Raw genomic sequence first — 42,278 nt, 5'->3', positions numbered from 1 at the left:
ATCAATAATCACAGGAGACCCAACACCTTCTGCTAGCAACTGCGCTTGGCATGAACGTTCCATTGTTATAAACCACCAGGCCGCTTCATCCACAGATCTCCCTACGGTCAGTAACCCGTGATTTCTAAGTATACAAGCCTTTCGGTCTCCGAGCGCTTTTCCTATCCTACGGCCTTCTTCAATGTCCAAAACGACTCCGGTAAAATCATCAAATAATGAATGATCATTATAGAAGGCGCAGGCGTCTTGGGTTATAGGATCAAGGAGTCGACCGAGAGATGACCATGATTTACCATAAACCGAATGAGCATGCGCAGCGGCAATGACATCAGGGCGTGCGGCATGAACTTGTGAATGGATGGCAAAGGCAGCGCGATTAACGGGATAATTGCCTTCAACGACCACACCATCATGGTTACAAAGAATTAAGTCGGAAGCTTTAATTTGGCTAAAGTGCATCCCAAACGGATTTACCCAAAAATGATCCTTCCGCTCAGGATCCCGCGCGGTAATATGACCGGCGACTCCTTCATCAAAGCCAAATTTAGAAAATAAGCGGAACGAGGCCGCTAACTTTTGTTTTAAATGCAGTCTTTCCTCTTCAAATGAAGTGAAAACTGGCGGCTTATAGCTCAAAACCATTTTTGCAGACATATCATCACCCTTTAAAAATTGATAGTAATAAACCCAGCATAAGAAGAAATCCTTTTAATGCCGGGCTCTAATTTCAATTTCTGATCATCTAGTTAGTATTGGTGATACACTACTTCACCCTTTAAAACATCGTTGCCTTGTTGATTCACCGCTTGGACGGTAAAACGAAGATTATCATCCTGTTTTTCCTTTAAGGTTGCCTTGAGGGTAACCACATCATTCAAAAATACCATGCCTTTAAAACGGATCGAATAATCTTCGATGAAGCCTTCATCATAGTATTCCGTAAACAGCTTTGCCAGATTTCCCATCGTCCACATGCCATGAGCAATAATGCCTGGCAGTCCCGCCTTTTTCGCCTCATCGTCGATTGTATGAATCGGATTAAAATCCCCTGAAGCACCCGAATATTTAATCAGGTCCATCCTTGATACAGGCTCTAATTGAATTTCTTTAACCGATTCGCCAATGTTTAATTCAGTAAGTGTACTCATCGGGTCAACACCTTCCTCACCGCTTCAGAAATGACAACCGTTGAGGTTGAACTGAAAATGGTATTTCCTGCCGCATCATCGCCATAGCTTTCGAGAACGAGGAAGCCCATTTCACCAAAATTACCTTTTTTCTCAAAGTAGTTCTTTACCTTTGAATAACAATAAACCTCTTCACCCACTAATAAAGGACGGACGTAATGAAACGTTTGTTCACCGTGAATTAATCCTTTGTTAGGAAGGTTTAAGCCTTCAATTACACCGTAATCAAAAACCCTTGGAAAAGTTGGCGGGGCAATATTCTTTCCATATCTAGACTTTGCGCCAACTTCCTCATCAAAATAAATGGGATGAAGGTCGCCAATGGATTCCGCAAATTTCTTTACGGCTCCCCTTTCAACAACATTTTTTACCTTGTTAGACTGTTTGCCAATTTGATCTTTAAACAATTCATCTCCACCTCACCTAATTAACATTTTGGTCCGCCGGCTACATAGATGACTTGCCCACTTACGAACGATGATTTTTCATCTGCAAAGAAGGCAACAGCATTAGCAATATCCTCAGGCTTGCCACTTCTGCCCACTGGAATATTTGAAACACTTGCTTGAATTAATTGTTCAAAAGAAATACCTATTCTTGCAGCAGTTTCTTTTGTCATATCGGTTTCGATAAATCCAGGGGCTACAGAGTTGGCGGTAATTCCATATCTTCCAAGCTCAATTGCCAATGTTTTGGTAAAGCCTTGAAGACCTGCTTTGGCAGCAGCGTAATTGGCTTGGCCGCGATTTCCGAGAGCCGAAGTGGAAGATATATTAATAATACGTCCGTATTTTTGCTCGACCATATATTTTTGCGCAGCGCGTGCAGCATTGAAAGAACCTTTCAGATGGACATCCATTACGGTTTGCCAATCAGAATCTGTCATTTTAAACAACAGATTATCACGAATCACACCGGCATTATTGACAAGGATATCAATTGATCCGAAGGTATCATGTACCTCTTTGGCAGCTGCCTCCACCTGCTCAGAATCCACAACGTTGGCAACTTTGGTATAAACTTCATAGCCCTTTTCTCTTAATTCATTTGCTGTTTCACTTAATGCCTCTTCGTTTAAATCGATGATGGCTACCTTTGCACCTTCGCTTGCAAAAAGCTCAACAATCCCCTTTCCAATACCACGGCTGCCTCCAGTTACAAATGCAACTCTTCCAGCAAATCTTCCTGCCATTTCTCTTCCTCCCAAAATAAATATTTCTAATTAGACAACGCTTTCAAAAAGCTTTTAAACGTATTGACCAACTTTCACATGCCCTTTAAGAAGGTTACGAGAAATGATCATCCGCTGAATTTCATCTGTTCCATCGTAAATTCTCCAAAGTCTAGCTTCACGGTACCAGCGTTCAATCGGCAATTCTCTTGTATAACCCATGCCGCCATGAATTTGCAGCACGCGGTCAACGACTCTGTTACCCATATTGGCGCCATATAATTTAGCCATAGAAGCCAAATGTCGGTTGTCTTCACCTTGATCAAGCGTAAATGCCGCATTTAATACAAGCCAGCGGGCCGCTTCAATTTCAACTGCAGAATCTGCAATTTGCCATTGGATTGCTTGGCGCTCAGCTATTGGCTTGCCAAAGGTAATCCGTTCCTTGGAATAATCAATCGCCATTTGTAATAAACGTTCTGCAGCACCGACAGCCCTTGCACCCACGATCCATCTTGCAAAACCAATCCATTCTAATCCAAGGTTATAGCCTTTGTGAAGTTCACCGAGGATATTTTCCTCCGGAACACGAACATTATCAAAAACCAAACCAGCTGGACCCCATTCACCCATAGTATGTATATACTCAGATTTCCAGCCCATTTCACGGTCAACAATAAAGCAGGTTACGCCTTCACGTCCACGAGTCTCCTGATGCTTTTGTTTATCAGTAATGGCAATTGCCATTACGAAATCTGCTTCATTTCCGCCTGTAATAAAAGTCTTTTCACCATTAAGGACCCATTCACTACCATCTTTAACGGCCGTCATTTTGATATTCTGTGTATCTGAGCCTGCGCCAGGTTCGGTCATCGCAAAGCAGGACTTCTTATCACCATTGATAGTTGGAATGAGATATTTCTTCTTTTGTTCTTCATTCGCATAGTAAAGGATATTATCAGCAGAACCGCCGAAAGAAAAAGGAACGAATGTTTTGGAAACTTCCATTAATACAATTGCCATCATCATCTGACCTAAATCGGCACCGCCATATTGCTCTGGAGTATTAATTCCCCAGAACCCAGCTTCTTTAGCCTTTAATTGCAGCTCTTTCAATTTCCCTGGCGGTAGACTTGGTTTGCCTTCGCGTTCATTTCTAAGAACATCGTTTTCTAGTGGTATTAATTCTTTTTCTACAAATCTTCTAATTGTTTTTTGCACCATTTTCTGTTCGTCTGTCAGACGCAAATGCATAGTAATCACTCCATCCTTATTCTTGGAATCTAGTTTTTTACCCTTAAAATAATATGCAATGACACATTAGATTATTAGAGTCCCAAATATGCAGCTTTAATTTCCTCATTCTTTAATAAAGAACTAGCCTTGTCTTCAAGGACTATTCTTCCCATCTCTAAAACATAGCCTCTATCTGCCATTTTTAAGGCCAAGTTCGCATTTTGTTCTACTAGCAATATACTATGGCCTTTCTCATGCAAGGTCCGAATAATACTGACTACATTTTGTACTAACACAGGACTTAAACCTAATGAGGGCTCATCAAACATCAAGAGCTTAGGCTCTGACATGATTCCTCTCCCAATGGCTACCATTTGCTGCTGTCCACCGCTTAAACTGCTGGCAAGTTCATTCCTTTTCATGTACACATCTGGAAAATATTCATAGACCTTTTCCAGTAACTCTCGCAAACTTGCACCTTTTTTCGATTTCTTGTATCCCATTTCAAGATTTTCTTTTACTGTCATATCAGGGAACAATTGTCGTCCTTCTGGGACAAGCGTAATCCCAAGATTGTTGGTCTTATAATATGGAGAATTTGAAATATTTTCTCCATAATAATTTATTTCACCCGATTCTATTGGTTCAATCCCTGCAATTGCCTTAAGTGTTGTACTCTTGCCCGCTCCATTTGCACCAATTAAGGCAATCATTTCTCCTTCATTAATATGGAGAGATATTCCTTTAACCGCTTTAATAGGACCATATGAAACATGAACGTCCTTTAACTTAAGCAAATTCCACACTTCCTTCCTCTTTTGTGTGGTGATCCTCATCAGGAGTACCAAGATAAACCTCGATTACCTTAGAATTATTACTAATCTCCTTTGGAGTGCCTTCCGCTAATTTTGCACCCTGATCTAGAACAACAATATAATCACAAAGATTCATTACAACCTTCATATCATGTTCCACAATTAAAACTGTAAGGCCTTTTGTTTTTAGTTTTTTAATAATTTGAACTAGTTTAGCGGACTCCGTTTCATTCATGCCTGCTGCTGGCTCATCCAATAGTAATAATTTTGGATTAGCAGCTAGGGCAATCGCAATTTCTAGCTTTCTTTGTTCACCATACGGAAGACTTTTCGCTTGTTTTTCTTGCTTATCTTCTAATTCCATTAGCTTTAATATTTCAATTGCTCTTTGTTTACTCTTATTTTCCTCTTCGATGTACTTTTTCCGATTAGTAAAGGCGTATTTTAATAATCCCTTCACTTCCAAATGCTGCCCCGTCAGAATGTTATCTAACACAGAAAGTTCTGAAAACACGCTTGTATGCTGAAAAGTTCGAACCATTCCTAATGATGCAGTCTGATGGGCATTCAATTTAGTTATATTGGTACCGTTGAAAATAACTTCTCCCTCTGATGGTGGTAAAAAGCCACTTATCAGATTAAAACAAGTCGTTTTTCCAGCACCATTGGGACCAATTATACCAACTATGCTTTGCTCCTCAACTGTAAATGATATATTTGAATTCGCACTTAAACCTCCGAACCGTTTACTTAAATTGGAAACTGATAATAAAGTCAAATTATGACACCTCCTTTTCTTTCTCCATGCTACTTTTTAAATGTTGTTTAGGCTCTTTATCCTTTTGCATTTTTGTACTAATCACTTTAATCAGATTGGCAATCCCCTTAGGAATAAACTTAATCGATAAAACTAATATGATACCGAATACAAGTAGTTGGACTTCCGGGGACATCCACAAGAATTCTGGAATAACTGTGAAGATAAAGGCACCAAACAATGGTCCTAGCAAGAATCCTTTTCCACCGACAATTACCATTAATAAAGCTTCAGTTGTATAATGGACGGATAAAAGATCAGGGGTAATAATTCCAACAAAAGGTGCGTACAATGCCCCAGCCACCCCCGCAATAATGGCTGAAATCGTAAAAGCAATAATTTTATATTTAGAAACATGAATTCCAATTGAACTTGCTAACAGACTTCCTTCTTTTATGGCTAAAATTCCTCTCCCAAAAGGTGTCCTTAATGTGAATTTAATAAAATAGATGACTCCTACTAACAATAGACAAACAAAGTAGTAATAAATCATTGGATCAGTAAGAGAAGTTTGCGTAAAGGGTATTATTGGAGAAGAAACACTTAGCCCCATGGCGCCTCGGGTAATATCTGTCAGATTAAGAATGATTAGGCGAAACACTTCTGCGAATGCCAGCGTAATGATGGCAAAGTGAACACCTTGGAGACGAAGTGATAAAAATCCGACACACATTCCAACAAAGCCGGTTAATACTAAGGCAAGGAGTAAACTAATAAAATACGGAAATTCTAAGCTTTGATTTATTAAGGTCGTAAAGTATGCACCTAAGCCAAAAAACGCAGCATGACCAAATGATATTTCACCAATGTAACCGACAATAAAGTTTAGGCTTAAAGCAAAGATCGAGAAAACCCCAAATGTGATGATAATATTTAAGTAATAAGGATTATTAAAATTAAATGGGAGAGAAATTAAAATTAGTAATATTAGGATGAAAGGCAGCTTCTTTTTCATTATTGTGACCTCCTTTGAAATCCAAAGATTCCCTGAGGACGAATTAATAATACGAGAATCAAGATTACATAACCAATAATATCCTTCCAAGAGTTCCCCACTAAGGACGATGCCCCTGTTTCAACGAATCCAAGTAACATTCCGCCGATAATTGCCCCAGGAACACTACCTAACCCACCCAAAATAACGATGACAAAACCTTTTAACATAACACTCGTACCCATTGTGGGTGTTACATAGGTGGTTGGTCCGATGAGGATTCCAGCAAGTGTGGCTAATAAAACCCCAAAGATGAAGGTAAAGGAATAGATTCGTTTAATTGAGATCCCTGAGACCATGGCCCCCATTCTATTCTGTGATACGGCCCGCATGAGCTTCCCTAAATGACTGTGCTTGATAAAGAGATTTAGCAACACGATGACCACAATACCCAAAAGGACAATGACTATTTTTTGTTGAGTGATAAAAACATTTCCAATATGTACGACACCGTTAAACGGACTACTTATTTGCCTCGGAGTCGTTCCATATGCAATGGCAACCATGTTCAATAAAACAATACTTAAACCAAAGGTGGCAAGTAATGAGTTTAAATGATCGGTATCAAGTAATGACCTGAGCGTAAATTTTTCAATCAACCATGCAATCAAGCAAATGATGATGATAGTCACAATTCCTGCCTGGAAATAATTTAATCCTAATTCTTGTTGAAGGATATACGATCCAAATGCCCCAAGCATATAAAATTCACCATGGGCAAAGTTGATCATTCCTAATATTCCGAAAATTAACGTTACTCCTAAAGCAAACAAGGTATAAGTTAATCCAATAACTAACCCATTCGCTACTAATTGATTGATAATTTCCAAAAATATATCCACCTTTCTTCCTTTTAAATATAAGTATCATTCTTTATTCATTATGGAAATAAACAAGGAAATCATTGAATTTTTAACCAAATAGCTTCTCCAATAGAAGCTATTTGGTTAGTGTCTATCAATCTACTGTTGATATGGAACTACTTTACCATCCTTAACAGTTAATGGGATAACTTCTCCTAAAGCTTGGCCGTTCTCAAACTTTAAATCACCTCTTGGTGACTGCCAATCTTCACTTTCTAAAGCTTTAGATATAGCCTTATAGTCAGTGGACGATCCTGCTTTATCCATTGCTTTTGCCACAAACCAGATGGATTCAAAACCTAACATTTCCTCTTTTTCCGGTTTATGATTGTATTCTTTTTCAAATGCGGCTACAAATTCTTTGTTCATCTCATTATCAATGGTATTTTGATATAGGTCGGCAGAAATGATTCCTTCTGCAACATCACCTGCTAACTCCACCATTTTTGAATTGATATTACCGGGTGCAAGTAACTTCATCGTGTTATTAAAACCAAGCTGATGTGCTTGTTTGAAAATCGCTGAATTTATTTCAATGCCAGCACCAACAACATATAATGCATCAGCATTGGCTGACTTTAACTTTGTTAACGGGTTAGTAAAATCTGTTTCAGTAAAGTCAAAAAACTCAGTTGCGACGATTTTGGGTTTCCCACTACCAGACCAGTTTTTCTTCAAGGCCTTTAATTCAGCTTGACCATAATCAGTGTTTTCAGCGATGACCGCAACCGTTTTAGGTTTAAGCTGTTCTGCAATAAACTTGTGGAAAACCTTTCCATCCATATCAATGGTACTATTTAGTCGGAAACGGAATGAATCACGGTCGGTCATAATATCTGGAGCTTTTGAAACAGTAACAACATTTAATAATTTATTTTTAGCAACATCTTTTGTTGCCATGGTAACGGAACTGTTTAACCCTCCAGTAATGGCATTAACTCTGTCACTTTCAATTAATTTCTTAAATTTCGTTACACCTAACTCCGGCTTTGATTGATCATCTTCAGTTACTAAGGTAATTTTGCGTCCTTTTAATATCCCGCCATCATCATTAATCATTTTGGCTGCCAATTTCGCACCATCTAATGTTTGCTGTCCATACAGGGCTGATGGTCCTGTCAATGGAAGAACCGCACCAACTTTTATGTTTCCGCTTTCATTTTTACCAGAACCATTTGATGACTGTGTACATGCTCCTAAAATTAAAACCAATACTAACATTAAAGCTGTAAGTATTCTCTTCCTCATAATTACTCCCCCTTTAGTTTAACTACTTTTATAACTTGCAAGTTCCATGCCAATCATAATACCTAAAAAACGGCCTATTCTACGTTTCGATTTAGAATTTCACCTATATAATAATCCACCCTTTACCGGGATTAACGTACTTTCATTGAATAAAACAGGTCTCTTACATCGTTTGAACTCTTTAGTTATTAAAATAACAACATAATACCAATAATAAAAATCATTGAAGCGACCTTTTAAATTCTAAAAAGAATAATAAGGTCGCTTAATCAAATACCATTTACACACTTATGTTTTAATATCTTGCCGTCACCATTTTCTTTCTTGTATAGAACTCCACTCCGTCCGTACCATTCGCATGAAGATCACCGTAGAAAGAATCTTTCCACCCGGAGAATGGGAAAAACGCCATTGGTGCTGGTACTCCAATATTAACTCCTAACATACCAGAGTGGATGGTTTCACGAAACTTACGTACGCTTCTGGCATCGTTCGTATAGATACAAGCACCGTTTGCAAATCTAGAATTGTTTGCAATTTCAATAGCCTCTTCTAATGTTTTGACGCGTATTACAGATAATACTGGTGCAAAGATCTCATCCTGCCAGATTTTCATTTCTTGTGTAACATGATCAAAAATAGTCGGTCCAACAAAATAACCATCACCTTTTACCGCCGCGTCTTTCCTTCCGTCACGAATGAGGCGGGCTCCATCTTGAACGCCTGATTCAATATAGCCCAACGTGCGCTTCTTATGTTCATCACGTATCACTGGCCCTAGGAATACGGTTTCTTCCAATCCGTTTCCGATTACGATGTTGTTCGCTGTTTCTACTAATCTTTGAATCAGTGCATCTGCAACTTCTTCCTGTACTGTTACAACAGAGGCAGCCATACAGCGCTCACCTGCAGATCCAAATGCTGCACTAAAAATTTGGGAAGCAGCATCTGCAAGATCCGCATCATTTAACACGATGGAGTGATTTTTTGCACCTGCTAATGCTTGAACACGCTTCAAATTTTCCGTTCCCTTTTTGTACACGTATTCTGCCACTGGCTGTGAGCCTACGAATGAGATTGCTTTGACAAGTTTATGCTCAAGTAACCCATTTACTACATCATGCGCACCGTGAACGATGTTCAAAACACCTTTTGGTAATCCTGCTTCATTAAATAGCTCCGCAAGACGGTTAGCTAAAAGTGGAGTACGCTCTGATGGCTTTAAGACAAATGTGTTGCCGCATGCAATTGCAAGTGGAAACATCCAACATGGTACCATCATTGGAAAGTTAAACGGGGTAATACCGCCTACCACTCCGATTGGATAACGATACATACCAGATTCAATATTAGTAGCTATATCTGGAAGTTGTTTTCCCATCATTAATGTTGGTGCACCAGATGCAAATTCTACACACTCAATTCCTCGTAATACTTCACCATGGGCTTCTTTGAAACTTTTTCCATTTTCAATAGTAATTAATCTAGCAAGTTCATCCCAGTTGTCTACTAACAATTGCTGATATTTAAATAGAATACGAGCACGCTTTGGAACTGCGACTTGTGACCATGATTGAAAGGCTTCGTTTGCCACTTGTACGGCTTTGTCTACATCTTCTTTTGCAGAAAGAGGTACTTCTGCGATTATTTCTCCTGTTGCAGGGTTATAAACAGGCTGTGTTTTAGTAGTAGAACCTTCTACCCATTCTCCCCCGATATAGTTAAACAACACTTTTGATTGTACTAACATACTAAATTCTCTCCTTTAGATAAAATTATGGAAAAACAATAACAACATCTGAATGAAAGAAATGTTTAGTATGCTTGACTAGTTACTGGTCCTTGTTTCGCCTTTTTCATGGCCTCACGATAAGGCATAGTTGGAGCTTGCCATTCATCTGTATACACATTAATTACACTTGGACGGTTTGCTGCAAGTTCACGTTTCAAGATTGGTCCTAAATCTTCTATGTTTCGAACGTTTTCTCCAACGATTCCATAACTTTCAGCAATCGTTCCAAACTCGTAACTTCCTAACTCAACAGATTGATTATTTCTATCGAAATTAAGTTGCTGTGTCCATTTTGACCATGATAAAACTGCATTATTAAAGACTACATTGATAATTGGTAAATTTAGTTGTTTAAGAGTTGCTAGTTCACCAACATTGTAACTAAATGCACCATCACCGCTAATAGCTATTATACGTGATCCTGGACGAGCCATAGCTACTCCAAGAGCAAATGGCAGAGAAGAACCTAATCCCGCAGCTCCACGTGGAAGAATGATTTGACGACCTTGTCTTTTTAATTCCAGGAAACCTCCAGCCCAGCCACTTGAAAAACCAGCATCGCAAGTAACAAAATCATTTTCTCCCAATTGGTCCACTATAGCTTGAACAGCAGCTTGAGGCCAAATAGGATTATTTTTACTGTAGCACTCCTCAGTGCGAGCTAGTAACCACTTCTCTTTTTCTACTTTGACTACATTTAACCATTCACTAGAAGTTTCGAAGTTTGAACCCTTCAACTCCACTAAGATTTGTTTTAGGACTTCGCGTGCATCTCCCCATAATGCAACATCTGCGTTAATCACTCGTCCGAATTCAGCAGGATCCACATCGATATGAATTAATTCCTGATCTGCTCTTGGCCAAGTCCAACGATAAGAGCTATTTTGAGAATGCTTATATCCAATTGCAAGAATTACATCTGCTTGGTCAGCAACTACTTTTGCACATGGACTTCCTAGCTCACCCAGTACTCCAAGGCATAAGTCACTAGTTTCAGCCACACTTCCTTTACCAGTCAATGTCGTTACGACTGGAATCTTATAATTCTCTGATAATTGGGCAATCTCATCATAAGCTTGAGAAAGTTGAAGACCTCCGCCTGCAAGAATAATAGGCTTCTTAGCAGCTGTAAGGAGATGTACTGCTTTAGCAATTTCAGATTCAGGTGCAGAACATCTGAATTTAGGGTGATTACTAGTTCCTGATAGCGGTTCCAAATCTGTTGTCGCTTGGAAAACATTTTGAGGTATCTGAACAACAACTGGGCCAGGACGACCTGAAACTGCCGTATGAATAGCAGCACCTACTACTTTAGAAAGCATTTCAATACTTGGAACATTAAATGTCTCTTTAGCAAAAGGCTTTAACATTTCAAGTTGATTTCCACCTTGGCTAATACGTCCATATTGTTGCAATAGAACAGAATTTTGTGGGTGATCACTTACAAGTACTAGAATAGGTACTGAACTATTAAAAGCTTCCATTAGTCCGGAAGGGAATTTAGTAGCTCCTGGGCCTACAGTAGCATCACAAACACCAATTCGACCTGTTACTCGCGAAAATGAATCTGCTGCTAAACCTGCTGTAGTTTCATCTCTAATCAAAATATGAGTGATATCTTCTTTACGTTGATATAATGCATCATAAAATGCATTTGCCTGTCCCCCTGGCATTCCAAAAACATGAGTTACTCCATGTCTAATAAGTGTATCAACTAACATATAACCTCCATGACGCTGCATAACTATTCCTCCTATGAATTAGTATTTTTATAGAAAAGATATGGTTAGAAATCTACTAAGGACCAACTTATAGCTTAAAGAGTACCTTGGTCTGCTCTTTGTTTTTAAAAGCTTGAAAGGCCTCTTCCCACTGCTCTAGGTAATAAAAATGATCAATCAGACGTGAAAAATCGACTTTTCCATCTTGAACAATACGAATCGAGTTTTCCCAATCAAGTTTCGTGTGTCCAATACTCCCAATAACTTTAATTTCCTTATAAGCAATTTTCATAAAATCAACAGTTATGGGTGTGCTCCGAGTGCCTATTTGCACATATTGGCCGTCTCTTCTGCATAACTCTAAACCTTGATTTACGCCTCCTGCAGTCCCTGAGCACTCCAAAACAATGTTTGGGCCTTGGCCGTCTGTTAAATCCAATAATGAAGCCTCACTATTATTTTGATCAGAAACTAAAACCAAATCAGCTCCCACTTTTTGAGCTAACTCAAGTCTCTTCTTGTCTTGCTTAAGTCCAGCTACAACAACTGTAGCACCGTAAGCTTTACAAAGAAGTACTGTCATAAGTCCAATCGGCCCAGGACCAATCACAAGGACCACATCGGATGGCCTAATTGTAATTTGATTCAAAGCATGTACCACTACTGTAAAAGGTTCTAATAATGCTGCTGTAACCAAATCAATTTCTTTAGGCAGAACGTGGATTTGATCTTTATTAACTTTTACATATTCAGTAAAAACTCCATCATGATCAAAACCAATTCGAGTCTTTTCCGTACAAAGGTTTTCTCTTCCTCCAAAACATGATTCACATTTCCCGCATGAAGAATAAATCGTACGGGCCACAACATTCGTGCCGATCACTAAATCCTGCACACCAGTACCAACTTCTGCAACTTGACCACTAAATTCGTGTCCAAGGACCAAAGGATTCTTATAAGCATGATAATGTCCATCATATATTTTCATGTCCGTTCCACAAATGCCGGCAAAGTGTATTTTAATGACCACTTCATTATGGCCCGGTTCTGGTTTAACTACTTGTTGCAATAAAACATCTCCAGGATCAAAGCTTTGTTTAAGTAAGGCTTTCACCAATAATTCCTCCAATTCATTTCAATGAAATGCTTCCCTGGTGTATTTTAACAATCCCCAACAAAATTAATTACTATATCATCAATCTTCCACCATTTATGTCTATAACTACTCCAGTAAGATAACTTGATTGAGGAGTAACTAGAAATAGAATAGTATTTGCCACCTCTTCAGGTGTTCCTAGTCGTCTTAATGGAATATTATTTATTATTTGTCGGTTTACTTCTTCTGCAACATCTTTAATCATTGGAGTGTCAATGCGTCCTGGGGCAACTGCATTTACATAAATTCCACTTGGACCGAGTTCTCCAGCCATTTGACGCGTAAGAGAAATAAGACCTGCTTTACTAACAGCATAATGAGCTCCAGTAACGGCACTATAGGATCTTCCAGCTTGAGAGGCAATATTCACAATATGACCACTTTGATTTTCCTTCATTAATTTAACAGCAGCCTGCGAGGTATAAAATGCTCCATGTAAGTTGATGTTTATCACTCTATGCCATTCTTCTACATCCATGTTTTCCACTGGAACTCGTCCGTTTTCTCCTTTTGGAGATATACCCGCACCATTTACCAGAATGTCCAATCGCCCAAACGTATCTTTTATAACCTTTGCAACAGATTCAACACCTTTTTGATCTGAGACGTCTAGTTGAATGGGTAAAGCCTCGACACCTAAATCTTTTAATTGGATAGAAAGGTCCTGAGCACGGTCGAAATCTATATCAGAAACGACTACGTGACTACCTGATCTTGCTAAAGCTTTACATGCCGCACCTCCTATACTCCCGGTGGCTCCTGTTATCCAGCTGACAGCATTATTTAAATTCCCCATATAGTCGCTCCTTTGGAAATGGTAACAATTTAATAAAAAACAAATTGTTACTAATTTTATTTGTTTAATGAGATGTAAATTGTTAAAGAATCAAAAAATAAACGTCTAAAGGGATATACCTCCTATAATTTTTTGAACATTTTGAATTTCATCCTTTGATAAAAGTGTAAAAAATAGTTATCAATATGTAAAATACCAAAATGATATGTTATCCATATGTAACTCGTATGTTTTATGAATATCAACGTAAAAACCCAATTTATAAAAATAACAATACCTAAGTCTAAACAGTTATAAAAAATCCATCTCCTAAAAAACAGAGATGGGAATGTTTTTTCTACTAAACTAAGAAACGTCACTTAATAGCGCAATACTTAGTGATTAAGTTCTTTAATTTTAATACCGTAGGATTCGTCTCATTTTGCCGCCATATAACAGCAGTAGGTATGTAAATCTCCGATTCTCCAAATGGTACTATTTCTAAACCATCTGTCGATTGGTAACAACCAGACTGCGGAGCAAGTCCGATTCCCGGTCCATGTTTCACCATCTTAAGAAGTGTAAGAACAGTTTCTGTATGTCCGATGATAGTAGGTTTTATCTTAGCTTCTTCAAACCTCTGGACAATTTGTGCGAAAGCACTATGGGTAGTACTTCCACGAATTAAAACCAATGGCCTCCCCTTTAAATCCCTCGGTAAAATTTTCTCCTTTGCAATTAATGGATCATCTTTACGAAGAACAACTCGAATAGGATCGTTTCCTAGGATAGAATAATTAAGTTCTGTATTATGGATAGGTAAACGAGTAATCCCCAAATGAGCTTCTCCACTTTGTACTAATGAAACGATTGTTTTTGAATGGCCTTCTTTAATTGAAAAATGAATATTTATGTTTTCGCTCCATATATGTGCCAACGCCTCACCTATCGTAGCCGAAAAAACGGGTAAAATAGCTAACGTAATATTTCCCATAACTAAATTTTGAGGATCTGATAAATAGCCAAGAAGTTCATGATATTGACGAAGGAAAGGAGTTACCTTTTGTAAAAGGAGTTTTCCTTCTTCAGTCAAAATGACTCCCTTTTTGTGTCGTTCAAATAACATTACCCCCAGATTATTCTCCATATTTAGAATTTGTTGGCTAAGGGGTGGTTGTGACATGTTTAATTCCTTAGCAGCCCTTGTAATGTTTCCTAACCTTGCCACTGCTTCAAAATACTTAAAATTTCTAAAGTCCACTCGTTTTCACCTGACCTATCCATATATTCTAAATTTTCTGATTAATATAACCATAGTTTATTTTATCATTTTTTCAATTATCATATGCTGGGGATATGATATTAATATTAGAAATATATTGTACATTTGTAAAGTGTTTGTTTATCATAAGAATACAAGATTATGAAATATCAGTATTTTGACAAAATTGAAAGATTTATTAACTAAACGTAGCTGTATGGTCATTGCTGATGATTTTTTCTTCCGCTTTCAATAATCATGCTTTTCTCCTTATTCCCATTTGCTCTTGAAAAAAATTCAAACGCTTACATTTAGCGAATGTTCTAAATTTATTTAAAAGGAGGTTCTACAAAACTTTAGAGATAAAGCTTTTACTTAATATGCGAGGAGGAAAATGATGATTTATTCTTCAAATGTAAGAAATGACCCTGAAGTAGGAAAAACCTAATGGAAAAGTTTATGGACATCTTTTGCAGGCTGGTGCATGGATTCAATGGATGCCATGCTCTTGGCCCTTGTTATTCCACTTTTATTAACACAATGGAATATGTCAACTGGAGAAGCAGGTCTTATTAGTTCTGCAACATTAGTAGGAATGATGGTAGGAGGAATTGGCTGTGGCATTTTGGGTGATTATTTTGGCAGGGTAAGAATGTTAACATTTACTGTCATCTTTTTTTCAATTTTTACTGGTATTTCAGCTTTTGCACAAGATCCAGTACAGCTTGGAATTTTTCGATTTTTTGTTGGACTTGGATTAGGAGGCGAATGGGGACTTGGAGCCTCACTAATTTCTGAATATTGGCCAAAAAGGCATAGGGCAAAGGCAACTTCTTTTGTTCATAGTGGTTATCCTGTAGGGTATGCTATTGCGTCATTACTTGGATTCTTAATTTTACCTGCATTTGGATGGAGAGTTCTGTTCCTAATAGGTATATTGCCTGCATTTATTATATTAATGTTTAGGAGAGGATTAAAGGAACCACCAAATTGGAAGGAAAAAACAAAAAAAGTGAAGGAAGAAAAAAGTACCTTTACTCTATGGATGCTTTTTAAAGATGGTTACGTAAAACGAACTATATTGGCAAGTTTACTTTTACTGTTTAATTTAGGCGCATATTGGGCTGCTTCGTCTTGGATACCCACTTTTTTAGTGAAAAGTCATAATTTGTCGCTTGGGATGGCAAGTTGGTTTCTAATCGTTTTAAATATTGGTGCTGTGTTTGGTCACCAAGTTGGTGGATATTTATCAGATAAATATTATAGAAAGTTCACTTTATTGCTAGGACAATCTCTTTCAATCGTACTTATTATCGCCTATATGCTCATTCAAAATATAACCTTCCTTTTTCTAGTAGGAATCATATTTGGTTTCGTTATTTATGGTTATTGGGGAACATTCGGCGCTTACCTAGGAGAATTATATCCGACACATTTGAGATCAACTGGGGTTGGACTTACATTTAATATAGGACGGATAGGAGGGGCTCTTACACCTACTATTGTAGGATTTATGGCAGAACATATGCAACTAAGCGGTGCAGTATTAATCTTTGGATCTATTTGTTATGTATTTGGAATTATAGTTACTATTCTAAATAAAACTGAACAGGTCACATCCGAATATTCTCATGATGAATCTGTTATGGATATGTAAAAGAATACTGTTTTGCACCTTACTTATCTAAGAAACTATAAAAAGGAGATTCATACGATGAAATATGTGAATACTGTAACTGGTAAAATAGATTTTTCAGAACTTGGAAGGACATTAGTACATGAACATTTACGAATTTGTTCTGAAGCTGTACTCGTTCAGTTTCCTCATATTTATGATGAAGAAAAAGAATTTAAGAATGCGGTAGAACAAGTAAACAGGGTAAAGATGCAGGGGATCAAAACCATTTGTGACCCGACAGTCATGGGGATTGGAAGAGATGTTCACTTTATGGAAAAGGTTGCCCTTGAAACAGAGATGCAGATTATTTGTGCAACAGGAATTTACACATTTAACGATCTCCCCCAACATTTTCAAAATAGGAATATTGATTACATGGCACAAGTTTTTATCAGAGACATAGAAGTTGGTATTCAAAATACTTCGATAAAAGCAGGATTTCTGAAATGTGCAACAGACGAACAGGGATTTACCCCTGATGTTGAAAAAGTAATACGAGCTGTGGCACAAGCTCATCAAGTAACGGGTGTGCCCATCATGACACACTCACATCCACAAAGTATGAATGGAATTAGGCAACTGGAAATTTTCAGGGAAGAAGGTGTTGCGCCCAATAGTATTCTCATTGGACATACTGGGGATACAGATAACTTGGAATATATAGTAAAAGTTCTTTCTTATGGAGCGTTTATTGGAATGGATCGTTATGGAATAACCGCCAGAATGTCATCTGAAAAACGAAATACAACCGTTATCGAATTGGTTAAGCAGGGTTTTTCAAATAGAATGTTTTTATCTCAGGACTACTGTTGCTCTACGGATTGGTTTCCGGAAAGCGAAATGAAAAAAAGACCCAAGTGGACGATGTCTTATATTATGGATGAAATTGTCCCTGAATTAATCGAACTAGGAGTCACTGAAGCACAGATTAAAGATATGATGCTTTTGAATGCACAGAGATGGTTTAAAGGCAGTGATGAAATCTGATCAACTTTAGAAAAATAATTGTCTTGTCTTCAAGCAATAAGAAAATTGTGGGGAGTGGAGTAGATAATGAAAAAAATAAAATTGAAAAAACTTTTTTGGGAAGTTTCCTGATGTTCTTTGAAAGACCGATCACAGCGACTTTATTAGGGATTTCTATTGTCATTGTGTTATGGAACGTTTTTAAAAAGGCGTTACCGGTTAAAAATTCCCCTGTAAGCAATGAACAAGAACAAGAAGACATTACTATCAAAACATCATAATCCTAAAACCTTTACTAGCTTGAATTAATAAGGAAAAACATGAGCTGACCCAAAAAGTCGTGAGTCACGGCTTTTTGGAGTAAGCTTTTCTTTTGTTTTACAGAGTATACATAGGATTTGAAAATTGAATGTGAGAAGAGTCAGGTTTTATGACAACCCAACAGGAAGCGTTTCTTTCGATCAATAAGGCACAACTGGTACAAGGAATGTTACTGGGCGTACTTGGTGTAAACAGACAATGCTGTCATTTGGTAAAAATGACTTTGTTTTTATTTCATATCAAACGGGAACTCCTACAGGAGAAAACACCATCAAGTATAGCTTTGACAGGATCATCAAAAAGACAGGTTTAAAATCCATCACACCTCATGGGTTACGCCATACCCACGCAACAATCCTAATCAGTAAAAAACAGTCTGTTAATGTGATAGCTGAACGGTTAGGAAATATTCCTCAAATGATTTGGGATACTTATAGTCATAACTACAAAGCCTTGGAAGAAGAATCTGTAAATTTTTCGGAGGTACTAAATTTATAAATTAGGGGAGGTTTTAAAAATACAGCCTTCAATCCCCTTGAATACTAGGGTTTTAACGAATGTAGATGATTACTCACGTTAATTGATTTGCTCTTTAAAGAGCATTGACAAAAACCCTAGAAACCGCGTTATATCAACGCTTCTAGGGTTTTTTCTTTTATTTCTGCTTTGTATAATCATGTATTCTCCTCTAACTATTTGGGGGAGGTATTGGGGGCTGTTTGGGGAGGATTTTCCAACAAATTTAATTCAGTGGACAGACGTGTTCAGCTTCATGAAGAAATTTGTGAAAAAATATTAAATACGAAACCAACCTTGGAATTATGGAAAGAAAAAAGAAATATTTCAAGTTACAATAGTATTTTGGACCAGGCTTTTGATTTTCTTTTTTTCAACAGAACAAATTTTTCAGGAATCTACACTGCTAATCCCATTGGCGGAATGCAACAAAAATCTGACTACCCCATTGATTGTCGTTGGAATCCTCAAATGTTATGTAAAAGGATTGTAGAATGCTCAAAAAAACTACAAGGGGTAAAAATAACTAATTTAAGTTTCGACGACGTAATTTTAGCTCCAGGTGAAAATGTCTTTATGATTATTGATCCACCTTATTATGTAAAAGGCGATTCCCTTTACCCTGTAAGTATGTCTCATGAAGACCATTTTTATCTTGCAAGCCTTCTTACAGAAACTAATCATAAGTTTCTCCTCACGATCGATGATTGTCCTGAAGTTAGGTCGATTTATCAGCATGAATCATTTTTTTTAAACCAAGAGAGTTGGAAATATTCTATTTCACAAAAACGGGATAAGAATAAAAAAGGAAAAGAGCTTTTTATATCCAACTTTCCTTTGTGATTTAAGCTTAATCCAAAAGAAAAAAGCACTTCGAAATGTTCTGCCCCGTAAATGTTAGACACTCTACTAACATAAAGTGTACCCATTGTAAAGGACATTTTAAAAAAAGCCTAGGCAGTTTTAAGAAGATGATCTCTGTATTGAACAGGGGTCATCTTTTTTAAATTCCATTGGTATCTATAGTGATTGTAATACGTCATATATTGCTTAATTTCTTTTTTTAATTCATCTAGATTTGTACATGCTTTAATATTAGCCTCATCCTTAAAATGACCAAAGAAAGACTCTTGAGGGGCATTATCCCAACAGTTCCCCCGTCTAGACATAGACTGATGTAAACCAAGCTTCTTTACTGCTTTTTGGAATTCAGGATGCGTATAATGTACTCCCTGGTCTGAGTGGATCAGGGCATCTTTCGCTTTTTTAAAGTGTTTGTTCTTCTTTAGTTTTATTAGGGTGTCTGTGGCCAAATCAATGGTCATTCGTTCCGATAGATTATAGGCTAATAATTCACCTGTGGAACCATCTTTTATGGCTGATAAATAAGCTTTCTGGCCTTTACCATAAAATAAATAAGTGATATCTGTTAGGAGAACTTTGCCTGGTATATCTTGCTTAAATTCACGATTTAGAAGGTTTGGCACAACTCTATGTTCTTGTGTAGCTTTCATCATCCGTCTATATGGATTTGCCCTTCTAATGGGGCAAATAATATCGTATTTCTTCATGATTCGTCTTATACGTTTCAAATTGTAGTCAACACTAAATTGACCCGTCAAAGTCATCTTGATTTGACGTGCCCCTTTCATGCGGCCTTTAAAATGAAAGGCCTTTAGGATAATCTCTTTCACTTCCTCATCCTTTGCTTCTTTTTGCCTTCTTCGGTGTTGTGACTTTTCAGAGAAATAGTTATAATAACCAGAACGTGAGACGCCAGCTACATCGCATAAATAGCTAACCATATTCTTTAAGTTAAACTTCTCAATAACGGATTGGATAAGGATAAACTTTTGGTCAGGAGATAAAGTTATTGTTTTCTCTTCAACCCCCTTTCTGCAAATCGTATCTTTTTTAAAAGTTCATTCTCAGCCTTTAATAAATTGTGTTGGGCTTCTAGTCTTGCATATTTCTCTTCTATCGTAAGCTCTCTCTAATTGGCCTTCCTGAGTTCTCAGCTCTGGTATCACGTAGTCCGGCTACTCCATTTTCTCTATAAGCAGCACGCCATCTCTTACCTGCACCTTTTACGCGATCTTTTCCTAAAACATCTATGTCAAATCCACATTCCTCAAATATTTGTCTAGGTAAATTTCCTCCTTCATTTTCTTCAATGAAAATATGCTTAAATTCTTCAGTGTAGGTGATCCCTTTTAAACTTACAGATTTAACATATTTATTAGCCGATAGCAGTTTGAGATCTTTCTCTGTGAAAATCTTTTTACTCATAATTTTTCTCCAGTCCCATGTTGGATTTTCTCTTTGTTGTGTTGTTTAATTATACAAAAAAGTACCCTGTAGGTAGACTTTTTTTTCGTGTCTACTCTATAGGGTACATTTTATATCTTAAGGTGGCTTTTTCAGGACAGGCTACTGACAAAAGGAGGAAAGAGCAAAAATAAAAACCGTTATCGAAATCGTTTTAAAGGATTGAAAGGGGATAAGGAAAGATGGCAACATTCAGAAAGTTACCAAGTGGAAAATGGCAAGCACGTGTATCAAAAGATGGTAAAGAAAAAAGTATTGGAACATTCCGCACGAAAAAAGAAGCGGAAATTGAAGCTGCAAAAGTTGAAGAACGGATTTATTATGGTCAAACATTAAATGATAGAAATATGCTATTTGATGAAGTAACAAAGGATTGGCTTGAACATAAAAAAGCTAATGTAAAGGAATCAACATTTGAACAACTTGAAGTGATTGTTAGAAATCACATTTTACCCACTTTTGGACATAAAAAAATTATGACTGTTCGTAGAACTGAAATAAAAAGATGGATTGCCAAATTCGGTGAACTAGATGAAAACGGAAAAGAAAAATATTCATTTGGCTCAAGGCTAAAATATCTTTCAGTTATGAAAAGTATTTTACATCACGCTGTACATGAACTTGAAGTGCTTGAAAAAAATCCAGCTGATAAATTAAGAGTTCCGGTTAAAGATAGTGTAGCTATGCAAAAAGAAGATGAAGTTAAATATTTTAGCCTTGAAGAATTAAACAAACTATTGGATTTCATGAAAACATATAAGCATCAGCGATTCCCTGAATATCAGCTTTATTACATGCTTATGTTATTCTTAAGCAAAACCGGCTTAAGAATATCTGAAGCATTAGCCTTAAGATGGTCTGATATCGATGGTGATAAGGTAACGATCGATAAACAAACAAGAAGAGATAATAACAATAATGTAATCCTGACAACATTAAAAAATGCTTCTTCATATCGCTCAATTAAAATTGATCAAGATTTAGTTCGTGAATTAAAGAAGTTTAAATTGAAGCAAAATGAATTAATTTTAGGAAATAAAAGATTCGGTAAAAATGAGGATAGTATCATTTTTCAAAATTATCATGGTCATTATTTAACACCTTCTATTGTTCGTGAAATGATTCAAAAATACTGTAAAAAAGCCGGTGTAGAATATAAAGGCACTCACGTGTTTAGACATACACACGCTGTTCTACTTCTTGAATCCGGTGCAAGTCTGAAATATGTATCTAATCGATTAGGACATAAAACCATCAAAACAACAGCGGATACGTATCTGGATATAACTGAAAAAATAGAAGAAGACGAACTTCAAAAGTTCGCCTCCTAAACTAAAAGATAAAATCAAATCGGCACAAAATCGGAACGCAGTCAATTTTACATTTTATAATAATCGTTCAAACCCTTGATATACAAAGGTTTTTATTTATTAACCGATAGAACCTTCCATTTCGAACTTTATCAATTTTTTCAAAAGTTTGGATTTTCGCTTTATTCGTGTTATAACCGTTTGTTGTGACAAGTATAAGCTGATTATTGTCAGATATTGTTGTAAACTGGTCCGTAAGAGTATTGGGAATCCAGCTTCCCTTTTGATTAAAATAATACCATTTATTTAAATATATCCAGCCTGTCTGCATTGCTCCAGAATGATTTAAATAATGCCATTGGTTATTTTGTAAGAGCCAGCCCGTCTGCATGACTCCACTGCGATCAAGAAAATACCATCTTTCTTTGTATAAAAGCCAGCCTGTCTTCATCGCCCCACTGCTGTCGAGGAAGTACCATTTCCCTTGGTCATTTACCCAGCCTTGCCGCATAACACCATCACTTCCATAGTAAAACCATTTACTATTATCATACTTCCAGCCGGAGTAAACAGTTCCGTTTGTTTCAGCCAGAGTATTAATGGGGCTACACAAAAGAATAGCACAAAAAAACATCCATAAAATTTTCATTTTCACAATATTCCCCACCATTCACACGTAAAAATTATTCTATATTACTAAATAACACTATTAAACCTGCGAAAATACTATTTTCCCGTTTTTAACATAATAAATGGCGTTTTCTATTACATGATATAGTCTATTTCGACTTATATTATGTAGAGGAGGTTTAGAGCAAATGATCTTATCTATGATATTTGGGGCAATGCTGATTGCTCAGCATGCAGATTCTTCAGTTAGTTTACTTATTACAAAAGACGGGCAGCCTGTCTCACATATTAATCATCTGGATTACACCAACCCGCACATAGATTTACCAATAGTTAATACAAAAAAATACAATCAATTTTTGAATCAACTCGACAAACAATATTCTATCCCACCTGAAAATGCTTATTTAGACCAACACGATAATATTCATTCAGAGAAAGTCGGTTATCAGATTAATCGTCAAGCTTTTACAGAACAAATTTATACATATTTCTTTGATCATAGTCCTACTAGAATAGAGATACCCATGTCTATTCTTTATCCAAAAGTGGATAGTGAATTACTTGAGAATATTGGGAGCTTTCGGATTGGTCGTTATGTTACATCCTTTAATCCACAAAATAAAAACCGCTCCAATAATATCCATTTGGCTGCAATGGCGATTAATAATCATGTTGTTTTTCCAGGGGAGACGTTTTCATTTAACCGAGTAGTAGGGAAAAGAACCGTCGCCCGTGGTTATTTACGTGCACCAGTTATTGTGAGAGGGGAATTTTCAGAAGACATTGGCGGAGGAATCTGTCAAGTATCTTCAACTCTCTATAATGCAGTAGATAATGCAGGCTTGCAAATTGTCGAGCGTTTTTCGCATACACGTAAGGTTCCCTATATCCCTCCTGGTCGGGACGCCACGGTTAGTTGGTATGGACCAGATTTTGAATTTAAAAATAAATACAACCATCCTGTGTTAATAAGGGCAAGGACGCTTAGCAACTTGTTAATCATTAAACTCTATTCTTCTGAAGACATCGATTATAAACCAAGAAAAGTTCCAAATCCTCCATATTAAAAAGTCCGCAAAACCGCGGACTTTTTAATTCAACGTTTATTATTTAATGCACTTTCTAATAATTCTTCCGAAAACTCTGTTAATGCAGCGGTATCCATTCTGTTTATGTTGTTAAAATTTGGTGCCATGCTTTTTACTGCATTTTGGATCGGAAGTGCGAAATCTTTACGCTTTCCTTTTGTTACTCCAAAAACTGCCGCACTTAAGCCTAGGCCTACCAGAGATGCCCATAGTGCTCCTCTGCTTTTTCGCTTAGGCATAAACAAATTGAAAAAAGGCTGTTTTCTTAAACTTTTCATCTTCAGCACTCCTTCAGCATGTTATGGAAGTACTTCATTCCCTTCCATTTGCTTAATTTGTGCATTTTTTATCGGAATATGATGTTAAATCTGAACCTGATATGTTAATTATTGGTATACAAATCATAGAGTATCATTTGTAGTTAACATAATATTATTATTGTTTCTTTATTGATCATTACCTCAAAAATGAACCTCTAACCATCTTTTTTCATATTATGCAAAAAAGAGAACTAGGTGGTGTCTATGAAAGGCCTAACATATTTTGATTTCTTGGCCAAGTTTGGAGTTGGCGGAGCCCATCCTGGCGGTATCCATTTAACAAAAAATTTGCTTTCAAACGAAAATATTTCAAAGGATTCCATTATTTTGGATGCTGGGTGCGGTACTGGCCAAACTGCGGCATATATATATCAACAATATCAAGCAAAAGTAATTGGATTGGAAATCAATCCAATTATGATTGAAAAAGCAAAAAATCGTTTTCAGACCTTGAATTTCCCTATTCAATTAATCCATGGTTCCATAGAAAAGATCCCATTCGATGATAATACCTTCGATTTTATATTATCAGAATCTGTGTTAGCTTTTGTTGACAAACCTACAGCACTAAAAGAATTCTATCGAGTGTTAAAAAATGGCGGTCGTTTGATCGCAAATGAAATGACGATAAACAAGAAATTAACCAGCCAAGATGAGATGGAAATCAAGAGTTTTTACGCCTTAGATTCCTTATTGCTTGAGAAAGATTGGAAACAACTTTTAAAAAATACAGGATTTCATAACATTCATTTGAAAGCTGAAAAATTGGCCACTAACAATGGTAATCAAAGTCCGGAATTTCAATTTTCTAAAAATTTCGAGCCGGAGCTATTTGATATCATGAACCAACATGGTCATATTATTATTAAGTATCAAGACATTTTAAGCTATCGGATCATTACATGTACCAAGAACTAGGCACATAATCCTAAGCTTTTTTCCCCTCCTTCCTTGAACTGTGTATATAAAAAAAATCTCGACGAAAAATAAAGTATTGAAAGGATGGGTGAGGTACTTGGACCAAACATTAGGCTATCTGCGAGAAATTTTATCAAATTATTCGGATCAACATTCCGAGGGCAGACATTTATATCAGAAACTTTCGGAGGGTAATTATGCATCTGAAGGTGCTTTTGTTAGGGATTTAAACCAAAAAGAAATACATTTTTTAAATCATATTCTTCCAAAAGAAATTAACTATGCCAAAGAGGAACAAGACGAAAAGAGAGCCTTCCAATTAAATGAAGTGTATGAACTTTTATTTTAAACACTTAAAAAGATGGCGCTTAGTTCATGCCATCTTTTTAGGAAATATTTCATTTTTCGCGTATTTATTTCCGAGGTAAGCGCACAGTACGACAAAAACTAATTACAAATAAATGCATAATCCGCTTTAATCTGACATAAAAATTCAGAAAATTACATTTTTTACATTGTAAACTTTTAATGGATGTCCCTCTTCTTAAACCTTCCACCTCTAACCTCAGCTATATCAGCTACTGCTAAAAAAGCACTAGAGTCATTCTCTGTAACGATTTCCTTCAATTTTGCCTCTTCAAGACGATTAATAACACAAAAGATGACTTTCTTATCATCGCCTGAATAGGCACCTTCACCGTTGATATATGTGACACCACGGCCGAGACGGCTTAGAATGGCATCACCAATTTGTTTGGCATTATCGCTAATGATCCATACCGATTTAGATTCATCTAGACCTGTAATGGTAATATCAATTGTTTTGTAAGCAACAAAATAGGCAATCAACGAATACATTGCACGGTCCCATGTAAAGACAAATCCTGCACTCCCAAGAATGAAGAGATTGAAAAACATAATAATTTCCCCAACGGAGAATGGCAATTTATTATTAAACAGGATAGCTAGTATCTCAGTGCCATCCAAAGAACCGCCATAGCGAATAACGATACCAACGCCGATGCCAAGAACAATTCCCCCAAAGACCGTTGCCAAAAGAATATCTTGAGTAAACGCTGGGACAGGATGGAGTAAAGTGGTTGTAATGGAAAGTATAATAATTCCATAAAGAGTGGAGAGTGCGAAGGTTTTCCCAATTTGTTTATAACCAATAAAGAAGAAAGGAATATTAAGAATAAAAAGGAAAATACCTATTTTCCATCCTGTAAGATATGATAGCATGATGGATATTCCGGTAATTCCACCATCAATAACGTTGTTTGGTACGAGGAATATTTCAAGTCCGACTGCCATTAAAATGGCACCAATAGTTATTAACAATATTCGCTGAAATATTTTCTTCTTTGTCAATCTTCGGTGCTGAATTTTTTCCATGATGGCTGCCTGCTGTTCTATTAAATTTAACTCTTGAGTTCCTGTCATTATCTTGCCCCTTTCAAATTATATTTCTATATATATTATATCGAATTTCGCCTCATATTTATATTAATATGCTTTATTCTTATCGAAAAAGTATTATTTATTATGGATTCCAATATAAAAAGAAGCTACCTCCAAGAAGCAGCTCCTTAATTAAAAGGCTCTGATAAACTAGTCTGTTGATTTCCGCTCCAGCCGCGAGCGTGCTGAGGAGCCTCCTCGTCGATTCTCTCCTGCGGGGTCTCCCCTACCCCGTACTCCCGCAGGAGTCTTCGCTCCTTCCGCTCCAATCAACGAGCTTGGAAAATCAACAATGTTCTTTAACATAGCTAATTAAAAACATCTTAGGGGACCCAACCATGACATCAGCCAATATGCTTTCAAATTTTATTCCCATTTAGTCAAGAATCGATCTAAATGGAAACTTTGAAATTTCTGCTGATGTGTGTTTGTTCCGTTGAAGGAATTAATTCACATGGATAATGGAATTCAAATTCCTTAAGAAACAATACTTGGTTTACACCGATTAAAAACTCATTATTCCTTCATTTGGATGTCTGGCTTCTTGGCAATGAGCATTATCGTATTTGGTTAGATTTATTACATTGATAAAAATATTTCTATTATCATTGTACAAATCTGTAAGTCTTAACTTTATCCTTTTGGATTGTCTTCTATACCGAAAAATAGAAACAATCTGAAAAGACTTTTTTAAGAGTTACACCTACTTAAAATGTTGCATCGCTCCACCAACCAAATGATGTTTCGGAATAACCTTACTACTCGTTCACAAACGGAACGAACACGTATGGTTGAGTCTCCTAAGATGTTTTAATGTTAATTTCTTTCTACACCCTTATTATAACACCGAATATTTAGAATTTAACGATTTATTGTTACGGAACTGTGAACTTTTGGTAATTTCCAAATAATAAAACAACAGGGAGTCATTTCCCTGCTGCTTTATAAAGGTTATTGTTCTTTTAACCGTGCACGTTTAATGAAAAAAGCAAGAATTAAGGCAACAAAAGCAATTCCTGTTGCAACGATAAAGGAATCATTGATTCCATCGATCGTTGCTTGCTTCATCGTTTGTCCATAAATTAAAAATCTAGTGAGTTGATTGCCTGCCACTGCTGGCACATGCGCTAATGCCGCGATCCCCTGGGCAATTTGTGCCGTTTCATTTGCAATAAATGGATTCACACTAGTTATTTGGCTTGAATACTCACCCATATGAATACCTTGTCTTGTTGTCATTACGGTAACCAAAAAGGCTGTTCCAATACTGCCAGCAACCTGTCTCGCTGTATTGGATGCAGCAGTCCCGTGTGAACCAAGATGACGAGGCAATTGATTTAAGCCCTCGGTCATAACGGTCATCATTAAAAATGACATGCCGAACATACGGAATACATAGAGGATTAATATATGACCGTAACTAGTTGTCATGCTCAGGTGGGTAAAAAGCCATGTTGTGATAACCGTAATCGTTAAACCAATTACAGCCAGCCATCTTGCCCCCATTTTATCAAAGAGAGCTCCTGCAATTGGAGACATAATTCCCATAACGATTGCTCCTGGTAATAATAAAAGACCTGAATCAAAAGCAGTGAAACCGCGAATGTTTTGCAAATAAATTGGCAGCAAAATCATTGCTCCAAACATAGCCATATTTATGATCATACTGATGATGGTTGTTAAGGCAAAAATATCGTACTTAAAAACGCGTAAATCAAGCATCGGATTGTCTGTGGCTAACTCTCTCCAAACAAAGGCAATTAAGAATAAAGTCCCTATAAATAAAGAAATGAGGACCGTACCACTTGACCATCCATGACTCCCTGCCTCACTAAAGCCATATAAAAGAAAGCCAAACCCAAGTGTCGAAAATAACAATCCAGGAAAATCAAACTTTGGATTTGTTACCTCTGTAACGTCTCTCATCCAAAGGATACTTAACACTAAATCAAGAATTCCAATTGGTATAACGACATCAAATAAAAGTCTCCACGAATAATGCTCCACAATCCAGCCTGATAGAGTTGGACCTATAGCTGGTGCAAATAGCATAACGACACCCATAATCCCCATTGCTTTTCCTCGTTTTTCAGGGGGATATAGGGAGAAAAAGACAGTCATTAAAAGAGGCATGATGATACCGGCACCAGAAGCTTGAACAATCCTGCCGAGCATGAGCATACTGAAATTCGTTGAAAAGGAACAAATAATCGACCCAATTGTAAATAAAAAAACGGAAGTAATAAATAATTTCCTTGTCCCAAACTTTTCAATTAAATAAGCTGTAACAGGAATAAATATTCCATTTACAAGCATATAGCCAGTAGAAAGCCATTGCACGGTGGTGGCCGAAACATTTAGATCCGTCATGATATGTGGGATTGCTACATTCAATAATGTTTGATTTAAAATGGCTACAAACGCCCCAAGCATTAAAGCGGCTAGAATCTTACCTTTTCCTGAATCTTCATGGGCATCCTTTACTCTTGACCTACCTAATGTTTTTTTCTTTGGTTTTACGTTTGCTTCCACATATTCAAGTGCTGGCTCTGATATTGCCGATTCCTTTATTAAATCTTCTACTTGCAGATGTAAATCTTCAGTTTCGCTTAGAGTTACCGGTTTTTCTCTCTTGAGAAGTTTCTTCTTTTTTTTCAAGAATAAATAATTCAATAATACTAGTAAGAGTAAACTAAAAATGAAATAAACCGTGATGTATATTAACATTCTATCACCTACTTATGGACTCTCACGGTCACATTCATCCCAGGAACTAATTGCAGTCCTTTATAGTCATCAATTGAAATTTTCACAGGAATGACTTGGGTTACCTTGGTGTAATTGCCAGTTGCATTCGTACTGGGCAGTAAGGAAAATGTACCCGAAGTAGCTAAACCAATATTTTCTACTTTCCCCTTTATTGTTGTGTTTGGAAAGGCATCTACATAAATATCAACTTGCTGACCAACTGCCACTTCGTCAATATGTGTCTCTTCTATATTTGCTGTTACCCATAGGCTTTCAAGATCAAACATTTGCGCTAGTGGCATCCCTGCTGCTACAAAAGAATCCTTTACAGCACTGGCTTGGACCACTGTACCTGCTGTGGGTAAAGTTATTTTTATTTCAGTTGGCACAGCACCTGCACTCGTACCTGAAGAAAGGATAGTTCCAATTTGCTCATCTTTGGCAAACCGGTCACCCACCTTAGCATCCCAATCACTTAATTTCCCGCTAGCCGGAGCAGAAATGGTTACCAGCTGACCCGCGATTTGCGCATTTTCCGTAGATAGATAATTTACTGTGTTGTTGTAATAGGAATACGCAGCAAATCCCCCGCCAACTAAAATAATTAAGACGATGATATTTAATAAAATTAATCGACCTGTTTTCATAAACCACACTCCTATCCTTTTGGATTTATAAATTATAGTTTGTGTATACCGATATGGTTTTAGTATGGAGGCGCCACATTTTCATTTTTTAGCCAACTATCTGATAAAGTAGCAAAATCATATTCAAGAAAATGGTACCTTCAGAGGATTTTTTTTATGTACTAATTGAGAAAAATTAAGGGGAACTTATTTTTTACCGAGACTATTAGTTTAATGATGAAAGGATGCTTTCTTGCCATGTATGAATCAATCAAAAAGTATGCAAAACCTTTCCATTCGATTTCAGATTTAAATCCCTTAATAGATGCAATTGGAGACGCAAAATATGTGCTTCTAGGTGAATCATCACATGGCACTTCTGAATTCTATACACTTCGTGCCGAGATAACCAAGATTTTAATTCAGGAAAAAGGATTTTCTTTTGTTGCTGTTGAGGGTGATTGGCCAGCCTGTCAAAGTGTCAACCGTTATATTAAGGGGATTCAATCATCTAAAAGGGATATCAGAGAGGTACTTGAATCATTTAATCGCTGGCCAACATGGATGTGGGCTAATGAGGAAATAATCGCACTTATGGAATGGTTAAAAGATTATAACTTGAAGCACTCCCAAAATCAAAAGGTCGGTTTTTATGGATTAGATGTTTATAGCCTTTGGGAAAGTATGGACGAAATTATCCAGTACTTAGAAAAAACGAATTCCCCTAGCCTCCATGTAGCGAAGAAAGCATTCTCCTGCTTTGAACCATTCAACCGAAATCATGAATCTTATGCTGTATCTGCTGGGTATTTATCGGAGGATTGCATGAAAGAATCTATTCATCTTTTAGAATCAATTCGAAAAAACAAATGGATATTAGACAATCAAGATGAAAAAAGTTTAAATCTCGAAGTAAATGCACTGGTTGCTGCCCATGCTGAAGAATACTACCGAACGATGGTAAACAGTGATGCAGGATCGTGGAATGTACGTGATCAGCATATGGTAGAAGCATTAAATTCGATAATGAAGTTTTATGGCGAAAAAGCAAAAGTAATTATATGGGAGCATAATACTCATGTTGGCGACGCCCGAGCAACCGATATGAAGGAAGATGGAATGGTAAATGTAGGTCAATTGCTTAGAGAACAAAACAAGCCAGAAGATATATTCATCATTGGATTTGGCACTAATAGCGGGACAGTAATATCTGCAACAGAATGGGGAAAAGACTTTGAGATTACCGAAGTTCCGTCTGGCCAATATGGCAGCTGGGAATATCTGATGCATCATTCGGGGGCATTTAATAAATACCTTATTTTTAATCCAACAAACCAAAATGAATTTTCCACGACAATTGGTCACCGAGCAATTGGTGTGGTTTACCGTCCTGAATATGAGCATTTTGGAAATTATGTCCCTTCAAATATGGGATTGAGATATGATGGGTTTATTTTTATCGATCAAACAACGGCGTTGCACCCGCTTGTTTTGAAGCATATTTTATTATAGGCTCATTTTTACTGGTCTGTTGATTTCCGCTCCAATCAACGAGTTTCAAAAATCAACAATGTTCTTTAACAAAGATTTATTATAATGAAAAGGTCTTCCATCTGAATCAGAGGAAGACCTTGCTTCTATTTTGTACCCGGTGAAGGTTGGTCAACGCCTTTAACGTGATGACTATGGCCATTATCTTCGGTTGTATGGAAGTCATAATAATGAACATGCATTCCGTTTCCTACAGGAATTGCCGGTCCTGAGTAGGCCCGGTAATGATGGGTATGACCATCCTCAAACAAAACATATCCCTCAGTAAAATGAATATGTCCGCCATCCTGCGTTGGTATTGGCGGTGAGGTCACATCCAGACATTGATGTACATGTCCAGAACTAACGCCTGTGTAGTCGACTGAACCATGATTATGATGCGGAACAAATCCTGGTGCAAAATCATCTTTTCCTACTCTATTCATACTAATCACCTCACGATAAAGATGTTTCATCTATATGCTCGAGGTATGGAAAAAATTTCAGTAGGTCAATATAAAAAATTGTACATAAGCAAAAGGATAATCCACATACTATTTCTGTAATTTCAATTCATATCACGAAAGAAGGATTATTTGTATGACTGTTGGAACTCAGGTTAAACAAGCATTAGCAGGATTAAAAAGTGCTCAGGCAAGTTTCGAAACTTTTGCATTGGCAACAGATAACCAAAATGCAAAACAACTTTATCAGCAAGCAGCCCAGCAAACACAACAAGTTCTCGATAGCCTTGAACCACGCCTTCAAGAAATATTGACAGAAGAACCACAATATAATCAATAACAATATAGGTTGGCGTTATTGCCAACCCCTTTTTCATTTTTTCCAATTCTAAATTTACTACAGAAAGGGAGTTTCCATTGTGACCGTTGCTTCAAATGTTAAGCAATGCCTTATAACTTTAAAGGGGATCGAAGCACAGTTATCATCGCTGGCATTAAACTCTTTAGATAAGGAAGCTCAAGCTGTTTTTCATGAAACAACCTTGACAATCGGCGGTATAAAAAAAGACCTTCAATATCGTGTTCTAGAACTAGAGCGCCAAGAACCGCAATATAAAGGCTCATAAGCATTGGGGTGAAAAATAGTGCCGGGATGGATATTCATTATCGTTCGTTCTCTCATATTTATTTTGCTCTTATTTATTACAACTAAAATTCTCGGAAAGAAACAAATTTCTGAGCTATCTTTTTTTGAATATGTTGCCGGGATTACCATTGGCAGTATTGCCGGCGAGGTAGTGACCGGACTTGAAGCCAATATATATCATGGAATATTAGCCGTTGTTATCTTCGGCTTTGTTACCTGGCTAGTTGACTTTATTTCCTTATACAGTAAAGGGTTTAGGGACATGATTGAAGGAAAAGGAACAGTTGTCATCAAAGATGGGAAAATTTTAGAAGAGAATTTAAAGAAGGAAAGATACACGATTGACGAGCTTTCCGCTCTCCTTCGTCAAAAGAATATTTTTAAGCTTGCGGACGTAGAGTTTGCTGTACTGGAACCACGAGGTAACCTAAGTGCCCTTTTAAAAAAGGAAAACCTGCCACTTACTCCAAAAGATTTGCAAATGAAAATGCCGAATGAAAAAGAGCCGCAAACCGTGATTATGGATGGTCATATTATGGATGAACCATTACGATTATCTGGAAAAGGCAGAGGATGGCTTTATACTGAATTAGAAAAATTAAACGTTACTCTTGCTAATGTTTTCTTAGGTCAGGTAGATTCATATGGTGAATTAACGGTTGATCTTTATGATGATAAAATTCAGGTCCCACAGCCCCAGCAACGACCACTACTACTTGCAACCTTGAAAAAAACGCAAGCAGACTTGGAAATATTTTCGCTTCAAACCGATTGCGAAAAATCAAAAGCGATGTACAAAAAAAATGCCGCACTTATGCAGGAAACGATTGATAAACTAAGTCCATTTTTAAATGGATGATACATAAAAAATCCTTATCGAGGTGATAAGGATTTTTTATGTGCTTACAGAATTTTCATTGATAGAAGTTGTGTTACTTTTATGGGACATATAGCTATGCAATACCATCCCCGCCATCACTAATAGCATTCCAATCCAGGATACCGTTGAAGGGAATATAGAATTCAAAAGCAACAATTCCCCAATTAAAGCAAATAACACTTCCATTGATTGCGTTGCCTCCACCGCAGCTAATTTCTGCATATCCCCTCTTACCAAATCAGTGGCATGAAAAAAGAGGATAGTAGCAATCACTCCAGATGAAATGGCAACCAGTCCTGATTGAATCGTTTGCCCAGCACTAGGAGGCCCTTCTGAAAGAAAACCAAATACTGATAAAACAATCCAAAGTGGCAGGCTAGCTATAGTCATCCCTAATACGCGTTGAAAAACATCTAAACGGCCTCCGCAAATATCCATCATTTTTCTGTTTCCAAGCGGGTAGGCAAACGAAGCCACGACAACCGGTACAATCCCTAAAGTAATTTCCAAAATGGAAAGATGATTGGCCTGGTCGATCTGCATTAAAATAATTCCCAATAAGATAATTAAGGACATCGCTAATCCTTTGAAGGGAATTTTTCCTTTCATTTGCATTGGCCCTTTATTTGTCATGACCTTTTCATAAAAAAGGGGTGCTAAAAGTGAACCGGAAATAATTGTAATCTGCCATGTTGATGCAATTAACCAACCGGGTGCAAATGCTGCTGAGAAACAAATTGGAGCATAGAACAATCCAAATCCTACAAAGCTCCATAAGAGCCACGCACTAGGCCGCCTTTTCATTTCCACCAATAATGGCTGAAGATTTTTCCTCAAGAGCACTATGGCAAAAAGAAATGGAACCATAAAGAAATAACGCAAAGATGCACTCCATATCCAGCTCCCGCCGGCTAAGTCCATCGCCCGGTTTAAAATAAAGGTAAATGCAAAAAAGAAAGCGGCAAGTATGCCTAAAATAATGGGCCGCATTATGTTTATCCCCTTTTATTAATCTCTTTTTTAAGTTGGTAAGTCAACTTTACTTAGTATAGCAGATTTCTGAATAATTTGTTAAAAAGAAAATGACTAGGTAAATTTGAAACTTTATTCCCTTTCGACCGTAAATAACGAGGGTCATGATAAAAAATGAAGCGAGGTTGATACCATGTTTGGAAAAGTTGCCGCAGATATATTAGGAATAAGTGATGTTGGCTCTGTCATTAAACCGGAAAATTATGATAAAGTGGATGCGGATGATTATGTCATGCATGAAGATAACGAGAAGATTTACTTCCTCATTAAATCAAAATCAGATGAATATTGTTTTACGAACAACGCCCTTATCCATTTAGACGGCACAAGTGCAACGAGCAAGAAACGGCTGCTGCATCGTTATAGTTATGCAACTAACAAAATATCGGACGTAATGCTTGAAACAGCCGGAACTGTTGATCTTGATGTGGAAATCAAGTTTAAAATCGGCTCACAGCCATTTTCCATTGATGTTCATAAAAAACATATTGAAGAAGTAAAGGATTTATATAAGGCATTGATTAAAATCTCTGAAATTACGCATGAAAATGACATTTCCCTTCAATTTGCTAAGCAAAGTCTAGAAGTAGCTTCTTCAACCTTAGGTAGGGTGACCAGTCCTGATAGCAATTTAGTAGTACAATTTAAAACGCTCAACCAGGCAGCATTCCAATGGTTAGAGGATAGCAAAAGGCAATATTGTGTCAAGGATTATGGTTTTGTTTTTGAAAAATATATTAATAACTAAGCCTCACAAAAATAACCCCATTTCTGGGGTTATTTTTTCAGATAAAATCAATTAAAACATCATCTAAAGGTAATCTGGTAGTATTATGAGCCGGTGCAGCAGCCTTCCCTAAAGGGATTAAAACGACAGGGAAAAATCGTTCAGGAAGATCAAATTTCCGGGCAAATTGTTCTTTGTTAAAACCGCCCATCGGTACTGTATCATAGCCTCTATCCTTAGCAATTAACATCAACTGCATGGAAACAAGTCCAGCATCAAAGGAAGCGATATTTTTCAGAATTTCTTCCGGAGCATGGGGATACGTATTATTAGTGTTTTCGATTAATCGGTTCATACTTCCTTCATCCATATATCCAGCTTCATATGCACTACGATAAACTTTTTCAACACTTTTATACATTTCTTTATCCCCAATGACCGCAATCACGGCTGAAGCTGTTTCCACCTGCTCTTGGTTATTTGCAATCGATCTAAGTTCTTTTTTAACTTCTTCGTCTTGGATGACAATAAATCGCCATGGCTGCAAATTGCTAGATGATGGTGCTTTTATTGCTTCCTTTAGAATATCATTAATTTCTTCTTTAGAAATTTTATATGTTGGGTCATATTTTCTTACCGAACGACGTTCGCTAATTAAATCAGACAAGCTTTTTGTGATTAATGAAGTTGCCATCGATGATTCCTCCTTGAATGTGAGTTTTACTTATAGTTTGTTTACCAGAACTAAACGATACCATGAAATCCTTTCCTCAATCCACAGAAAAGGCTTGCACCTATGTATAAGTGCAAGCCTCTATTATGAAGGACTTGGTCTGTGGAACAGCCCCATCACCTCAATTGTTTCCGTAATATTAACAAATGCGGTGGGATCAACCTCTGTAATAAGAGATTTCACTTCATTCAGTTCATACCTCGAGATAACAGTAACCATTACATTTCGCTTATCATTGGAATAGCCGCCTACACCATCCATTATTGTCAACCCGCGGTACAAATTGGTCAATAAATGTTCTCTCATTTCTTCGCCTTTTCCCGTAATAATCATAATCGTCAATTTTGCATGATCTGTGTAAATAGCATCCACCACTTTACCAGTTACAAATATGGAAACTAAAGTATTAAGTGCAGCATCCCAATTAAACAAAAATCCACTAATGACGATTACAACTGCGTTCATCCCAGAGAGCAATACACCAATTGGAAAGTCTTTTTTGCGCGAAACAATCATCCCAATGATATCAAAACCACCCGTTGAGCCTGAACAACGAAACACGATTCCTACACCTAACCCAGTTAACGCACCGCCAAAAATGGAGGAAAGAATCGTATCATTAGCGATTGGAAATACTGGTACTACATATAATCCTAATGAAATGATTAAGACTGAAAAAATCGAATTCATAATGAATTTTTTTCCGAGCATTTTATAACCCACAATTAATAAAGGTAAATTCAAAAGTAAGTTAGCCACCCCTGTATTGATAGGGGTTATCATACCAAAAATCATTGAAATCCCGCTAAGCCCGCTGCTTAACACTTCATGTGGAATTAAAAAAAGGTTAAAGGCCATGACAACAATAAGGGATCCAATAATCAATCCAAAAATCCGCACACAGAGTCCTCCTAAACTTCACCATTTATTTAAAAATAATACCCATTATGTTTCTGTATGTAAATATAATAGTTTTTTATAATAATAATAAATTATCTGATAATTCATTAATCATTATCTCAATAGATTTTTTCAATTATTTTATCGTTTGCCTTCTACATGTTTTTTCATTTTACGTGTATAATTATACATCAAAACATTAAATAAATGAATTCAAAAATATTTTTTCATTGACAATAAAATAATAATATTTATACTTTAGTAGTATATTAATTTCATAACTAAATCCTCATCAACCGATGAGGTAGAGGTCGCGGTTTTTATTAGTAGAACGGACGAGATGCAGAGACATTACTGACTCCGTTTGAAAGGAAAAGCTGCCGAAGTGTGCTAACTTCTCTGAACAAGCATGCTGGGGCTGTCTCCCAATAGGAACAGAACTGTCACGTGTGGCCCTACCAGCCATTCGTGTTGAGCTATCTTTCGGAAGGTATGATGCGGGGTATTAACAATGCCACTCGAGTCTATCTCGGTGGCATTTTTTATTCCAAACTCCTTCCTAAAACCATAAAAAAAGGAGTTATAATTATGCAAACAGCACGTGTTTTAAAGGAAGATGTTAGCATTGAAGTTCAAACATCTAATAAAGACGGATTGAAACGAAGCTTAAAATCCCGTCACCTTACAATGATTTCACTCGGGGGTACGATTGGGACTGGTTTATTCCTTGCAAGCGGCGGGGCCATCCATTCTGCTGGACCAGGCGGCGCAATTCTTTCCTATCTCGTCATTGGTGTCATGGTTTACTTTTTGATGCAAAGTTTAGCTGAAATGGGCGCCTACATGCCAGTAGCGGGAAGCTTTAGCACCTATGCGACTAAATTCGTGGATCCTTCTCTTGGATTCGCCCTTGGCTGGAATTACTGGTATAACTGGGCGATTACGATTGCCGCTGAATTAGCTGCCGTTACAATGATTATGAAATTCTGGTTTCCACATACTCCTTCCATCATTTGGAGCGGAATCTTTTTAGTGATTATGTTTTTATTAAATTATCTTTCAGTAAAAGGCTTCGGGGAAGCAGAATATTGGTTCTCCTTAGTGAAAGTCGTAACGGTTGTTATCTTTATCATCACTGGTACATTAATGATTTTTGGCATTATGGGTGACGAAGCAGTAGGTTTCAAAAATTTCACTATTGGTGATGCACCCTTCCACGGCGGCTTTATGACGATGCTTGGAATCTTTATGGCAGCTGGATTCTCTTTCCAAGGTACAGAGCTCCTTGGAGTTGCTGCTGGTGAAACGGATGATCCAAAAAAAGCTATCCCGCGTGCGGTTAAACAAGTATTTTGGCGTATTCTTTTATTTTATGTATTAGCTATCCTTGTTATCGGTCTATTAATTCCTTATACAAATGGCAACTTAGCCAATGGTGATGTTACTGTCAGCCCATTTACCTTAGTTTTCCAAAAAGCAGGAATTGCTTTTGCTGCTTCGGTCATGAATGCCGTTATCTTAACGGCAGTCCTATCAGCTGGAAATTCAGGTATGTACGCTTCAACACGTATGCTATGGGACTTAGCCCGCGAAGGCAAAGCACCGAAATTTCTTGGTAAATTAAATAAAAATGGTGTTCCTGTCAATGCATTAATTGCTACAACGCTTGTAGGTACACTTGCGTTTCTTGCATCTTTCTTTGGGGATGGTACAGTTTACGTTTGGTTGTTAAATGCTTCTGGTATGTCAGGCTTTATCGCATGGCTCGGAATTGCGATTTGTCATTATCGCTTCCGCAGAGCTTATGTCGCTCAAGGTAAAGACTTAAACTTATTACCATTTAAATCAAAGTTCTTCCCATTTGGACCAATTTTTGCCTTTGCTGTCTGTGGATTCGTTGTCCTAGGACAAAACTATTCCGCATTTACGGGCGATCATATTGATTGGAATGGTGTAATGGTATCCTATATCGGATTACCTTTATTCCTAATCCTATGGCTTGGTTATAAATTCACGAAGAAAACGAAGGTTATTCCTTTAGATAAATGTGATTTAAATAATTAATGCTAAAAGAGCACGCCACTCAAGCGTGCTCTTTTAATTTATGAATATCGCTCATAATTGAACGATTACTTCAGTTCCATCTTTTAATTTTGTTTCAACTAATGTTAAACCCTTTTGCTCTGTTAGGGCGTTTAACAAAGGTTTTACGTCTCTTCTATCAATTTGGGGAATCGTAAACTTTTTTCCATCTTTCTCGATTGCTTTGTTTACGTATCTGGTTAATCTTTTAGAGGTAATTACTTTTAAAGCGAACTTTAAAACCGGATATGGGACAGGCATGAAAATCTTTTTCTCTTTAATTTTCACTCGGACTTTGATCATGGGTTTATTCAATGACCACGTAAACTTTTTCACCTTTTGCCGAGGTGATATCGACAATTTGTCCGTCTACTTCATTTTCGATGGCTTCGATTAACATGTCTACATTAACATGCTTAACATACTTTTCAGCCTCTGGAATTTTTTCGGCGATGCTCGTGCCTACTTTTAAAACAGCCTTGATTAACTTAATCGGCAAGTTTACATTCACGTTGTCTCCTTCTTCTGAAGAAACGCGGATTTTTAATGTTTTATTCAAATACGAAGCATTTTTGTTAAGTGGAATGGATTGCTCCTTGCCTTGAAGTACATTAATCAATTCTGTTGCTTTTTCTTTATCCAGCTTCCCTTTTTCCACCATCGTTAACACCCTTGAAATCTCTTCTTTCATTTATAATTCCCCCTCTTTTAATAAATGAATCGCCTCTTCAGCAGTGATTTCGCCTTTTTCAAGCATCGAAACAATTTTTTTCTTATCGATTTCCATCTTTTTATTTGTGGTGTAACCAAGTGAAGTAATAATATCGTCTAATTTTCCACGGACTGTTGGGTAAGAAATTCCCAGTTCTTTTTCAACTTCCTTAATATTTCCACGGCATTTTAAAAAAGTCTCTATAAACTGAAGCTGATCCTGACCAAGAGCTGCAAATTTAGATAGCTGAAATTCATTTTCCACAGTCGTATGGCAATGGGTACACTGAAGCTTCGTAATTTTTAATTGTTTGCTGCAAACCGGGCAATTTGTTATGAGCGGATACGCCATCATAATCTCCTTTCCTTTATTAACCACATCATACAATAATTATTGAAATTTTTAAAGGTATAAATTTATTTTTTTGATAAAAAATAATAAAAAAATTAATTATATTAAATACAACATTAATCATATTAACATCCATTGAAATAAAAAAACAGACTCACAATTGAGTCTGTTTTGATGGAACCATTAACCTAACTTTTCCTCTGAAGACCAAACATATAAATCTTCAATTTGGCAATTTAATTCTTTTGAAATGGTCATCGCAGTATTTAGGTTCATTACCTTCTTTGATATGTAGTCGTTTAGTTGACTTTTAGGAATATGTGTATTCCTCTCCAAACTATCCAAGTCCATACCGTTTTTGGCTAATAAATCCTTGAGGTTGCTTTTCTTTGCTTTATAATTGGTCAAAAATGACACCTCACTTTTATTAAGCATAACACAGTTGGATGGTAATAGAAAGGAAGCTAGTTACATTCATTGTATGTTATACTTAAAAGGATCACAAAAGGGGTGTTAAATTGAAAAGCTCAAATAACCGTTTCAATTACGGTCAATCAGTTAACATTAAAGACACTGGTGAGGTCGTCACAATCCTAAAATGGCAATACGTTAAAAATATGAAAAGATTTTCTTATACAGTGAAAGAACATCCTGGTACATTTTATTTCGAGGAAGAATTACAAAATAATTAAGATGAAAGAAGACCAATTCAGCGAAATTGGTCTTCTCTTCTTTATGAATTAAAACTCTGCATTTCCCGTTGTTCTAGGGAATGGAATGACGTCTCTGATATTGGACATTCCTGTTAAGTACATGATTAAGCGTTCGAAACCAAGACCATAGCCTGAATGCTTTGTTCCGCCGTATTTTCTTAATTCTAAGTACCACCAATAGTCTTCTTCGTTCATACCTAGCTCATTAATTTTACCAGCTAAAATCTCTTCTCGCTCTTCACGCTGGCTTCCACCGATTAGCTCACCAATTCCCGGAACAAGCAAATCAGTTGCGGCAACCGTTTTGTTGTCTTCATTTAAACGCATGTAAAAGGCTTTAATTTCTTTCGGATAATCTGTGACGAAAACTGGACGTTTAAATACCTTTTCACATAAATATCTTTCATGCTCTGTTTGCAAATCTAATCCCCATTCAACCGGATAGGCAAAGTTTTCACCTGATTCTTTTAATAACTCAATGGCTTCTGAGTAAGTAACACGGCCAAATTCAGCAGTGTGAGCATTATCTAAACGTTCTAATAGACCTTTTTCAATAAAGCTGTTAAAGAAGTTCATTTCCTCAGGCGCTTGTTCTAATACGTAACCAATCACGTATTTAACCATCTCTTCAGCAAGGTCCATAACATCTGGCAATTCAGCAAAGGCAACCTCTGGTTCGATCATCCAAAATTCAGCTGCATGTCTTGCCGTGTTTGAGTTTTCAGCTCTAAAAGTAGGGCCAAATGTATAAACATTGCGGAATGCTAGGGCAAAAGCTTCAGCAGAAAGCTGACCGCTAACAGTTAGATTGGTTTCTTTGTTAAAGAAATCCTTTGTCAAATCCGTTTTACCTTCTTCATTTTTCGGAAGGTTATCCATATCAAGAGTAGTTACACGGAACATTTCCCCTGCACCTTCCGTATCACTGCCTGTAATGATTGGAGAGTGAACATAAACGAATCCTTTATCCTGGAAGAATTTATGAATTGCATAGGATGCTAATGATCTCACGCGGAAGACAGCAGAGAATGTATTTGTTCTTGGTCTTAAGTGAGAGATTGTTCTTAAATATTCAAAGGAATGCTTTTTCTTTTGCAGTGGATAATCCACATTAGACATTCCTTCAATCTCAATATTAGTTGCTTTGATTTCAAACGGCTGTTTTGCTTGTGGTGTGTGGATGAAATCTCCTTCAACTTTAATTGATGAACTAATTGGTAGTTTTGCAATATCCTTAAAGTTTTCCATTTGATCATCAAAAACAATTTGCACGCCTTTAAAAAAGCTTCCGTCATTTAATTCAATAAAACCAAAAGTTTTGGAATCACGAATTGTTCTAATCCAGCCAGATAATTGAACCTTCTGTTCCACATAGCTTTCTGTATTTCGGTACAAATCCTTGATTAAGGCTTGTTTCATTAATAAATCCTCCTATGTATTACTTTATGGATAGGCTCTGTTAAATTTGGATGTTGATTTCCGCTCCAGGCGCTCAGCGCCGCGCGGGCGTGCCGGGGAGCCTCCTCGGCGCATTAGCGCCTGTGGGGTCTCCCCTGCCC

Annotated in this window: 44 protein-coding genes, 2 pseudogenes and 1 riboswitch; of the genes and pseudogenes, 16 read left to right on the top strand and 30 right to left on the bottom strand. The window is 37.0% G+C overall.

Features of this window, described 5'->3' with window-relative positions; translation table 11 throughout:
* From ABES02_RS16115 to ABES02_RS16045, 15 genes are all read right to left on the bottom strand, one after another.
* Positions 1 to 654 (bottom strand): class II aldolase/adducin family protein (locus tag ABES02_RS16115; protein WP_430136838.1); only part of this gene is annotated, 654 nt, incomplete at its 3' end.
* 92 nt (positions 655 to 746) lie between these two features.
* The gene (locus ABES02_RS16110; RefSeq protein ID WP_430136835.1) at positions 747 to 1,148 is read right to left on the bottom strand and encodes a MaoC/PaaZ C-terminal domain-containing protein; all 402 of its coding nucleotides are present in this window, start codon (positions 1,146 to 1,148) and stop codon (positions 747 to 749) included.
* Positions 1,145 to 1,594, bottom strand: coding sequence for a MaoC family dehydratase N-terminal domain-containing protein (locus ABES02_RS16105; protein ID WP_098934797.1), 450 nt, complete (start codon positions 1,592 to 1,594; stop codon positions 1,145 to 1,147). Before ABES02_RS16105 ends, ABES02_RS16110 begins: the two co-directional genes overlap by 4 nt.
* A gap of 20 nt (positions 1,595 to 1,614) precedes the next feature.
* Positions 1,615 to 2,379 (bottom strand): beta-ketoacyl-ACP reductase, encoded by a 765-nt coding sequence (locus ABES02_RS16100; protein WP_098934798.1) that lies wholly within the window; start codon positions 2,377 to 2,379, stop codon positions 1,615 to 1,617.
* 54 nt (positions 2,380 to 2,433) lie between these two features.
* The gene (locus ABES02_RS16095; RefSeq protein WP_098934799.1) at positions 2,434 to 3,612 is read right to left on the bottom strand and encodes an acyl-CoA dehydrogenase family protein; all 1,179 of its coding nucleotides are present in this window, start codon (positions 3,610 to 3,612) and stop codon (positions 2,434 to 2,436) included.
* A gap of 74 nt (positions 3,613 to 3,686) precedes the next feature.
* Positions 3,687 to 4,400: an ABC transporter ATP-binding protein gene (locus tag ABES02_RS16090; RefSeq protein WP_306573013.1), complete on the bottom strand. Its 714-nt coding sequence runs from the start codon at positions 4,398 to 4,400 to the stop codon at positions 3,687 to 3,689.
* Positions 4,384 to 5,187, bottom strand: a complete 804-nt coding sequence (locus tag ABES02_RS16085; protein WP_098934801.1) for an ABC transporter ATP-binding protein — start codon at positions 5,185 to 5,187, stop codon at positions 4,384 to 4,386. The genes ABES02_RS16090 and ABES02_RS16085 overlap by 17 nt, the downstream gene beginning before the upstream one ends.
* A 1-nt stretch (position 5,188) precedes the next feature.
* Entirely contained in the window at positions 5,189 to 6,181 is a 993-nt protein-coding gene (locus tag ABES02_RS16080) for a branched-chain amino acid ABC transporter permease (protein ID WP_430136831.1), read from the bottom strand.
* A complete protein-coding gene (locus ABES02_RS16075) occupies positions 6,181 to 7,050 on the bottom strand; it encodes a branched-chain amino acid ABC transporter permease (RefSeq protein ID WP_180247623.1) in 870 nt (289 codons plus the stop codon). The genes ABES02_RS16080 and ABES02_RS16075 overlap by 1 nt, the downstream gene beginning before the upstream one ends.
* A gap of 132 nt (positions 7,051 to 7,182) precedes the next feature.
* Entirely contained in the window at positions 7,183 to 8,331 is a 1,149-nt protein-coding gene (locus ABES02_RS16070; RefSeq protein WP_430136829.1) for an ABC transporter substrate-binding protein, read from the bottom strand.
* A gap of 295 nt (positions 8,332 to 8,626) precedes the next feature.
* Positions 8,627 to 10,081 carry a CoA-acylating methylmalonate-semialdehyde dehydrogenase gene (locus ABES02_RS16065; protein ID WP_218348774.1) on the bottom strand — a complete coding sequence of 485 codons (1,455 nt, stop codon included), beginning with the start codon at positions 10,079 to 10,081 and terminating at the stop codon, positions 8,627 to 8,629.
* A 65-nt stretch (positions 10,082 to 10,146) separates the two neighbouring features.
* Entirely contained in the window at positions 10,147 to 11,865 is a 1,719-nt protein-coding gene (locus ABES02_RS16060; protein ID WP_098934806.1) for a thiamine pyrophosphate-binding protein, read from the bottom strand.
* A 67-nt stretch (positions 11,866 to 11,932) separates the two neighbouring features.
* On the bottom strand, positions 11,933 to 12,958 hold the full coding sequence (locus tag ABES02_RS16055) for a zinc-dependent alcohol dehydrogenase (RefSeq protein ID WP_430136826.1): 1,026 nt from the start codon (positions 12,956 to 12,958) through the stop codon (positions 11,933 to 11,935).
* A gap of 73 nt (positions 12,959 to 13,031) precedes the next feature.
* Positions 13,032 to 13,796, bottom strand: a complete 765-nt coding sequence (locus ABES02_RS16050; RefSeq protein WP_098934808.1) for an SDR family NAD(P)-dependent oxidoreductase — start codon at positions 13,794 to 13,796, stop codon at positions 13,032 to 13,034.
* A gap of 355 nt (positions 13,797 to 14,151) precedes the next feature.
* A complete protein-coding gene (locus tag ABES02_RS16045) occupies positions 14,152 to 15,036 on the bottom strand; it encodes a LysR family transcriptional regulator (protein WP_430136824.1) in 885 nt (294 codons plus the stop codon).
* A gap of 484 nt (positions 15,037 to 15,520) precedes the next feature.
* On the opposite strand from ABES02_RS16045, the gene ABES02_RS16040 reads away from it, so the two are divergent.
* The 5 genes and pseudogenes from ABES02_RS16040 to ABES02_RS16020 all read left to right on the top strand — a co-directional run bounded on the left by ABES02_RS16040 (position 15,521) and on the right by ABES02_RS16020 (position 19,360).
* A complete protein-coding gene (locus tag ABES02_RS16040) occupies positions 15,521 to 16,693 on the top strand; it encodes an MFS transporter (protein ID WP_430136821.1) in 1,173 nt (390 codons plus the stop codon).
* Between the two features lie 57 nt (positions 16,694 to 16,750).
* Complete coding sequence (locus ABES02_RS16035) at positions 16,751 to 17,701, top strand: phosphotriesterase (RefSeq protein WP_430136818.1); 951 nt, start codon at positions 16,751 to 16,753, stop codon at positions 17,699 to 17,701.
* Positions 17,702 to 17,724: 23 nt separating this feature from the next.
* A complete protein-coding gene (locus ABES02_RS16030) occupies positions 17,725 to 17,961 on the top strand; it encodes a hypothetical protein (protein WP_430136816.1) in 237 nt (78 codons plus the stop codon).
* A gap of 229 nt (positions 17,962 to 18,190) precedes the next feature.
* Positions 18,191 to 18,499: pseudogene (locus ABES02_RS16025) on the top strand (tyrosine-type recombinase/integrase); the annotation flags it as partial.
* 210 nt (positions 18,500 to 18,709) lie between these two features.
* Entirely contained in the window at positions 18,710 to 19,360 is a 651-nt protein-coding gene (locus ABES02_RS16020; protein WP_430136814.1) for a DNA adenine methylase, read from the top strand.
* Between the two features lie 110 nt (positions 19,361 to 19,470).
* Here the strand turns inward: ABES02_RS16020 and ABES02_RS16015 are convergent.
* Positions 19,471 to 20,806, bottom strand: a pseudogene (locus tag ABES02_RS16015) (IS3 family transposase).
* 221 nt (positions 20,807 to 21,027) lie between these two features.
* Here ABES02_RS16015 and ABES02_RS16010 point away from each other — a divergent pair.
* Complete coding sequence (locus ABES02_RS16010; protein WP_430136812.1) at positions 21,028 to 22,176, top strand: tyrosine-type recombinase/integrase; 1,149 nt, start codon at positions 21,028 to 21,030, stop codon at positions 22,174 to 22,176.
* 67 nt (positions 22,177 to 22,243) lie between these two features.
* Here the strand turns inward: ABES02_RS16010 and ABES02_RS16005 are convergent, their stop codons facing one another.
* Entirely contained in the window at positions 22,244 to 22,804 is a 561-nt protein-coding gene (locus tag ABES02_RS16005) for a hypothetical protein (RefSeq protein WP_430136843.1), read from the bottom strand.
* Between the two features lie 169 nt (positions 22,805 to 22,973).
* On the opposite strand from ABES02_RS16005, the gene ABES02_RS16000 reads away from it, so the two are divergent.
* Complete coding sequence (locus tag ABES02_RS16000; RefSeq protein ID WP_430136809.1) at positions 22,974 to 23,855, top strand: VanW family protein; 882 nt, start codon at positions 22,974 to 22,976, stop codon at positions 23,853 to 23,855.
* A gap of 29 nt (positions 23,856 to 23,884) precedes the next feature.
* On the opposite strand, the gene ABES02_RS15995 is transcribed toward ABES02_RS16000, so the two are convergent.
* A complete protein-coding gene (locus ABES02_RS15995; protein WP_430136806.1) occupies positions 23,885 to 24,154 on the bottom strand; it encodes a hypothetical protein in 270 nt (89 codons plus the stop codon).
* 246 nt (positions 24,155 to 24,400) lie between these two features.
* Between ABES02_RS15995 and ABES02_RS15990 the strand changes: the two genes are divergently transcribed.
* Both ABES02_RS15990 and ABES02_RS15985 read left to right on the top strand, forming a co-directional pair.
* Positions 24,401 to 25,114 (top strand): class I SAM-dependent methyltransferase, encoded by a 714-nt coding sequence (locus ABES02_RS15990; RefSeq protein ID WP_430136803.1) that lies wholly within the window; start codon positions 24,401 to 24,403, stop codon positions 25,112 to 25,114.
* A gap of 97 nt (positions 25,115 to 25,211) precedes the next feature.
* On the top strand, positions 25,212 to 25,463 hold the full coding sequence (locus ABES02_RS15985) for a sigma-G-dependent sporulation-specific acid-soluble spore protein CsgA (RefSeq protein WP_430136801.1): 252 nt from the start codon (positions 25,212 to 25,214) through the stop codon (positions 25,461 to 25,463).
* Between the two features lie 176 nt (positions 25,464 to 25,639).
* Here the strand turns inward: ABES02_RS15985 and ABES02_RS15980 are convergent, their stop codons facing one another.
* The 3 genes from ABES02_RS15980 to ABES02_RS15970 all read right to left on the bottom strand — a co-directional run bounded on the left by ABES02_RS15980 (position 25,640) and on the right by ABES02_RS15970 (position 29,970).
* Positions 25,640 to 26,509 (bottom strand): YitT family protein, encoded by an 870-nt coding sequence (locus tag ABES02_RS15980; protein WP_430136840.1) that lies wholly within the window; start codon positions 26,507 to 26,509, stop codon positions 25,640 to 25,642.
* A 1,017-nt stretch (positions 26,510 to 27,526) separates the two neighbouring features.
* On the bottom strand, positions 27,527 to 29,302 hold the full coding sequence (locus ABES02_RS15975; RefSeq protein WP_430136798.1) for a DHA2 family efflux MFS transporter permease subunit: 1,776 nt from the start codon (positions 29,300 to 29,302) through the stop codon (positions 27,527 to 27,529).
* Positions 29,303 to 29,310: 8 nt separating this feature from the next.
* Complete coding sequence (locus ABES02_RS15970; protein WP_430136795.1) at positions 29,311 to 29,970, bottom strand: efflux RND transporter periplasmic adaptor subunit; 660 nt, start codon at positions 29,968 to 29,970, stop codon at positions 29,311 to 29,313.
* A 237-nt stretch (positions 29,971 to 30,207) separates the two neighbouring features.
* Between ABES02_RS15970 and ABES02_RS15965 the strand changes: the two genes are divergently transcribed.
* On the top strand, positions 30,208 to 31,461 hold the full coding sequence (locus tag ABES02_RS15965) for an erythromycin esterase family protein (RefSeq protein WP_430136792.1): 1,254 nt from the start codon (positions 30,208 to 30,210) through the stop codon (positions 31,459 to 31,461).
* Positions 31,462 to 31,586: 125 nt separating this feature from the next.
* Here the strand turns inward: ABES02_RS15965 and ABES02_RS15960 are convergent, their stop codons facing one another.
* Positions 31,587 to 31,925, bottom strand: a complete 339-nt coding sequence (locus tag ABES02_RS15960; protein ID WP_430136789.1) for a YmaF family protein — start codon at positions 31,923 to 31,925, stop codon at positions 31,587 to 31,589.
* Positions 31,926 to 32,079: 154 nt separating this feature from the next.
* Here ABES02_RS15960 and ABES02_RS15955 point away from each other — a divergent pair, with 154 nt between their 5' ends.
* From ABES02_RS15955 to ABES02_RS15945, 3 genes are all read left to right on the top strand, one after another.
* The gene (locus ABES02_RS15955; RefSeq protein WP_223595571.1) at positions 32,080 to 32,283 is read left to right on the top strand and encodes a DUF1657 domain-containing protein; all 204 of its coding nucleotides are present in this window, start codon (positions 32,080 to 32,082) and stop codon (positions 32,281 to 32,283) included.
* 79 nt (positions 32,284 to 32,362) lie between these two features.
* The gene (locus tag ABES02_RS15950; RefSeq protein WP_430136786.1) at positions 32,363 to 32,569 is read left to right on the top strand and encodes a DUF1657 domain-containing protein; all 207 of its coding nucleotides are present in this window, start codon (positions 32,363 to 32,365) and stop codon (positions 32,567 to 32,569) included.
* Positions 32,570 to 32,587: 18 nt separating this feature from the next.
* On the top strand, positions 32,588 to 33,448 hold the full coding sequence (locus tag ABES02_RS15945; RefSeq protein ID WP_430136783.1) for a DUF421 domain-containing protein: 861 nt from the start codon (positions 32,588 to 32,590) through the stop codon (positions 33,446 to 33,448).
* A gap of 36 nt (positions 33,449 to 33,484) precedes the next feature.
* On the opposite strand, the gene ABES02_RS15940 is transcribed toward ABES02_RS15945, so the two are convergent.
* Positions 33,485 to 34,459 carry a DMT family transporter gene (locus ABES02_RS15940; protein WP_430136780.1) on the bottom strand — a complete coding sequence of 325 codons (975 nt, stop codon included), beginning with the start codon at positions 34,457 to 34,459 and terminating at the stop codon, positions 33,485 to 33,487.
* A gap of 175 nt (positions 34,460 to 34,634) precedes the next feature.
* Here ABES02_RS15940 and ABES02_RS15935 point away from each other — a divergent pair, with 175 nt between their 5' ends.
* On the top strand, positions 34,635 to 35,249 hold the full coding sequence (locus ABES02_RS15935) for a PH domain-containing protein (protein WP_430136777.1): 615 nt from the start codon (positions 34,635 to 34,637) through the stop codon (positions 35,247 to 35,249).
* A 37-nt stretch (positions 35,250 to 35,286) separates the two neighbouring features.
* On the opposite strand, the gene ABES02_RS15930 is transcribed toward ABES02_RS15935, so the two are convergent.
* Together ABES02_RS15930 and ABES02_RS15925 are read right to left on the bottom strand one after the other, a co-directional pair.
* Positions 35,287 to 35,922, bottom strand: coding sequence for a nitroreductase family protein (locus ABES02_RS15930; protein WP_430136774.1), 636 nt, complete (start codon positions 35,920 to 35,922; stop codon positions 35,287 to 35,289).
* 123 nt (positions 35,923 to 36,045) lie between these two features.
* Complete coding sequence (locus ABES02_RS15925; protein WP_430136772.1) at positions 36,046 to 36,861, bottom strand: YitT family protein; 816 nt, start codon at positions 36,859 to 36,861, stop codon at positions 36,046 to 36,048.
* A gap of 297 nt (positions 36,862 to 37,158) precedes the next feature.
* Positions 37,159 to 37,348, top strand: a riboswitch (Lysine riboswitch).
* Positions 37,349 to 37,449: 101 nt separating this feature from the next.
* Between ABES02_RS15925 and ABES02_RS15920 the strand changes: the two genes are divergently transcribed.
* Positions 37,450 to 38,925, top strand: coding sequence for an amino acid permease (locus ABES02_RS15920; RefSeq protein WP_430136769.1), 1,476 nt, complete (start codon positions 37,450 to 37,452; stop codon positions 38,923 to 38,925).
* A 51-nt stretch (positions 38,926 to 38,976) separates the two neighbouring features.
* On the opposite strand, the gene ABES02_RS15915 is transcribed toward ABES02_RS15920, so the two are convergent.
* From ABES02_RS15915 to ABES02_RS15900, 4 genes are all read right to left on the bottom strand, one after another.
* Positions 38,977 to 39,204 carry a hypothetical protein gene (locus ABES02_RS15915; RefSeq protein WP_430136767.1) on the bottom strand — a complete coding sequence of 76 codons (228 nt, stop codon included), beginning with the start codon at positions 39,202 to 39,204 and terminating at the stop codon, positions 38,977 to 38,979.
* Between the two features lie 46 nt (positions 39,205 to 39,250).
* Positions 39,251 to 39,634, bottom strand: a complete 384-nt coding sequence (locus ABES02_RS15910) for an SHOCT-like domain-containing protein (protein ID WP_430136764.1) — start codon at positions 39,632 to 39,634, stop codon at positions 39,251 to 39,253.
* Complete coding sequence (locus tag ABES02_RS15905; RefSeq protein ID WP_430136761.1) at positions 39,635 to 40,006, bottom strand: DUF2089 domain-containing protein; 372 nt, start codon at positions 40,004 to 40,006, stop codon at positions 39,635 to 39,637. It lies immediately after the preceding gene.
* 183 nt (positions 40,007 to 40,189) lie between these two features.
* Positions 40,190 to 40,414, bottom strand: coding sequence for a helix-turn-helix domain-containing protein (locus ABES02_RS15900; RefSeq protein ID WP_430136758.1), 225 nt, complete (start codon positions 40,412 to 40,414; stop codon positions 40,190 to 40,192).
* Positions 40,415 to 40,524: 110 nt separating this feature from the next.
* Between ABES02_RS15900 and ABES02_RS15895 the strand changes: the two genes are divergently transcribed.
* Positions 40,525 to 40,698: a hypothetical protein gene (locus tag ABES02_RS15895; protein ID WP_430136755.1), complete on the top strand. Its 174-nt coding sequence runs from the start codon at positions 40,525 to 40,527 to the stop codon at positions 40,696 to 40,698.
* 48 nt (positions 40,699 to 40,746) lie between these two features.
* On the opposite strand, the gene asnS is transcribed toward ABES02_RS15895, so the two are convergent.
* Entirely contained in the window at positions 40,747 to 42,138 is a 1,392-nt protein-coding gene (asnS, locus tag ABES02_RS15890; protein ID WP_430136752.1) for an asparagine--tRNA ligase, read from the bottom strand.
* Positions 42,139 to 42,278: the final 140 nt, after the last annotated feature.

This window comes from Neobacillus pocheonensis, assembly GCF_050477905.1.
Classification (GTDB): domain Bacteria; phylum Bacillota; class Bacilli; order Bacillales; family Cytobacillaceae; genus Neobacillus; species Neobacillus pocheonensis_A.
Note: the sequence above shows the minus strand (reverse complement) of the source record. Positions and strands in the feature narration are given on the sequence as shown.

Coding starts and splice junctions, on each gene's coding strand:
- ABES02_RS15910 (WP_430136764.1), bottom strand. CDS start 39,634: ATGAAAGAAGAGATTTCAAGGGTGTTAACGATGGTGGAAAAAGGGAAG.
- ABES02_RS15915 (WP_430136767.1), bottom strand. CDS start 39,204: ATGCCTGTCCCATATCCGGTTTTAAAGTTCGCTTTAAAAGTAATTACC.
- ABES02_RS16035 (WP_430136818.1), top strand. CDS start 16,751: ATGAAATATGTGAATACTGTAACTGGTAAAATAGATTTTTCAGAACTT.
- ABES02_RS16060 (WP_098934806.1), bottom strand. CDS start 11,865: ATGCAGCGTCATGGAGGTTATATGTTAGTTGATACACTTATTAGACAT.
- ABES02_RS16000 (WP_430136809.1), top strand. CDS start 22,974: ATGATCTTATCTATGATATTTGGGGCAATGCTGATTGCTCAGCATGCA.
- ABES02_RS15980 (WP_430136840.1), bottom strand. CDS start 26,509: ATGGAAAAAATTCAGCACCGAAGATTGACAAAGAAGAAAATATTTCAG.
- ABES02_RS15905 (WP_430136761.1), bottom strand. CDS start 40,006: ATGGCGTATCCGCTCATAACAAATTGCCCGGTTTGCAGCAAACAATTA.
- ABES02_RS16065 (WP_218348774.1), bottom strand. CDS start 10,081: ATGTTAGTACAATCAAAAGTGTTGTTTAACTATATCGGGGGAGAATGG.
- ABES02_RS15965 (WP_430136792.1), top strand. CDS start 30,208: ATGTATGAATCAATCAAAAAGTATGCAAAACCTTTCCATTCGATTTCA.
- ABES02_RS15940 (WP_430136780.1), bottom strand. CDS start 34,459: ATGCGGCCCATTATTTTAGGCATACTTGCCGCTTTCTTTTTTGCATTT.
- ABES02_RS16110 (WP_430136835.1), bottom strand. CDS start 1,148: ATGAGTACACTTACTGAATTAAACATTGGCGAATCGGTTAAAGAAATT.
- ABES02_RS15955 (WP_223595571.1), top strand. CDS start 32,080: ATGACTGTTGGAACTCAGGTTAAACAAGCATTAGCAGGATTAAAAAGT.
- ABES02_RS16050 (WP_098934808.1), bottom strand. CDS start 13,796: ATGGGGAATTTAAATAATGCTGTCAGCTGGATAACAGGAGCCACCGGG.
- ABES02_RS15960 (WP_430136789.1), bottom strand. CDS start 31,925: ATGAATAGAGTAGGAAAAGATGATTTTGCACCAGGATTTGTTCCGCAT.
- ABES02_RS15935 (WP_430136777.1), top strand. CDS start 34,635: ATGTTTGGAAAAGTTGCCGCAGATATATTAGGAATAAGTGATGTTGGC.
- ABES02_RS16070 (WP_430136829.1), bottom strand. CDS start 8,331: ATGAGGAAGAGAATACTTACAGCTTTAATGTTAGTATTGGTTTTAATT.
- ABES02_RS16100 (WP_098934798.1), bottom strand. CDS start 2,379: ATGGCAGGAAGATTTGCTGGAAGAGTTGCATTTGTAACTGGAGGCAGC.
- ABES02_RS15930 (WP_430136774.1), bottom strand. CDS start 35,922: ATGGCAACTTCATTAATCACAAAAAGCTTGTCTGATTTAATTAGCGAA.
- ABES02_RS15975 (WP_430136798.1), bottom strand. CDS start 29,302: ATGTTAATATACATCACGGTTTATTTCATTTTTAGTTTACTCTTACTA.
- ABES02_RS15990 (WP_430136803.1), top strand. CDS start 24,401: ATGAAAGGCCTAACATATTTTGATTTCTTGGCCAAGTTTGGAGTTGGC.
- ABES02_RS15920 (WP_430136769.1), top strand. CDS start 37,450: ATGCAAACAGCACGTGTTTTAAAGGAAGATGTTAGCATTGAAGTTCAA.
- ABES02_RS16080 (WP_430136831.1), bottom strand. CDS start 6,181: ATGAAAAAGAAGCTGCCTTTCATCCTAATATTACTAATTTTAATTTCT.
- ABES02_RS16095 (WP_098934799.1), bottom strand. CDS start 3,612: ATGCATTTGCGTCTGACAGACGAACAGAAAATGGTGCAAAAAACAATT.
- ABES02_RS16005 (WP_430136843.1), bottom strand. CDS start 22,804: ATGAAAATTTTATGGATGTTTTTTTGTGCTATTCTTTTGTGTAGCCCC.
- ABES02_RS15995 (WP_430136806.1), bottom strand. CDS start 24,154: ATGAAAAGTTTAAGAAAACAGCCTTTTTTCAATTTGTTTATGCCTAAG.
- asnS (WP_430136752.1), bottom strand. CDS start 42,138: ATGAAACAAGCCTTAATCAAGGATTTGTACCGAAATACAGAAAGCTAT.
- ABES02_RS16010 (WP_430136812.1), top strand. CDS start 21,028: ATGGCAACATTCAGAAAGTTACCAAGTGGAAAATGGCAAGCACGTGTA.
- ABES02_RS15970 (WP_430136795.1), bottom strand. CDS start 29,970: ATGAAAACAGGTCGATTAATTTTATTAAATATCATCGTCTTAATTATT.
- ABES02_RS16040 (WP_430136821.1), top strand. CDS start 15,521: ATGGATTCAATGGATGCCATGCTCTTGGCCCTTGTTATTCCACTTTTA.